Raw genomic sequence first — 55,702 nt, forward strand, 5'->3', positions numbered from 1 at the left:
CGAGGCCGTGTATCCGATGGCCTACGAGACCTTCGAGGACGTCACCGCAGATCTCCCGCGGTTCATCGAGAATGTCTAGAATTGCAAGCGGCTGCACTCGGCTCTCGGCTACCTCAGCCTCGTGCAGTTCGAGGAGCAACAGGCCCGGCGCCCTGTCAAAGCTGCAGCCTGACCCATGTCCGGCCCCAGGGGCCCACTCCATCCCCCCGCCTTTGCCTCCAACGTCCTGTCACGCTTCGCGGCCGGCCCCCGCACGCGCCAGCACGCGATCCGTGAACGCCCCGGCGCTGCCGAGATAGGCGCCGGGGTCGGTCAGCCGCCCGATCGCCGCCGCGTCGAGCCGTGCCGCCACGCGCCCGTCGCGCAGCAGCGCGGCGGTCAGGTCCAGCCCCTCGGCGATGGCAAGGTCGCAGGCGTCGTTGACGATGTGGTGTGCCTCGAGACGGCCGAAGACCGGCGCCAAGCCCATCATCACAGCCTCCCCCACGATCAGCCCCTGGGTGGCATCCAGGTTGCGGCGCATGCGGGCGGCGTCCACCACCAGCCCGTCCGCGATGAAGCGCGCCTGCGCGACCGCCCCGTGCGCCAGCAGGAAGGCCTGCGGCAGCGCCAGCATCTCGGCCTGCCAGGGGCCGGTGGCGCGCTCGAAATCCTGCGCCATGGCCGAGAGCATCTGCGGCACCAGCGCATGCACGCCGCGGGACTGCGACAGGATGTACTCGCAGGCGATGGGATTGCGTTTCTGCGGCATGGTGGAGGACCCGCCGCGGCCGCGCACATGCGGCTCGCTCACCTCGGCGATCTCGTTCTGCATCATCAGCATCACGTCGGTCGCGATCTTGGAGAGGCTGCCGCAGAGGATGCCGAGCCAGCAGGCGGCCTCATTGAGCCCGTCGCGCGCCACGTGCCAGGGGATGTCCGCTTCCACGAGGTCGAGTTCCCGCGCCAGTTCGCGCGTCACCGCCAGCCCCTGGTCACCCAGCGAGGCCAGCGTACCGGCGGCGCCGCCGAAGGACAGGCGGAGCGCGCGCGGGCGCATCTGGTCGAGCGTGGCGAGCGAGGTCAGCAGCGGCGAGAGCCAGACCGCGACCTTGCAGCCGAAGGTGGTCGGCAGCGCGTGCTGCAGGTGGGTGCGCCCGGCCATCACCGTGTCGCGATGCGCCGCCGCAAGGCGCGCGAGCCCGGCGCAGGTCGCGCGGAGGTCGGCCTCGATCAGCGCGAGCCCGTCGCGCATCTGGAGCACGAGCGCGGTGTCCATGATGTCCTGGGTGGTGGCACCCCAATGGGTCCAGCGGCCGGCATCGGGGCCGGCCAGCGCGGTCAGCTGCGTGACCAGCGCGACGACCGGATAGCCTGTGTTGCGCGTCGCCGCCGCCATCGCCGGGCGGTCGAGCAGCCGCGCATCCGCCGCCGCGGTGATGGCGGCCGCGGCGGCGGCCGGGATGATGCCGAGCCGCGCCTGCGCGCGCGCCAACGCTGCCTCCACGTCCAGCATGCGCTGGAGGAAGGCGTCCTCCCCCATCGCGGCGCGCATGGCGTCTGTGCCGTAGAGTGCGCCGAGCACGGCACCGTCGGCGGGGTTCACGGGCATTGCGTTTCCTCTCGCGTGTCGGCGCGGAGGAAAGCCCCGCCGGGCGCGATGATCAATAGACGACGACGGAGCGGATCGACGTGCCCTCGTGCATCAGGTCGAAGGCGGTGTTGATCTGATCGAGCGGCATGGTGTGGGTGATCAGGCTGTCGATCTCGATCTTGCCCTCCATGTACCAGTCGACGATGCGCGGCACGTCGGTCCGCCCGCGCGCGCCGCCGAAGGCCGTGCCGCGCCAGTTGCGCCCCGTGACCAGTTGGAAGGGCCGCGTGCTGATCTCCTGGCCGGAGGCCGCGACGCCGATGATGATGCTCTCCCCCCAGCCGCGATGGGTGCATTCCAGCGCCTGGCGCATCAGGTGCACGTTGCCCACGCATTCGAAGGAGAAATCGGCGCCGCCGTCGGTCAGGTCCTGGATGGCCTGCACCACCTTGTCGCGGCCGACCGCGTCGGGGTTCACGAAATGCGTCATGCCGAAGCGGCGCGCCATCTCCTCCCGCGCGGGGTTGATGTCTATGCCGATGATGCGGTTGGCGCCGACCATGCGGGCGCCCTGGATGACGTTCAGCCCGATGCCGCCCAGGCCGAAGACCGCGACATTGGCGCCCGGCCAGACCTTGGCCGTGTTGACCACCGCGCCGATGCCGGTCGTCACGCCGCAGCCGATGTAGCAGATCTTGTCGAAGGGCGCGTCGGGCCGGACCTTGGCCAGCGCGATCTCGGGCAGGACCGTGAAGTTCGCGAAGGTGCTGCAGCCCATGTAGTGGAAGACGGTTCCCTGGTCGCAGGAGAAGCGGCTGGTTCCGTCGGGCATCACTCCCTTGCCCTGCGTCGCGCGGATCGCGGTGCAGAGGTTGGAGCGCCGCGACAGGCAGGTTTTGCACTGCCGGCATTCCGGCGTGTAGAGCGGGATGACGTGGTCGCCGGCCTTGAGCGTGGTCACGCCCGCGCCGACCTCGCGCACGATGCCCGCGCCCTCATGGCCCAGGATGGCGGGAAACAGGCCCTCCGGGTCCGCACCCGACAGGGTGTAGGCGTCGGTGTGGCAGACGCCCGTCGCCATCACCTCGACCAGCACCTCGCCGGGCTTCGGGCCGCCGATCTCGATGGTCTCGATCGTCAGGGGCGCACCTGCTTTCCAGGCGACGGCGGCGCGGGTCTTCATGGTGGGCTGCTCCCGGATGTGCCGGCGCAGCATGAGGCGCCGCGCGGTGCCGGCGCAACCCGGCCCGCGGTCAGCCCATGCCGGCGGCGGCGCGGAGCGCCCGCGCCCGCGCCGTGACCTCGGCCGGCCCGTCGCCCGGCCGGTAGAGCGAGGAGCCGACGCCGAAGCCCGCCGCGCCCGCCGCCTTCCAGGCCGGGATCGTCTCCGCCGCCATGCCGCCCACGGGCAGGATCGCGGTGCCCTTCGGCAGCACGGCCAGCAGCGCGCGCAGCACGGCGGGGGAGGCCGCCTCGGCCGGGAACAGCTTGAGCGCATCGGCGCCGGCGGCCAGAAGGGCGAAGGCCTCGGCCGGCGTGAGGAAGCCGGGGCAGGCATGCAGGCCGCGGGCGCGGGCCGCGAGCACGAGGGCCGGGTCGGCATGGGGCGTCACCATCAGCCGCGCGCCGGCGGCGGTGATGGCGGCGACCTCGTCCTCGGTCGTGACGGTGCCGGCGCCGATCAGCGCGCGTTCCCCGAAGGCTGCGTGCAGGCGGCGGATGCTCTCGAGCGGCTGCGGCGAATTCAGCGGCACCTCGAGGATGTTCAGCCCCTCGGCCAGCAGCGCGGCGCCGATGGCTTCCACCTCATCCGGGCGCACGCCGCGCAGGATCGCGACGACGGGGCAGGCGTCGAGCCAGGGGGCGAGGCTCATGGCAGTCGCTCCGCGATCCGCGCGAGGCCCCGTGCCGCGGCATCGGCATCGGCGCTGCGGTGGGGCACACCGAAGGCATCGAGCGCGGCCGCGTAGCGCGTCGTCAACGCCGCGGCGCCGATCAGGACCACGGGCGGCGCCACGCCACCCTCGAGCGCCGACGCCACCTCGTGACCGATAAGCAGGCCCGAGAGGAAGGAGGCCGCCTCGTCTTCCTCGATCTCGTCGAACAGGGAGGCGGCGCGCAGGCCAAAGAGGTGGTGCAGCAACCCGCCCGGCTGCTTCGCGCGCGCGACGCCGCGGGCGAAGCCACCAGCATGGAACGGCGCGGACGGGTTCATCATGCGGGCCAGGATGGTGTGGCCCGAGAGCGCCGAGAAGGCCTCCCCGGTCAGGTGGGTCGCGAAGTGGAGCACGCGCCCGTCCGACACCTGCGCCCATTTGGAATGGCTGCCAGGCAGGCAGACCGTCGCCTCCGCGCCGCCGAGCGTCGGCAGCGCGCCCAGGATCTGCGTCTCCTCCCCGCGCATGACGTCGCGCGCGCCGCCGCCGCCGCGACAGGAGAGGCCGGGGACGATGCGAAGCTCCGCCCCCTCGAAGGGCACGCGGACGGCGGCGGCCGCCAGGCCATCGAGCCCGGCGGGGCAGTCTATGTAGGGGGCCTCGACCCAGCCCTGCCGGCTGCCGACCATGCCGCACATCACGACCCGCGTGTCGCCCTGGCCGATCCAGTCGCCGGCGGCGGCGTGCAGCGCCGCGGGGAATCCGTCAGAGTCGATGGACAGGATGCCGCGCGGCATGTCCCGACGCGCCATGATCTGGCCATCCGTCCCGAGCCGATACGCGCGAAGGCTTGTCGTGCCCCAGTCGAGCCCGATCATCTCGCGATCCTCAGAAAAATCTCACGGTAGAATGCCTGCCCCAGTCATGGCGAGGCAACACGTGATTCAGGACAAGGCATGCAATCGGCCCGCGAGCCCCGGCATGCCCGCCCTGCCGCGCCGCCCTCGCACGCCGAGCCGTGCGGCGAGGTGCAACGGCGGCTTGCGTGTCGCCCGCGCGGGGAGGAACATCGATCACGCCGGGGCGAGGATTGGGAGGATAACCATGAGCCCACGGCTGCTCGGCGGCGGCGCCATCGCGCTGGCGCTTGCCCTTTCACTGCCTGCAGCGGCGCAGATCGCCGTCTCGGGCAACGACAACAAGCGACGTCTCGAGAACGGCCAGAACCGCGTGGTGCAGGATGCACCGGCGGACACGGCGACGATCATCGACCTGTCCGGCCGCGCGCCGCGCGTGCTGGGGGAGGTCGCGCTGTCGCATTCGGTCGTCGGCCCGCCGACCTCGGTCGCCGTGACGCCGGACGAGCGCTTCGCGATCCTCACCTCGGCCGAGCGGATCGACCCGGCCAATCCCGCGCGCACCGTGCCCGACAACCGGGTGCAGGTGGTCGACCTGCGCGCCAGCCCGCCGCGCGTGGTCCAGACGGTCGAGGCCGGCGCCGGTCCCTCCGGCGTCTCGGTCAATCGCGCCGGCACCTTGGTGCTGGTCGCCAACCGCAATGCCGGCACCGTCAGCGTCTTCCGCCTGGCCGCGGGCAGCCTGACGCCGCTCTCCACCGTCACGATCGGCAACGCGACATCCTCCCCCGCGCATGTGCAGTTCACGCCGGACGGGCGGCGCGCGCTGGTCACGCGCGACGACGCAGCGGCGTCCTTCGTCTCGGTCCTGAACATCGAGGGCGAGACCGTGACGAAGACGAACCGCGACATCACGGCCGGCATCCGCCCCTACGGCATGGGCCTGACGCCCGACGGGCGATGGGCGGTAGCCGCGAATATCGGGCGCGGCAGCGGCGATGCCGACACCGTCTCCCTCATCAACCTGCAGCGGGAGCCCTTCCTCACCGTCGCCACGGCCACCGTGGGCGCAACGCCCGAGGGCATCCAGGCGAGCCCGGACAACCGCCATGTCGCGGTCACCATCCACAACGGCTCGGCGCGGCCGCAGGGCGACCCGCTGCGCGGGCGGGCGCAGCTCGTGATGCTGCGGATCGAGAACGGCCGCCTGCGGGAAGTCGCACGTGCGCCGGTGGGCGACTGGGCGCAGGGCGTCGCCTTCTCGCGCGATGGCCGCACCATCCTGGTGCAGAACATGGCCGACCGGAACATCTCGGTCTTCCGGTTCGAGGAAGGCCGTCTGCGCGACACCGGCCAGCGCATCGCGGTCAATGGCGGGCCGGCGGCCATCCGCACCGCCGATGTCGGCCCGCCGGTCCGGCGGAACTGACGCGCCTCAGCGGATCCGGGCCAGGGGGCCGAGGCCGGCGACCCTGCCCGGATCGGCCCCCGCCGCGCGGAGCGCGCCCCAGAGCGCCACGGCCACGGAATCCAGCACGGGCGGGGCGGCGAGGTTACGGGCCGCCTCCAGCCCGCGGAAATTCGTGCAGTGGATCGCGATGGCATCGCACCCCCCGGCGGCGACCTCGCGCGTCAGGCGCGTGACCAGCGCCGCGGGATGCTCGGCGAAGGAGTAGTTGCCCGGGTCCTCGAGGTGACGCTCGGCAGGCACGGCGTAGCCCGCGGCTTCGAGGTTCGCGACGATCGCCGCCTGCACGCTGCCGAGATAGGGCGTGACTAGGCCGACCCGCCGCACGCCGAGCGCCCGAAGCGCGTCATGCAGCGCGATCGTTGCGGTAGTGGCGGGAATGCCTGTCGCGGCTGTGATGGCGGCGCAGGTCGCGCGGTCGGCGTCGAGACCGAGCCAGGCCCCCGATGTGCCGTTCCAGCAGATCGCGTGCACCTTCGCGTCCGCCAGCATCTCGGCCGCCGCGACCATGGGGGCGGTGTCGAACTGCCCGGTCGATCCGCCGTCCAGCGTGATGGAGAGGACACGCAGCCGCTGGAAATGCGCCGTGACGCCCGGCGCCCCCTCCAGCAGCGCGTAGGTCGCGGGCTCGAGCACGGTGTTCGAGGACGGCGTCAGCATGCCGAGGCGGACGGCCTCCATCGTTCAGCCGCCCGTGGCGAGGCGCGGGTCGTTCTGCCCCCGCGTCGCCCAGCCCGTCGTGCGTTCCTCGATCGTGACCGCCACCCAGTACATCAGCACGCCCATGACGCCCGTGACGATCAGCCCGGCGAAGACCAGGGGGACGTCGAAGCGGGAGGAGGCGACGAGCATCAGGTGCCCGATGCCCTCGTTCGCGGCCACCGTCTCGCTGATGATCGATCCCACGAAGGCGACCGTGATCGCGACCTTCAGGGAGGCGAAGAAATACGGCATCGCGCGCGGCAGCCCGACCTTCATGATGATGTCGCGCGGCTTGGCGCCGAGTGCGCGCAGCACGTCGCGCAGTTCCGGTTCCACCGTCGCGATGCCGGTCGCGACGTTCACCACGATCGGGAAGAACGAGATCAGGAACGCGGTCAGCACGGCGGGCCAGAAGCCGGCGCCGAACCAGATCACCAGGATCGGCACGACAGCGACTTTCGGCACGGAATTGAAGGCGATCAGGAGCGGATAGAGCCCGCGGTAGACCAGGACCGAGGATCCGATCACGACGCCGAGCAGAAGCCCGAAGGCCACCGCCAGCAGGAAGCCGATCACCGTCGTGACCAGGGTCGCCCAGGCATTGGTCAGCAGCGGATGCCACCACTTCGCCATGCTCTCGGCGATCAGGCTGGGCGCGGGCAGGATGAAGGGCTGGATGTCGAGGGCGCGGACCATGGCCTCCCACGCCAGGAACATCGCGGCGATGACCAGCCAGGGCAGCGCGGCCTCGAGGCGGCGGCGGCGGCGCGCGGCGGCGACCAGCGCCTCCGACGAACGGGCGCTAGCGCGCATCCTGGGTGGCCTCCGCCTGGCGTGCCTCGGAGATCCGGTCGCGCAGCTCGTGCACGATCGCCTGGAATTCCGCCTGGTAGGTCAGGTCCAGACGGCGCGGGCGCGGGTAGGGCACCGCGCGTTCCGCGATGATCCGCCCGGGGCGGGACGACATGATCAGCACGCGGTCGGACAGGTAGACTGCTTCCTTCAGGTCGTGCGTCACCAGGATCACGGTGGGCTTCTTCGCGATCCAGACCTCCTGCAGCACGTCCCAGAGATCCTCCCGCGTGAAGACGTCGAGCGCGCCGAAGGGCTCGTCCAGCATCAGCAGCCGGGGGTCGTGCACCAGCGCGCGGCAGAGCGAGGCGCGCTGCTGCATGCCGCCCGACAATTGCCAGGGGAACTTCGTCTCGAAGCCCTCGAGCCCGACCAGCTTCAGCAGGCTGCGCGCGTGTCGTTCATAGGTGCCGCGCTGGGCGCGCAGCTGCCGCCGGTGCGGCTGCACCACCTCGAGCGGCAGCATCACGTTGTCGAGGATGTTGCGCCAGGGCAGCAGCGTCGGGTTCTGGAACGCCATGCCGGCGATCGAGAGCGGGCCCGCGACCTCGGTGCCGTCGACGATGACCGTGCCCTCGGTCGGCGGCCAGAGGCCGGTGACGAGCCGCATCAGCGTGGACTTCCCGCAGCCCGAGGGGCCGACCACGGCGACGAACTCGCCCTCCGCCACGTCGAGGCTGGTGCCGCGCAGCGCGAGCGTGCCCTCGACGCCGCCATAGCGCATCGAGACACCGTCGATCTGGACGAAGGGCTGGGTCATGGGCGCATCCGGTCGGGAACGGTCGGGGGCGGAGAACCTCCCCCGATCCACCTCCCTTCTCTGCAACTAGGCGCCGCCCCTGGGAGGCCTGGCACCAGACGACAAAGAAGGTTGAGGGGGGTCCGGGGGGAGAAGTTCCCTTCTCCCCCCGGTCTTCAGATGCGCCTGTCGGCGACGGGCGGCAGGAAGTCCGGCGTGTAGATCTGCGCCGCCTCCAGCCGTGGCGGCAGGTTGTAGGCTTCCTCCACCGCGCGGATGCCGGTCTGCAGCCGGCCCATGTCCACCGCCGAGATGCCGTTGGCGCGCACATGGTCGGTCACGACCACGCGCTCCGTGTTCATCTGGTGGCGTTCGGCCTCCAGCGCGACGTCGGTCAGCGGCTCGATGCGCTTCAACGTGTCCAGCATCTCCTGCCCGCTCGCGACCGTCTCCCGGAAGGACTTCAGCAGCGCGGCCGTCACGCCCCTCACCGCATCCGGGTTCCGCTGCAGGAAGGCCCGCGTGGTCAGGATGGCGCCGCCATAAAGGTTCAGCCCGTGGTCGTAGTACATCATCACGCGCTGCTGGTTGTGCGCGAGGCCAATGCCCTTGAGCGCCAGCGCCGAGGTGGTGACGAAGCCCGTGACGCCGTCGGCCTCACGGCGGACCAGCATCGGCTCGCGCAGCGCGGGCGTGACCGACAGGAAGGTGACCTTGGACGCGTCGACGCCGGCGGCCTTGGCGAAGGCCGGGAACAGCTGCCGCCCGGCGTCGAAGTCCGGCGCCGCGAGCCGCTTTCCTTCGAGGTCCTTGGGCGTGCGGATGGGCCCATCGGCGCGCACGATGGCGCAGAGCGGGCTGCGGTCGTGCAGCACGGCGACGGCAACGATGCCGCGGTCCGGGTTCTCGGCCATGAAGCGGATGGCGGGGTTCAGGTCGGCATAGCCCATGTCGTAGGATCCGCCGGCGAGCGCCACGGGCACGCCGCCCGAACCCTGGCCGCGGTCGACCTGCACCTCGAGCCCCGCGGCGCGGAAATAGCCCTTCTCCCGCGCGACCAGGGCGAAGGCATTGGGCGCCTGGAAGGCCCAGTCGAGCGTCAGGCGCACCCGGCTCGCCTGGGCGCGGGCCAGGCGCGGCGCCGCCAGGATGCCGCCGGTGGCGAGGAGCGCGCCGCGGCGCGTGAAGCCTGAAGTCATGCGTGGTCTCCCTTGCGGCCGGGCCTGACCGACCATTGACGCATCTCTGCGGCAAGGGCGGGCCGGGGCGCAAGCCGTCCGGAGGGTGGCGCGGCGCGGCGCGGCCAGCGTCCGGCCCGGAATTGCCTGGAAATCGGTCGGGACCGCCTGAAATCCGGGCGCCTTTCGGTCGGGCAGGCCCCCCGTCGCGGCCGGGCCGCGGCGGCGCTACACGGCTATCAAGGCCGCCAGGGCAGCGTCCCTGCCGGCAGCCGCCGCGCGGCCAGGCTCGCCAGCGCCATCAGCACCGCCACCAGGAGCAGCGCGAGGCAGGACACCGCCGCAGCCAGCGCCGTGCTGCCCGAATCCTGCAGGTTGAACACCAGCACGCCGAGCGTCTGGCTGCCCGGCCCGTGCAACAGCGCCGAGACCGTGACCTCGTTCACCGCCAGCAGCATGACCAGGATGGCGCCCGCGCCGAGCGCCGGGGCCAGCAACGGCAGGTGGATGGCCGCGATGCGCCGCAGCGGCCCCGCCCCCATGCCACGCGCCGCCAGGTCGAGCGCGGGGTCGAGCCGTGCCGCCGCGGCCGCCGCGGGCCTGAGCGCCAGCGCCTGGAACCGCGACAGGTAGGCGATCAGGATCAGCCCCGCCGTGCCGTAAAGCGCGCCACCCCCCGGCAGCGACAGCACGATCAGGATGGCCGCGACGCCGATGCAGGCGCCCGGCAGCGCATAAGGCAGGTCCGCCATGACGCCGGCCAGGCGCACGCTGCGGTGCGACTGCGCCAGCGCGATCGCCCCCGCCGCCGCCGCCAGCACCAGCGCCGCGACGCCCGAGAGCACCAGCGACCGCCCGAAGGCCGCCCCCGTCTGCGCGCCCGGCGCCAGCGCGGCCGCGAAATTGGCCAGGGTGAAGGTCGCGGCCGTCAGGCGCACGCCGATCGCGGGCACCAGCGCCGCCAGCAGCAGCGAAAGCATCGGCAGCCCGAGCACGACCAGCAGGTAGACCATCGCCACCGCCGTGCCCGCGCCGCGAAGCCGCAGCGGCATCGGCGCGAACGGCCGCCCCGTCGGCAGCGGCGCGGCGCGCGCGGCGAAGCGCTGGATGGCGAGCCCCGGGAGCGCCAGGCCCGCCAGCAGCACGGACAACAGCGCGACCTCGCCCAGCGCCTCTGGCCCGCCCTGGCCGAGGCGTCGCCAGATCAAGACGGTCAGGACCGGATAGCGCCCTGGGATGCCGATGAGCGCCGCGACGCCGAAATTCCCGAGCGCCGCGATCCAGGCGAGCCCCGCCCCGGCCGCGAGCCCCGGGAGGAGCAGCGGCCACGCGACCCGACGCAGCGCGCCCCCCGGCGACGCGCCGAGCCCACGCGCGGCAATCAGCGTCTCCCCGGGGATGCGCCGCACCAGCGCGGCCACGCCCAGGAAGACCAGCGGCGCGCCCTGCACGCCCAGCACCAGCACCATGCCGAGCGGCCCGTGCAGCGGATGCGCCGAGCCGATCGGCGGCGCCAGCCCGAGCGCCAGCAGCAGCGGCGAGCCCGGCCCTGCCGCCTGCAGGAAGCCGAGCGCCATGATCTGCGGCGGCACCAGCAGCGGCAGCACGGCTAGGAAGATCAGCACGCGCCGCCCCGGCACCTCCCGCAGCAGCAACAGCGCGGCCAGCGCCACGCCGAGCGTCACCGACAGCGCGGTCGCCCCCGCCGCGACCACCAGGCTGCGCCGCGCCGCCCGCCAGACCGCCGCATCCTGCGCGAGTTCGGCCCAGGCGCCGGCGCTGCCCGCCTCGACTGCCAGGCGCAGCATCGGAAGCGCGCCCAGCAGCAGCAGCCAGAAGACGGCGAAGCCCGCGAGGCCGGGGCCGGTGGAGACGGGGGTTCTCATGATGAAAAGGAAGCATCAGGGGAGAGAACTCCCCCTATACCGCTCTTTACCGAACCCGACGTCATGGCTGAAATGATGCGGGGCGTCGCGCTGTCCTTCCCGCTCGGAAATGCCCCACCGGCCTTGAGCATGGCGATGAGCTCACCGACGAGTTCGATCCCCGGCGGGTCGTCCGCCTCTTCGCCGGGGCTGACGACGACCTTTTCGATCAGCGCCCGGGCCGCCTCCAGGGCCTCCGGGTCCCGCCCGGCCTTGATGGCTCGGCGGAGCAGGGCGACATGATCGGCATACCCCTCCGCGAGACGCGGATGCAGCAGCGGTGCCGCTGGAGGCGCCTCGGCCATCGCCGCGACCAACACCTCTCGCCGCGCCTCCAATTCCTCGAACTTGCGCTGCACGCCGGGCGCCCTGACCCCATCGGCGATCGCCTCGACCAGGTTTTCAAGCCTGCGTTCGATCACCTGCAACTCGCGCCTCGCGGCGCCAGTGCCGGCGGTGGCCTCGGCGGTCAACCGGTTCCATTCGGCGATGAACGCCGAGGAGAACGCGGCCACGGCTTCTGGGCGCAAGAGACGGCTGCCGAGCGCCTCCAGCCTCGGTCGGCGGATCCAGCGCGAATTGTGGCAGCCATGCCCGCGTCGCGCGGGCAGGCAGCCGAGGTAGTCCTTGCCCATCGCGCTGAAGCCGCCGCCGCATACTCCGCATACGACCTTGCCGCTAAGCAGGTGACGTGGTCGGCGCGATTTCCAGAACGCCGGTACAGGCTGCTCCAGCTGCGGCGCAGCCTCGGCGGCCAGACGGGCCTGGGCCCGCTGCCACAGTTCGCCTGAGACGATGCGCATCGCTGGCACCTCCACCTCGACCACCTCCTCGGGCATGCGCGCGCGATAGACGTGCCTGCCACTGAGCGGATCACGAACGCGCGCATGCCGGTTCCAGCGCAGACGGCCGACATAGATCGGGTTGCGCAGGATGCCGTCGCCTCGGCCGGGCCGGCCGCGGATCGAGGTGTCGTACCGGGGCGTGCCGACCGGGCCGGGCACGCCCTCGGCGTTCAACGCTGCGGCGATGGCGCGCGGGCTGGCACCATGGACATAGGCGTCGAAAATTCGCCGTACGATGCTCGCCTCACCGGCGTCGACCTCGCGAAGGCCGCGTTCCGGCTCGCCATTCACGCCCAGGCGGCGGACCAGGCGATAGCCATACGGCACCCGCCCGAACGCGTGCCCCTTGCGGACACGCACCTCCTGGCCGCGATGCGTCTTGGCGGAGAGGTCCTTGAGATAAAGCGCCCCCATGGTGCCCTTGAGGCCGACATGGAGGTCGGACAGCTCGCCATCGGCCGAAGTGACGATCCTGACGCCGCTGAATTGCGCAAGCTTGTGGAAGGCGGCGACGTGCTCGAGGTCGCGCGAGAACCGGTCGAGGCCCTCGGCGAGCACGATATCGGCCTTGCCGCCCCGCATCGCTTCGAGCAGCGCCTGGTAGCCGGGACGGATGGTGGTGGCGCCCGAAATCGCGGCGTCGCTGTAGGTGCCGGCCAAGGTCCAGCCCTGCCGCTCGGCCCATCCGGGACGATGGCGGCCCCGCCAGCCTTGAGCATCGACATGAGGTTGCCCGTCAGCTCGATTCCGGGCGGATCGCCGGGATCGTCGGGCGGTGAGACGGCGACGGTGTCGATCAGGGCGCGCGGGCGGCCTCGAGGGCTTCGGCGCCGCCCTCGCGGCGAGGCGCGCCTGGGACGCCATGGTCACGATCCGCCGAAGCCGCCCCCGCCTGGCGTCGCGATCGTCACGCGCGTCCCTTTCGCCAGGGTCTGCTGGCGCCGTGTATCGGCCGGCACGCCGTCGAGCAGCACGGCCCCCGGCGCACCTGCGCCCCCTCCGAACAGCCCTGGCGCCCCGAAGCGGATCCGCTCCGTGACGAAGACCGCAGCGACGTCGTCGGACTCGCATTCGATGACCGTCTCCTGCCCCGCGCCGCCGCGTTGGTGCCCCGCCCCGCCGGATTCCGGACGGAGCCGCTTGTGGTGGATCAGCACCGGGGCGGTGCGTTCCGCGACTTCGATTGGCGTGGCGGAGATGTTGGACGGCCAGGAGATGCAGTCGACGCCATCCTGCGCCGCACCGGCGCCGGTGCCTCCGTTGAAGAAGAAGACATTTGCGAAGGAACGGCCGGCGGGATCGGTGCCGGCGATGTTCATGATCCAAAGGGGGCTTCCGGGCGCCGCGCGCACCTTGTCGGGCAGCGCCTCGGCCAGCGCGCCGAAGATCAGCACCGGGACGTAGTGCCCCGTCGCGGCCCGCCCACCCACCGCGGCCGGCCAGCGCGGGTTCAGGATGGACCCCTCGGGCGCATGGATATGGATCGCGCGGAAGATGCCCTCGTTGTTCGGCACCTCGGGCAGCAGCAAGGCCTTCAGCGTGAACACGGTCATCGCGCGGGTGTAGGCGAACACGCAATTCACCGCGCGCGGCTGCTGGGGGCTGGTGCCGGTGAAGTCCACATGCGCCTCGCCGCCCGCGATCCGGACCTCGACGGCGAAGGTGAAGGGGGCATCGAGGCCGTCCGTCTGCATGACATATCGCCAGCATCCGTCCGGCACGCCCGCGATGCGGCGGCGCATCTCGGCTTCCGAGCGGTCGAAGATCTCATCCGCCACGGCCTCGAGGCCGTCCAGCCGATAGCTGTCCATCGTGCGCCGGACGCGGTCGTCGATCAGCGAGACGGCGCCGACCTGCGCCCAGACATCGCCCTCCGTCTGGTCGGGGGTGCGGACATTGGTGCGCAGCAGCGTGAGCAGCGTCTGGTCCACCACCCCGTCCCGCATCAGGCGCATGGGCGGGATGTGGAAGCCTTCCTCGAACAGTTCGCGCGCCTCGGTGCTGCGGATCCGTCCGCCGATATCGGGGACGTGGCTGGTGGTCGCGGCGTAGCCGGCGACGCGCCCCTCCCGGAAGATCGGGCGGACGATCGAGATGTCGTTGAGATGGCCCGTGCCGATCCAGGGGTTGTTGGTGATGTAGACGTCGCCCGGCTGCATGCTGGCAGGCGGGATGGCGTCGCGCAGCGCGCGCACCGTCCCGGGCAGGGTGCCGATGAAGCTCGGGATGGAGCCCGTGTTCTGCGCAAGGGAGCGGCCCTCCGCGTCGGTCAGCACGCAGGCGAAGTCGTTCGCCTCGTTCGACAGGGTGGAGAAGGAGGTCCGGACGATGGCCTTCGCCGCCTCGTCCACCGCCGAGACGAGCCGCGTCCAGACGAGTTCCAGCGTGACGGGATCGAGCCGCGGCATCAGTCCAACTCCACGAGGATATTGCCCGAAGCGAGGACGGAGAAGCGGCCGGCAGGGCCGATGACGAGGGTTGATCCGGCTTCCTCGACCAGCGCCGGGCCGTGCCCCGTGAAGCCCGCCGGCAGGGCCGAACGGCGGTGGACCGCGGCTTCGGCGGCGACGCCATCCACCACGATGCGCCGCCGCCGCGCCACGGGCGGCGCCACGGCGGAAGCGACCGATTGCGGCGGAAGCCCGTGCGCCGCGCCGCGCAGCACCACCCGCGCATGCACGAGGTCGATCGGGACCTGCGGCGGCGGCCGGCTGTAGCGTGCCGCATAGGCGGTTCGGAAGGCGTCGCCGATCAGGGCGTGTACGGCCTCATCCTGCTCAGGCCAGGGTGTCGGCGGCAGCGGCACGGGCATGTGCGCGCCCTGGCCGACGCAGCGGGCATCGAGCAGGCGGGCGACGGACAGCGCCCCCTCCTCCAGGCCACTGCCCACGAGAAGCGAGCGCGCCTCCGCCTCCAGCGCCGCGAAGGCATCGCCCAGGAAGTCGGCGCTGCATCCATCCAGGCGCCGGCTGAGGCTGGTCACGCGATCCACACGCGGCGGCGCGGCGAGCATGCCGAGCGCCGAGGCGACGCCCGCCTCGGGCGGGACGATCATGCGGGGAATGCCGAGCTTGCGCGCAAGGTGGTAGCCATGGACGGGCCCGCCGCCGCCGGTGCAGACCAGCGTGAAGCCCTGCGGATCGCGCCCGCGCTCGGCCAGATGCGTGCGTGCGGCGCCGGCCATGGCCTCGGTCGCGATGTCGTGGATGCCCCAGGCCGCCGCGTCCTCCCCGATGCCGAGGGTTTCGGCTAGGGCGCGAATGGCCGCCGACGCCGCCTGCCGGTCGAGCGGCAGCCTGCCGCCCGCGAAACTCCCGGGATCGAGGTAGCCTAGCAGGAGGTTGGCGTCGGTCACGGTGGGCTGGGTGCCGCCTCGCCCGTAGCTCGCCGGCCCAGGTTCGGAACCCGCGCTGTCCGGGCCCACCTTGAGCAGCCCGATCGCGTCGCGCCGGGCGATGGAGCCGCCGCCTGCGCCGATCTCGATCAGGTCCACGGTGGAGATGCGGATCGGCAGGCCGCTGCTCTCGATGAAGCGCGCCTGGCGCGCCGCCTCGAAGCCGAAGACGATCTCGGGCTCGCCGTGCTCGACGACGCAGAGCTTCGCCGTCGTGCCGCCGAGGTCGAAGGCGAGGAGCCGCTCCTCCTCCGGCCCGGCGAGGAAGGCGCTGGCGAGCGCGCCGGCGGCGGGGCCGGATTCCAGCAACTGCACGGGCGCGCGGCGCGCCTCCGCCACATGGGTCAGGCCGCCGTTGGACAGCATGAGCAACAGCGGCGCCGCGATGCCGAGGCCGCCGAGTTCGGCGGCCAGGCGCGAGAGGTAGCGCTCGGCGAGTGGCGCGACATAGGCGTTCGCGGTGGCCGTCGAGCCGCGGTCGAATTCGCGCACTTCCCGGACGATGGAGGAGGACGCGGTGACCGGCAGGCGGGGGTGGCGCGCGGCGAGATGCGCGGCGGCCGCCTGCTCATGCGCCGGATGGAGGTCGCTGTGCAGGAAGAGGATGGCGATGGACTGCGCGCCGGCGGCCAGAGCGGCATCAGCCGCGGCCTCCGTTGCCGCAAGGTCCAGTGGGACGAGCACCGTCCCGTCCGCCTTCACCCGTTCGGGCACCTCGAAGCGGAGATGCGCCGGCACCAGCGGCGCCGGCGGACGCAGCGCGAGGTCGTAGAGCTCGTACCGCCGCTCCCGCCCGATATGCAGCAGGTCGCGGAAGCCTTCGGTGGTGATCAGCGCCGTGACGGCGCCCTTGCGCTCGATCAGCGCATTCGTGAACAGCGTCGTGGCATGCACCACGCGCCCGAGTTCGCGCGGCGAGACCCCGACCTCGGCCAGCAGCCGCCGCGTGCCGTCGAGGATGCCGAGAACCGGGTCCGCATGGGTGGTCAGGACCTTGATGTTCGCCGAACGGCCCCCGGCAGGGTCGTGCAGCACCAGATCCGTGAAGGTGCCGCCGATGTCGATGCCGAGCGATGGCGCGGAGGACGCGATCATTCTGCGCCCCGGTAGGGCGTCGGATCGGTGACGTAGCCGGCGGCGAGATCGGCGGCGAGCGCCTCAGCGCTGCGTGCGCGCGGATCGCCATGCCCGCCGCCGCCCGGCGTGCCGAGCGAGACCGTGTCCCCGCGCTTCAGCACGTATTGCCTCTTGGGATCGCTTGCCACGCCGTTGATCCGCAGTTGCCCGGGCGCGCCGTCCTGCCCGCCCTCGATGCCGAAGGCGGGGAAGATGGTGCGCTCCGCCAGGAAGGAGACGGCGATCGGGCTGTCCGACAGGCTCTCGATCAGGATCTCCTGACCGAGCCCGCCGCGGTGCCTGCCCGGCCCGCCGGAATCCGGGCGCAGCCTCTTGTGGTGGAAGCGGAGCGGGGCGATGTGCTCGCTGATCTCGATGGCGGTGGAGGAGACGTTGGACGGCCAGGACAGGCAGGTCACGCCATCTCCCCGCGCATTGCCGCCCATGCCGCCATTGTAGAAGAACATGTTGGCGTAGGGCCTGCCCGGCCCGCCATCGGCCGCCGGGCGCACGCCGGACTGGTTCATGCCCCACATCGGCGATCCCGCCGCGGCCATGACACGTTCCGGCACCACCTGGCCAAGGCAGCCGAAGACCAGCACCGGCAGGTAGTGCCCGATCAGCATGCGAGACCCGCCGGGCGCAGGGAACTGCGGGTTGACGATGCACCCTGCCGGCGCCGTCAGGCGAATCGGCCGCCAGGCGCCCTCGTTGTTCGGCAGGTTCGGGGAGGTGCAGAGCTTCACCCCGTACATGCACATGGCATAGGTGTAGCAGAGCGCGCAGTTGATCGCCCGGTCCACCTGCGCGTCGGTGCCAGCGAAGTCCATCTCGATCTCGTCGCCCCGCACCGTGAGCGCGAGGCGGATGGTGATGGGCGTGTCCATCAGCCCGTCGGTCTTGAGCTCGCTGCGGTAGGTGCCGTCGGGCAGGGCGGCGATGGCAGCGCGCATCGCCGCCTCGCAGCGCCCCTGGACCTCGGCGGCGAGGTCGGAGAGGTCGTCGAGCGCATAGTTCGACATCAGCGCGAGCAGCCGGTCCTCCATGACGTCGAGCGCCACCAGCTGCGCCCAGAGATCGCCCAGCGTCTGGTCCGGCGTGCGGACGTTCTGGCGCAGCATCGCGACCAGCGTGTCGTCCGCGACGCCCCGGCGCATGAGCTTGAGCGGCGGGATCTGCAGGCCTTCCTCGAACACCTCGCGCGGCTCGGGGCTGCGGATCTTGCCGCCGATGTCGGGTGCGTGAGCCGTGCTGGCGCTGAAGGCGACGAGCCGTCCCTTGTGGAAGATCGGCTTGGCCACCGTGATGTCCGGCAGGTGCCCGGTGCCGAGCCAGAGGTCGTTGGTGATCAGCACGTCGCCGGGTTCCAGCGTCTCCTCCGGGAAGAAGCGCAGGAAGTGCTTCACGGTCGCGGGCAGCGTGCCGATGAAGGAGGGGATGCTCTCCGTCGCCTGCACCAGGGATTCCCCGCGCGCATCCGTCACGATGCAGGAGAAGTCGTAGGATTCGCGCACGAGCGTCGAGAAGGAGGTCCGCACCAGCGCGGCCGCGGCCTCGTCCACCAGCGAGATCAGGCGGCGCCAGAGCAGTTCGAGTTCGACGGCGTCGAAGCTTCGGGCGGCCATCACGTGGCCTCCGGCATGTCGGCGACGAGGGATCCGTCGGGCAGCAGCGCGATGCGCGCGCCGGGGCCGACGACGAAGGTGCTCTCGTTTTCCTCGAACACCGCGGGCCCTTCCGCCGCGAAGCCGGGCGGCAGGGCGTAGCGGTCGTAGACGGGCGTCCCGACCATGCCGCCGGCCTCGGCGAAGTGGACGGGGCGGCTCCCCTTCAGCATCGTGCCGCCGCTGGCCGCGGCGAGGTCGAGCCGGCCTTCCGCGCCCGGCACCGGGGCGCTGAGGGAGAGCCTGAGCGCGACGAACTGGATCGCGGCCCCGGGCGGCGTTCGGCCGAACAGGCGGCGGTACTCGGCCTCGAAGGCGGCGCGGACCGCCTCCGGCGAGAGCGGCCGCGGCATGGCGACGGTAACCTCGCTGCCCTGGCCGATGTAGCGCATGTCCGCGAGCCAGCGCGTGTCGCGCCGCGCGAGGTCGGCGCCGGTGGCGGCGACGAGCGGCGCGGCCTCGTTCTCCAGCCGCGCGAAGGTCTCCTCGATCGCTGCCATGTCGGCCTCGGCGAAAGGGAGGTTGAGCGAGGCGACGCGATCCACGCGCGCGGGCGCCATCAGCATGCCGATGGTGCTGCCCGCGCCTGCGCCCGGCGGGCAGACGACGCGGCGGATGCCGAGCTTGCGCGCGACCCCCCAGGCATGGACGGGCGCCGCGCCGCCGGTCGCCATCAGCGCGTATTCGTGCGGCACGCGGCCGCGTTCGGCGATGGCGACGCGCGCCGCGCCGGCCATGGTCTCGTTCACCACGTCCTGGATGCCGGAGGCGGCGCGGGCAGGCTCGACCGCCAGCGCCGCGGCAAGCCGGCCGACCGCGGCCTCGGCGGCCGGCGCGTCGATTGCCATGGCGCCGCCGAGGAAGAAATCCGCGTTCAGGCAGCCGAGGGCGAGGTCGGCATCGGTAACCGTCGCCTCCGTGCCGCCGCGGGCGTAGCAGGCGGGGCCGGGCTGCGCGCCGGCACTGTCGGGGCCGACATGCAGCGTGCTGAGCTCGCTCCGCCGCGCGATGGAGCCGCCGCCGGCGCCGATCTCGATGAGCTCGACCGTCGCGATCTGGATGGGCAGGCCGGAGCCGCGCAGGAAGCGCCGTTCGCGCGCCGCCTCGAAGCCCCATGCGACCAGCGGCTGGCCGTCATCCACCAGGGCGAGCTTCGCCGTGGTGCCGCCCATGTCGAAGGCGAGCACGCGTTCGAGCCCCGCGTTGCGGCCGAACCAGGCGCCGGCCAGCGCGCCGGCCGCGGGGCCGCTTTCGAGCAACTGCACGGGCGCGCGCTTCGCCTCGTCCACATGCGTCAGGCCGCCATTGGACAGCATCAGGTGCAGCGAGCCGGGGATGCCGGCGGCGGCGATCTCCTGTTCCAGCCGCTGCAGGTAGATCTCGGACAGCGGGCGCACATAGGCGTTGGCGACGGCGGTGCTGGCGCGCGGGTATTCGCGGATTTCCGGCGCGATGTCGCTCGACAGGGAAATCGAAAGCGACGGGAAGCGCGCCGCGATCGCTTCCGCCGCGGTGCGTTCATGAACCGGATTGGCATAGGCATGCAGGAAGACGATGGCGAGGCTTTCCACGCCCTCTGCGACCAGCGCCCCGGCTTCCGCAACGCAGGCCGCGACGTCGAGCGGCGTGACGATGGTCCCGTCCGAAGCGAGCCGTTCCGGCACCTCCCGCCGCCACGGGCGGGGAACCAGCGGGCGCGGCATCTCGATGAAGATGTCGTAGAGCTCGTACTTCCGTTCCCGCCCGATCTCGAGCACGTCGCGGAAGCCTGCAGTGGTGATGAGGCCGGTGCGCGCGCCCTTCCGCTCGATCAGCGCATTGGTGAAGAGGGTCGTCGCATGCACGACGCGGCCGATCTGCGCGGGTGCGATGCCGTGCGCCCCGAGCAGCCGCGCGATGCCGGCCATGACGCCGCGGGCCGGATCGTCCGGCGTCGTGCTCTCCTTCCAGATGAAGGCCCGGCCGCTCAAGGGGTCGAAGGCGACGATGTCGGTGAAGGTGCCGCCGATGTCGATGCCGAGGGAATAGGTCGCGGCCATGTCGCGAAGTCTCTCCTTGCGGTCAGGCGGCGCGGGAGCGCCGCAGGCGCGCAATCCCGCCGAGGGCGAGGATGAGCGCGATGCCACCGAGATCCGTGAGCGACCCCGGCGTGATGAGCAGCAGCGAGGCTGCCGCGAAGCCCAGTCGCTCGATCATCCGCAGCGGTACGAGAAACCAGCCGATGATCGCGACCGACAGGGCGAAGATGCCGAGCGTCGCCGTGACGAAGGCGAGCCCGACATCGAGCGGCTCCCCCATCCCGAGCAGCTGCGGCCCGAAGACGAACATGTAGGGAATGAGGAAGATCGACAGCCCAAGCCGGAACGCCACCCAGCTGGTCCGCCACGGATCGCTGCCCGCGACCGCCGCCGCGGCGTAGGAGGCAATCGCGACGGGCGGCGTGATGGAGGATTTGGAGGCCACCCACATGATGAACATGTGCGCGGCGAGCAGCGAAACGCCGCCCTGCACGAGCCCCGGCGCCAGCAGCGCCGCCATGATGATGTAGGCGCCAGACGTCGGCATCCCCATGCCGAGGATGATGCCCATGATGGTGGTCAGGACCAGCAGCACGATGGTCTGTCCGCCCGCCGCATCGAGGATCAGCCCGGACAGCCGGAGCCCGAGCCCGGTCTGGCCAATGATGCCGACGAGTATGCCGCCCACCGCACAGGCCACGGTGACGGGCGCGACCAGGCGCGGCGCCTCGTTCATCGCATCCCAGCAGACCTTGAGAATGCGGCGCCGGTTCGGCGGGTCGAACAGCACCAGCAGCACCGCGAGCGTCGCGATCGCCCAGACCGCGGCCGTCGTCGGCGTGTAGCCGTCGGCCAGGATCGCGATCATCACGAAGATCGCGACGAGCAGGTAGCCGCGTCGCGTCAGGACCTCAAGCGCCGTCGGCGCATCCGGGTCCACGAAGGCCGCGAGCTTCAGGCGCCGTGCCTCGAGGTCCACCATGATGAAGACCGCGATGGCGTAGAGCGCTGCCGGGATGACACTGATGCCCATGATGGTGGCGTAGGAGGCGCCGGTGAATTCCATCATGATGAAGGCGGCCGCGCCCATGATGGGCGGCGTGATCTGCCCGCCGGAGGAGGCGACGGCCTCCACCCCCGCGGCGAATTCCTTGTTGTAGCCGCTGCGCTTCATGGCGGGGATGGTGAAGGCGCCGGTCGTCACGACATTCGCCGCCGAACTGCCCGACAGCATGCCCATGAAGGTGCTGGCGACGACGGCGCTTTTCGCCGCACCGCCCACGGTGCGCGCGGTCAGCGCGCGGGCGAGGTTGGTGAAGAAGTCCCCCGCGCCGCTCGCCGCCAGCAGGGAGCCGAACAGCACGAAGTGGAACACGTAGTTCGCCATGACGCCGAGCGGCGCGCCGAACACGCCTTCCGTCGTCAGGTAGGTGTATTCCAGCACCGCCTCCAGGCTGTAGCCGCGATGCCAGAGCGCGCCGGGCAACTGGTTGCCGAACAGTGCATAGGCCAGGAAGACCAGCAGGATGATGACGAGCACCCAGCCGACCGTCCGCCGCGCCGCCTCCAGCACCACGAGGAGCAAGCCGATCGCCAGCACGGTTTCGGTCAGCGTGAGCGGCTCGACGAACAACATCCGCTCGGTCACGTATTGCGCGTTGAGGAAGAGGTAGCCGGTTGCGGCGCCGGCGATCCCGATCAGCGCGAAATTCCAGGCGAGGGCCAGCGGTCGCACCGCCCCGTCCTGCCCGCGGGCAAGGAACAGCACGACAAGGGCGAGCAGCAGGTGCAGCGGGAAATGCACCTCCCCCACCGGCGTGCCGAAGAAGCCGGTCCAGAGGTGGTAGGCCGACATCGACACCGCGACGAGGGTGCGAGCCCGTTCCAGCCAGGCGGCAAGGCCGCCTGGCGCATCCGCCGTGCCGATCACTGTCGGCTCAGCGCAGGACGCCGGCCTCGCGCCAGTAGCGGGCGGCGCCGGGATGGAATTCCATGCCGGAAGTCTGCGCGAACTCCGCGAGTTGCAGGTTCGCGAGCGAGACGTGGATGGCGCGCAGCTTGGCGATGTTCTGCGCCATGGTCCGCGCGATCCAGTACGCCTGGTCGTCGCTCATATCCGCGCGGATGAACAGCAGCTGGTCGGTCACCACCGTCGGCACCGCAGCCACCTGGCCACGATAGGTGTCGGCCGGGATCGCGCCGTCCCGGAAACCCGGGTTGAGCTGGCGCATGCGCGCGCGCAGGTCACCGTCGATCGGGAGGAAGCGTACGTCGAGGCTCTGCGCGACCTCGAGGAAGGCGGGGCTCGGCAGCAGCGTCGTCGCCGTGAAGCCGACCACGCGCCGGTCCTTCATCTGCGAGGCGCCGTAGCCCTGTCCGCCACGGGTGAGCTGCAGGTCCTCCTCGCTCATGCCAGCGGCTCGCAGCGCGAGGCGGAAGGCCTCGGTCGTCACGTTGCCGACGGGCTGGGACGCGAAGGGCCGGCCCCGCAGGTCGGCGAGGCTTTGTACGCCGCTGTCGGCCGCGACCACGATGTGCACGTGGTTCGGACCGATCATGCCGATGCTGCGCAGGTTGGTGATGGGCGCACGGAACGGCGCCTGGCCTGCGGCAGCGGCCGGCGGCACGACACTCATGGTGAAGCCCATCTCGCCGCGCCCCGCCGAGACGACGGCAAGGTTCGAGACGCCGCCGCCGACCTCGCTCGAGGCACGCACGCCGGCTTCCTGGAAGATGCGCGCGAGGCCGCCGCCCATCGCATACCAGGACCCGCCCTGTGGCCCCGTGAAGATGGTGAGCTGCTGCGGCGCCTGTCCCTGTGCCGCGGCGCTGCCCGGCAGGACGGCGAAGCCCAGCGCGACGGCCAGACCGGTGGAGGCAAGAATCCTGCGCATCATCGAAGGCTCTCCCGGTTGCTCTCAGGGAGTATGGAACCGCCCGGCCGCGATTGCCTAGACACCGATCGCCACCGGCGGATCGGCGGCCGAACGCCATCGCCCCCCGACGGCGATCATCGCGCCGCATGCGTTCAATAGGCGTGCGGCATCTCGGCCCAGGCGCGGAATCCCGGCGAAGCCGCAACGCGCCGCGCGCGGATGAGGTCGCGCCAAACCGTCCCTGCCTCGATCAGCCGGTTCATCCCGGCTGGCCACACCGCGAGACTCATGGCCTCCGCGATCTTTCCCTCGCCGACATCCGCGGCGTAGGCGGCCTCGATCTCGACCGCGAGCGCCCAGGACTGGGACAGCGCCGCATGCACGCCGATGAGGGCGATCCTCGCGAGCCCTTCCGGCACGGGCGAACCGGCCAGCAGCGCACGGGCCGCATCGGAATAGGCACGCGCGGCAGGAAGGGCGGCAAAGTGGGACTGCCAATGCGCGTCCAGGAAGGCGAACGCCCGCGCGCCGCGCGCCAACGCCACGAGCCGCCAGCACGCCTCCGCCTGGGCATCCGTGCCGCCGGTGTCGCGGAACAGCCGCACGTGATGCGTGCCGACATGTTCTTCGCAGGCAATGAGGATGGCGAGCCACACGAACTCGCGCTCGAAGGCCGTGAGGTGGCGATCGGTGAGCGTGAGCGCCCGGTACATCACCGCCGCGGCGTCCTGCAGATCGGGCAGCGCCGCCGCCATCACGCCCTGGTTCGGGAGCAGATAGCCGCGCGAACGTCGAACCGCCTCCAGCCGTTCCCGCACCGCGGCAGCATCGGGTAGCCCGTTCGCACTGGTCATCTTGCACCCCGTCCCGATGGTTCTTCAGCGTGACGTTCACACGCAGCTGGTCGGCTGACGAGAGCGTGTCGGCGCAACTCGCGCGCTTGCAAGGACATCATCCGCGCGGGTTGAGGTGCAGCACCGCGGGAGGTGGGTCTCTCGAGACGCGCGCCGACGCAGCGGCGCATCCTCGGGGTCCGTCGCCGATCCGGCCGACCGTCAGCAGGTGAGCGGCACGGGCGGCCGCGCATCCGTGCTAGGCTCCGAGGCCGCCGTCGGGCTCGCCGCGCATCTCGGCGAAGACGGTCTTCGCGACGATCAGTGCCTCACGCACCGCCGGCAGTCCGACATAGCCGCTCATGTGCAGCAGCGCCTCCGACAGCTCGACCTCGGTCCAGCCCATGCGTCGCGCCATCCGTAGGTGGATGGCGAGTTCCGGCCAGGCATGGATGGCGGTGTCGGACACCACGCAGATCAGGGCGCGCGTCTTCAGGTCGAGGCCCTCGCGGGACCAGAGCATCCCGAACACGGCCTCGCGCGCGTAGTCGCCGAACGTCTCCATGATCGGGTCGTCGTAGACGCCCTTGGCCATGCGCCCGACCGCCGCCTCGCCAATCAGGCGGCGGCGCACGGCATCGCCCCTCTCCCAGAGTTCACCCTTCGACATGTTCATCTTCCCCTCGGGTCACGGTCGGCGCTTCGATGCGGCGTCGCCGGATCCTGTTCGCGCCGCCGCTGGCCCGGATCCGCAGCGCGGCGGTCAGATTATCGCGCCTGCAGCCATCTCCACCAACCCGGCATTCGGGAAGCGAGCCGCGCCCCGCTCAGCGGCACCGCGCCGCGACGCTGCGGGAGATGCACGCCGCCGGCCTCGGCCCGGCGGAAGTGCGCCGCCGGGCCATGGTCGGTCCCTGGACGCCGCGGCGCATCGTCCGGCCCGGCTGGCCGGGTTGCGGCCATGGTCCCGCCCCTGAGAACGGATCCTCTGCGAGGGTAATTTTTTCCGGCACTCTGACCGATGGGGGCGGGCGCCATGAAGGGGAAGCGGTGTTCGGATTGTGATGAAGCGCCGAACCGGGAGCCCGCCAGAAATCGGCCTACTGCCCGCACAACGCTCAGGGAGCTGGCGAAGGGGCGATGAAAGTTCGGCATAAGTGGTTCCATGCCCCGAATCCGCCTCCGTCTTTGTCACCTGGCGCCTGTCCTGCCCGGTGGGGCGCCAGGTGCCAGAGAAGGGAGGGGGCGCGGGGGAGGTTCTCCTCCCCTGCCCTTCCTATTCCTCGGCCAGCGCCTGGAACCGCCGCAGCTCCTGCGCCCGCTCGGCGGCCGCCCGTGCCGCGTCGAAGCCCAGCACGCGCACGCTGCGCGGGTCCGGGAAGCCCGCCGGCGGCGCCACCGACGGGTCGGCCGGCAGGAACCCCTGGCGGGAGGCGAGCTCCTGCCCTTCGCGCGACAGCAGAAACGTCACGAAGGCGACCGCGGCCGGCACGTTGCGCGCGGTCGCGAGGATCGCCGCCGGCTCGGTCACGGCCGAGACCCCGTCCTCGGGGAAGACGAAGCGGACCGGCGCGCCGGCGGCGGCCTGCCGGATCGGCAGGAAGTCCACGATGATGCCGAAGGCCTTCTCGCCGCCGGCGACGGACTGCATGACGGCGCCGTTGTTGCCGCGCACCGCGAGGCCGTTGCGCGTGAGGCGCGTGAGGTAGTCCCAGCCATGCGCCGGGCTCTGGGCCAGCGTCTGGACATGGATCGCCGCGGCGCCGGAGACCGACGGGGCGGGCATGGCGGTCAGGTTGCGCGCCTCGGGCCGCAGCAGGTCGGCCCAGCGCGCGGGCACGAAGGGCGCGCGGGCGTTCACCACGATGCCGGTGGTGATGAGCTTGGTCGCGAAGTAGTGCCGGGCGGGCTCGTGGCGCTCGGGCGGGATGGCGCCGAGCGCCACGTCGGGGCTGGGGCGGAGCCGCCGCTCGGCGCGCAGGCCCTCCATGGTCAGCGCATCGGCGATGAGCAGCACGTCCGGGCGCGGGTTGCCGGCGGCGAATTCGGCCGTGAGCCGGGGCATCAGGGCATTGGTGCCGGCGCGGATCCATTCGACGGTGACGCCCGGGTGGCGCTGGCGGAAGGCCTCCACGGTCTGCGCCGCATCGGCCTCGAGCTGGCTCGTGTAGAGCACCAGGGGACCCGAGACCCCCTGTGCCGCGGCCGGCGCCGCCGCCAGCGCCGCCAATGTGAGGACCAGTGCCGATCGCCGCGTCATGCGTCTCTCCCGTCGGACCCGCGGGCACCGGCGCCCGCCCGCGCGCTTCTATCGGCGGCCGGGCCGGATGGGCAGGGGGGAACGGAATGAAGAAGCGATGACAGCCCCCGTCAGGGCGGGTCCATGAAGGCCGAGGCGGCGGAGGCCCGGGCGAGGAGGGAGCGCATGGCCGGGTTCTCGTGCCCCTCATGCGCCGTCAGGGCCTCCATCGGGCAGAAGTATTCGTGCGGATGCGGCATCTGGTGCCGGGCGAAGCCGTCGTAATGGGTGCGTTGCAGCCCATAGAGGACGCGCAGGTCGCGCACGGGCACGGTCAGCGCCGCGGCCGGCGGGCCAGACAGGAACGGGATGATGTGCCAGCGCAGCGTGGCGTCGTTCGCCTGCAGGGGCGCCAGCAGCCAGGGCAGCGGGCAATGCGCGAGAAGCGCGATGGTCGACGGCGCGAAGCGGGACCGCTTGTCGAGCAGGTTCTGGAAGGTCGAGCAGGCCTCGATGCAGAGGATGTCCGCATAGGGGTCCTCGGCCGAGCCCGCGAAATGCAGCCAGAGCCCGTCGGGGATGGTACGCATCCGGTCCGAGCCCGGGATCTTCAGATAGGGTTGCGCGACGGGCTCGCCGTCGCAAGGCCGGCCGCGCAGCCAGGCGCCACCGTCGCCGAGCGGGGCCGCGCCCGGTGGGCGCTGCGGCCACGCCTTCAGACGGTCCCGGACGATGTTGTCAAGCCGTGCGGGACGGCGCTCCAAGCGTCGAATCTCGCTCATGGCAGGAATATCAAACCCATGTGTTCAACCTATGAGCGAATTAAGGAGGGCTGGCTGCTACCGGGCAAGCGTAAAGAGGCGCTGCGGCGGTCTCTGTTCATCGTTTTCACGGAGGAAAAACGCGAATCATCAGGGACAACTCCGGCCTGTTCTTCATCCCGGACTTCAAGTCGAGCCGTTAAGGAATTCAACTGAGTCCGGAATTCGGCGCCCGGGCCGCGTGCGCCCCTTCACGCCGCGCTGCCGCGCCGATCACGGGGATTTCACCCCCTCGTGCGGGCCGCACGCCTCGTCACTCCTTGGCCGCCCGGCTGCCGCTGCCGATCCGGTCCGTCAGCGCCAGCATCAGCGCGCCTAGCAGGAACACCATGTGCAGCCCGAGCGCCCAGGCGAGTGTCCGGTCGCTGTAGGCATCCGCGCGGAGGAACATCTGCAGCAGCTGGATCGAGGAGATGGCGACGATCGAACCCGCCAGCTTCACCTTGAGGTTGCCGGGGTCGAGCTTCCGGATCCACGCCATGCCGCTCGCCTTGCTCTCGGGGTCGAAGGGCGCGACCAGGCTGTCCCACGACGCCAGGATCACCATCACCACCAGCGCCGCCACCAGCGTCCAGTCGAGGATGTGCAGCAGGTCGAGCAGCGCCTGGTCCTCGGGGGAGGTGAAAAGCGTGGTCGCGAACTTCCACACCTTGGCCAGGTAGCGCACGGCGAACAGGCCGAGCGCGACCGTCAGCCCGAGCAGGAAAACCGCCGCGATCCAGCGGTTGGCGAGAATGAGTCTGGCGAGAATCGGTCGCATCGGGGGAACCTCCGGCTGCGCTTATGGCCGATCGCGCGGCCCGGGAGGAGAGACGCATGACCATCCGCCGCATCGCCGAGGAGGAGCGCCTGTCGGGCGCCGTCGCCGCCGGGGGATTCGTCTGGCTGGCCGGCCAGGTGGCCGACGATGCCAGCCTTGACGCCGAGGGCCAGACCGCCGACATCCTGCGCCAGGTCGATGCCCTGCTGGCCGAGGCCGGCACCGACAAGCGGGCACTGCTCTCGGTCACGGTGGTGCTGGCCGACATCCGCGACGCGCCGGCGATGAACCGCGCCTGGGATGCCTGGCTCGACCGCGGCCACAAGCCCGCCCGCATGACGATCGAGGCGCCGCTGGTCGATCCGGCCTGGAAGGTCGAGATCACGGGGGTGGCGCTGGCGCCGCCGGCGTGAGCACAACGCCGGGCCGCGGCCTGCCCGAAGGGTGGCTGCGCTCCGTCGCCACGACCTTCGGCTTCGGCCTGCTGGTGGCGGGCGGCGTCGCGGACCAGGGGACGCTGCTCCCCTTCCTTGTCATCGGCGTGGCGGCGCTCGGCCTCGGCACGCTCTACCTCCTGTTCCCGCACGGGCTGCATTTCGCCTTCGGCACCAGCGCGGGCCTCGCGGTCTATGCCTGCCTTTTCTCGGTGATGGCGCGCGCGGGCTTCCCGGAGGCGCCCGCCTTCGCGCGCGCGACAGGCTTCCTGCTACCGGTCGCGACCTTCCTGGCCGCCGTATGGCACCGCCGCCGCAGCCTCCGCATGGTAGCCGAGGCCGAGCGCCCCTTCGACCTCGGCCACCTGCCGCGCATGGCGCGCTGGCTGGTGCCGGTCTGGGTGGTCGGCGCCTGCTCGATCGCCCTGCCCGTCAACCGCCTGCCGGAGTTCGAGCAGGGGCTGGCGCTGCTTGCCGCGATGGGGGTGATCTCGCTGGTGGTCGCCGCGTCCGTCGGCGGCGTGGTGCGGCTGCTGACCGACATGGCGCTGCTGACGGAGGAACTGGCGGGTCGCGCCTCCCGCCTGCTGGTGCCGGTCATCGCCTTCCTCGCGATGTATGCGGTGCTGGTCGTGGTCTTCGCCTGCCTGTACCGGATCGCGCAGGGGCTGTCGGGCGGGCCGCTCTTCGCCGGGCCGATGGGCCCGGTGCCGCTGGCCTTCCCGGACGCGCTCTATTTCAGCCTCGTCACCCAGGCGACCGTCGGCTATGGCGACGTCACGCCGCACGACGAGGGGATCCGCCTTCTGGCGTCGCTCCAGGTGGTCGCCGGCCAGGTGTTGCTGCTGTTCGGCTTCGCCGAGATCATGCGGACACGGCGGGTGCTCGGCGGCGATCCGCCGCACCGCCCCGGTGCCGCCGGGGACTAGGCGGTTTTCCGCCGCAATCGGGCGCGAACCTCACGCCCGTTCGAGAGGATTGGCCTGGCGATGGTGACCCCTGACTTCTGGCGCGGCCGACGGGTGCTGGTGACGGGCGGCGCCGGGTTCCTCGGCTCGAACCTCTGCCATGCGCTGGCGGGTTACGGCGCACGCGTCACGGCGCTCGACGCCATGATGCCCGATGGCGGTGCCTCGGCGCGCAACCTCGAGGGCGCGGGCGTACTCCTGGTGCGCGGCGACATCCGCGACACGGAACTCCATTCGCTGTGCGAGGGCGCGGACGTGCTGTTCAACATGGCCGCCCAGACCTCCCACATGGGCGGCCAGAAGGACCCGGTCGCCGACATCGCCATCAATGCGGTGGCGCAGGTCCGGCTGATCGGCGTGATGCGGGAAGTGGCGCCCAAGGCCGCCGTCGTGCACGCCTCCACCCGCCAGTTCTATGGCCGCCCGCGCAGCCTGCCGGTCGACGAATTCCACCCGGTCAACCCGCCCGACGCCAATGGCGTCTCGAAATGGGCGGGCGAGCAGTACTGGCTGCTCGAGAACCGCGTCCATCACCGCCCCGTCGTCTCGCTGCGGCTGACGAACTGCTACGGCCCTCGGCTGCGCATCCGCGACGCGCGGCAGACCTTCCTCGGCATCTGGATCCGCCGCGTGCTGGAGGGCGAACCGTTCGAGGTCTGGGGCGGCGCGCAGCTGCGCGACCTGACCTACGTGGACGACGTGACCGCCGCCTTCCTGGTGGCGGCCGAACGCGCGGCCGAGCCGGCGCTGGCCGGCCAGGTCTTCAACCTCGGCGGCAGCCCGCCGGTGTCGCTGCTCGACCTCGCGGCGCGCCTGATCGCGGCCAATGGCGGCCAGGGGTCCTTCGACACACGCGAATTTCCCGCCGACCGCGCGCCGATCGACATCGGCTCCTATGCCGCCGACGACCGCGCCTTCCGAAGTGCTTCGGGCTGGGTGCCGCGCGTCGACCTCGACGAGGGGTTGCGCCGCTGCCTCGCGTGGTATCGTCCCCGGCTAGCTGACTACCTGTAAGGCACCCCGCCATGAACGCGCCCATCCCCGCCATGATCCCGCAGGCCGACCCCGGCGCCGGCTACCGCGCCCAGAAGGAGGAGATCGACGCCGCCGTGCGGCGGGCGCTCGACTCCGGCTGGTACATCCTCGGCAAGGAGGGTGCTGCCTTCGAACAGGAATTCGCCGCCTGGCTCGGCGTGGGCCAGCATGCGGTCGGCTGCGCGAACGGCACCGACGCGCTGGCGCTCATCCTGCGGGGCCTCGGCATCGGCCCGGGCATGACGGTCGCCACCGTCTCCCACACCGCGGTCGCGACGGTCGCCGCGGTCGAGATGGTCGGCGCCACGCCCCTGTTGCTCGACATCGACCCCGACACGTACACGATGGACGCGGACGAACTCGTCTCCGTGCTCGACCACCCGCCGCCCGGGCTGCCGCCCATCGCGGCCGTCATTCCCGTGCACATCTACGGCCAGGCCTGCGACCTCGGCCCCATGCTCGAGGCCACGCGCGCGAAGGGCATCCCGCTGATCGAGGACTGCGCCCAGTGCCACGGCGCGTCGCTGGACGGGGCGAGGCTCGGCACGCTCGGCACCGCTGCGGCCTTCAGCCTATATCCGACCAAGAACCTCGGCGCGCTCGGCGATGGCGGCGTGCTCGCCACGGCCGATGCAGGCCTCGCCGAGCGCATCGCCGCGATCCGCCAATATGGCTGGCGGGAACGCTACGTCAGCGCGATGGTCGGCGTGAATTCCCGCCTGGACGAGGTGCAGGCCGCCATCCTGCGCGTGAAGCTGACCGCGCTCGACGCCGGCAACGCGCGGCGCGGCGCCATCGCCGCGGCCTACGACTCCGCGCTCGCGGGTGGCCCGCTGGCGCCGCCGGTGCGGCGCGCGAGCGCCGAGCACGTGTTCCACCAATACGTGCTCCGCACGCCCGAGCGCGCCGCGATGCAGGCGGCACTGAAGGCGCAGGGCATCGGCACCGGCATCCACTACCCCGTGCCGGTCCACCTGCAGCCGGCCTACCGGGACCGCACGCCGCTCGGCCCGGCCGGCTGCGCCGAAACCGCCGCCGCAGCCGAGGAAGTGTTCAGCCTGCCGATGTATCCGGAACTGACCGACGCGCAGGTCGAGCGCATCTGCACGGCGCTGCGCGGGCTCGCGGCCTGAGGGCCGACGCGCCGGCGCGCCATCCGGTGAGCAGGGCGTGAGCGCCGGCGCGCCCCTGCGCGTCACGGTCGTGACGGTTGCGCATGAGAGCGCCGGCGCGCTCACGGGCTTCCTGGCCGCGCTGCCGGTCGGGCTGAAGCTGGTGCTGGTGGACAATGCCAGCCGCGACGGCGGCGGCGCGCTGGCCGCGGCGGCCGGCGCCCGCGTGATCCGCAGCGACGTGAACCGCGGCTTCGGCGCCGGCTGCAACCTCGGCCTCGAGCCGGTGGACACGGAATTCGCGCTGCTCGCCAACCCCGATGCGCGACTTTCCGCCGGGGCGATCGCGACCCTGGTCGCGGCAGCCGACGCCTTTCCCGAGGCCGCGATCCTCGCCCCCACCATCCTGGCACCGGGCGGGCGCCGCGTGCGGTCCTGGGATGCCGGCCAGGCGCGCCGCCGCCTGCTGCCGCGCAAGCGGGACGGCGAGCCCTGGCCGGAAGGGCCGCTCTGCGCCGAGTTCCTGTCCGGCGCCTGCCTCCTGCTCCGGATGTCGGCCGGGCTGCGCTTCGACGAGGACTTCTTCCTTTACTATGAGGACGACGACATCTGCGCCGCCGCCCGCGCCGCGGGCCACGCCCTCATGCTCGTGCCCGCGGCCGAGGTGCTGCATGAGGGCGGGCGCTCGAGCGCACCCTCGCCGGCGATCGAGACGCTGAAGGCGCGCCACATGGCGTGGTCGCGGCTGCGCTTTCTGGCCAAGCGCGAAGGAACCTCCGCGGCACGGCGGGAAGGGGCGCGTCAGGCGCGCCGGCTGCTCGGCAAGATTGTGGGCCACACCATCACGCTGCAGCGCGAGAAGCTGCGGCGGGATGTCGCGGCCTTGCGCGGCACGCTGGCCTGGCTCGGCGGGCGGGGACATGGCGGCGGGATCTGAGTGACCCGAACGCGGACGTGCTCGATGCAATGCGGCACGCCCTGATTCCCTGATGTCCTCGGCGGGCGGGGTGCGACGGTGCGAGGGCGCTTCAGGAAAGAAGATCTTATCGCGCGGCTGCAGTCGAGGACGGTGGTGTCGTTGCTCGGGACTGCCGCCCTGCTCGACCGGGCCGAGATCGAATGCCAGCTGGTCGGCATCTCGGCGCTGAAGCGGGGTGAGCCCGGTTGGCGACCACCGGCCCTGTTCTGCGCCCTGATGCTGGCGACGTGGCACGAATTCTCGGACGTCCGGCTGGCGGAGGTGCTGGACGACCGCGCAAGCTTTCGCCACTTCTGCGGCTTCGCCGCGCACGAGCGGACGCCGGAGCGCATCGCCTTCGTCCGTCTCGCCGGGTGCTGGTCCAGCGGGGCCGGGCCCGGACATTGGTCGAGACGGTGACGTGGCGGCTCGAGGCCAAGGGCGTCCTGGCGCAGTCCGGCGTGCTGGTGGACGCCACGCTTATCCCGTCGGCCAGCATTCGCCAGGACGGCGAGGCCAGGTGGGCCGGGCATCGCCGTCGCAAGCCGACCCACGGCGACAACGCGCATCTTGCCACCGACGAGGGCGCCGGCCGGATCCGTGGTGTCGATGTCACGACGGCGTGAAGTTGAACCGCCTTCGTGGACACCCCGAGGCTTGAGACGGAAGTGTTCGAGATGCCGAGATTCAGGCTCCCCTAGCCGCCGGAGTTCCGGCGGCAGATGGTGGAGTTGGTCGGCTCGGGACGAACCGCGCAGGACCTTGCGCGTGAGTTCGAACGAAACGCGCGGTCGATCGCGCATTGGGTTCGCCAGACGGATCGTGAGGTCGGAGCGACGAACGGCGGCGGCGGATACCGATCGCGGCTAGCCGCGATCGGCCCGGGGCCTTGTTCGCGCAGGACAAGACCCCGTCCGGGTCTTCGAATTCATGGGCGCGCTACCCAAGCCGAATTCCCCATCCATGTCATGGCCCGCATGCTACGGGTCTCGGCCGCGGCTCATGCGCAGGTCGATGGCGTCCTGCTGCGCCGGATCCGGACGATCCATGCTGGCTCCCATGGCACCACCGGCGCCCCGCAGATGCGTGCCGAGTTGCAGGCCGAAGGCACGGCGACTGCCCGCAAGCGCGTCGCACGGCCGATGCGCCAGGCCGGGCTGCGCGGCGTGTCGCGGCGTCGGATCCCGACCACGACGCGGCGCGAGCCGACGCAAGGGCCAGCCAATGATCTGGTCGGCCGCGTCTTCACGGCGCCGGCGCCGAAACCTGCTGTGGGTAGCCGACATCACCTACCTGCCGACCGCCGCAGGCTTCCTGTTCGTGGCCGCCGTCCTCGATGCCTGGTCGCATGGAACTGGCTCATCGCGCAGCCAGAACAGAACACCACCATCGCATCGCACGCATACGCAAAGGTCAGAACACGACACCGGGGTGGTCAGTCGGGCGCCTCGGCCAATTCGAGCAGCGCCTGGCCGTCGCTGCGGAAGCGCGCCATCTGCGCACGTGTGCCGCGGCAGCGTTCCTCGAACAGCGGACTGTCGGGGGCGACCACGTCGATCTTGCTGCGCACGCGGCAGACCAGGCGGCGCATCATGGCCGGGCTGCCGCCGTGCCAGCGCACCACCGCCATGCCCCAGTCGCCGTAGGTCTCGTAGTGCTGGCGGAGGTAGCGCGCGGCCCAGTCGGTCGCGTGCACGGGATCGAGCGGCCAGGCTTGGCCGCCGCGGGCATGGACGCGCGCGTTCACCTGCACGCAGCCCGCCATGACGTAGCCCGCGCGCGTGCCGCGCAGCAGGCGCTCGGCCTCGGCGCGGGTCTCGGGGTAGTAGGCGCGGCCGGCGATGTTCAGCGCGTGGGCGTGCAGGCCGCTCTCGTTGAGCGCGATGCCGACGAGCAGGCCCTCGGGCAGGCGATGTCGCCGCTCGGCCGCGCGCGCGGCCTGGAGGCAGGCGGCGCGCGGCGATGCGGCGACCTTGGCGGGCACCGCATCGGCAGGCGCCGCCGCGGGCTCGGCCCTGGTCTCGGCGCCGAACATCATGGCGCCCACGAGGGCCACAGCCCAGAGCGGGGCAAGGAAGCGCCTATGACGCCTCCGGGGGGTGCCGGCGACCCCGCGCTGGCGGGATCGGCACGGACGGGCGCCCCGCGGCACTGCGCGCGGGGTCGCCGCAGCATGTCGCCGGCAGGGGGGTGCCGGCCATCCATTCGCGGTCGTCATGGGCGCCATCGATCACAGGACAGCGCAAAGATCAAACGCTGAAACGCAATCCATTTCGGATGAAGTCGCAAAGAACATAATATGGCACGATTTAGGCGAAGTTGTTTTTCAGTATTCCGACTTACCCACCAAGATTTCCGGGAGCTCGATGATAGATTTTATACTTCTCACTACTCTAAATCATCCACCTCTTGATCGATCCGGATTTTTTCACGCCGGCGGCCCGGGCCAGGCAGTCTTGCCGGAGCCCGGGGCGCGCGGCGAAGGCCGCGACGCCCCGCGGCGCTTCACGCCATCCGGATCGCGGGCGCCGGCTGCCCCTCGATCAGCACGTTCACGCAGGCCGGCTTGCCGGATGCGAAGGCGCGCTCGACCGCGGGCACGATCTCCTCGGCGCGCGTCACGTATTCGCCGTGCCCGCCGAGCGCTGCGGCCACCAGGTCGTAACGCGTGCCGGGCGCGAGCTCGCAGCCATGCGTCCGGTTCGCCCCGTATTCGCGGATCTGGATCTGGTGCTCGGCGTTCCACTTCGCGTCGTTGCCGACCACCGCCACGAAGGGCAGGCCGTGGCGAAAGGCGGTGTCGAACTCGGCCATGTGGAAGCCGAAGGTGCCGTCGCCGAGCACGCAGAGGATCTGCGCGTCCGGCCGCGCGACGCGCGCGGCCAGCGCGAACGGAATGGCCGCGCCGATCGCGCCCGCGACGCCGTTGATGATGCGCGCCGGGCCGTGCGGTTCGGCCGCGTTGCCGGACAGCATGGACTGCGCCCATTGCCCGATCTCGCCGCCGTCGCAGACCAGCACGGCGTCGGGCGAGGCGTCGAGGAACGGCCTGAGCGCGTGGCAGAGCGTCGCCGGATGGATCGGGCCGTCCGGCGCGCCGGCCAGCGCGGCCCAGCCCGGCGGGCGGAAGGCGATGGCCTGGCCGAGCCTGTCCGCCCAGGCGGCATTGCCGTGCGGCGCCGCGGCAGGCGTGAGTGCCGCGACCGCCTCGGCCGCGCCGGCCAGCGCCGCCACCGCGATGCGGTCGCCGAGGCTGCCGGCCGCGCGCGCGAGCAGCGCCGCATCGGGCTCGACCACCACGAAGCGGGCCGCGGCCGGGATGGCGGGCGCGCGGCCGAAGCGCAGCGTAAAGTCGAGCGCCTTGCCGAGCAGCACCACGAGGTCCGCTTCCGCCAGCGCCTGCGCGAAGGCGCCGAGCGAGGGGTCGCCCAGCCCCCGCGGGCTTTCCATCGCAACCACCCGCAGCCCGAGCCTGGCCGCGAGCGCGCCCAGCGCCGCCCGCCCCGGCGGCGTGCAGAGCGCGGGCGGCGCCACGACCACCGGGCGTTCGGCCGCAGCGATGGCGGCCGCGATGGCGGCGGCGCTCTCGGCCGACAGGCGCATGGGCGCCGGGGCATAGGCCGCCGGGCCGCGCAGCGTCGGCGGCGCGATGCGCGCGTCCAGCACGTCGGTCGGCAGCGACAGGTGGACAGGGCCCGGCCGCCCGGACCGCGCGAGGCGGATCGCGCCCGCGACCTCCTGCGCCAAAGCCTCGGCCGTGCTGGCGGTCAGCGCCTTCTTGCAGACCGGCTCGGCCATGCGGGCCTGTTCGAGTTCCTGGAAGGCGCCGAGCCCGAGCTCCGCATTGGGCGCATGCCCCGACAGCAGCAGGACCGGCATCTCCCCGGCCAGCGCCGTGGGCAGCCCGGCGACCGCGTTGGTATGCCCCTGCCCGCCTGTAACGAGTGCGACGCCCACCTCCCCGGTCAGCCGCGCCCAGGCATCGGCCATGTGGACGGTCGCGGCTTCATGCCGCGTGTGGATGATCTCGATGCCCGAGCCGAGCAGCGCGTCGTAGACCGGCATGATGTGGTTGCCGGAAAGGCTGAAGATACGGCTGACGCCGGCCTGCTTCAGCGCCCGCACCAGGATGTCCGCGCCGCGGATGGTCTCGGCCATGGTCGTCTCCCTCATGATGGCGCGCAACACGCCATGGGCTGGACTGGGTGTCCAGACGCCTCGGGCTGGACATGGCGTCCATGGCGCCACGCGCTGGACATGGCGCCGGGACGCCGCGGGCTGGACAGGCGGTCCGGCGCCGGTAGTCTGCCGCGCATCGAAGGGGGAGCGTCCATGGCCGAGCCGGCCAGCCTGAAGGTGAGCGTCTGGCGGGGCGCCGAGCAGGGCGAGTTCGCACGCTACGAGGTGCCGGCGCGGGCGAACCAGACCGTGCTCGACGTCGTCACGCACATCCAGCGCGAGATCGACCCCTCGCTCGCCTATCGCTTCGCGTGCCGCGTCGGCATGTGCGGGTCCTGTGCCATGACGGTAAACGGCCGCGCGCGCTGGACCTGCCGGACGCATGTGCGGAAGGTGGTCGATGCCGATGGCGCGCTGGAACTGCGCCCGCTCGCGAACTTGCCGGTCATCCGCGACCTCGCCGCCGACCTCACGCCCTTCTTCGAAAAGTGGCGCCGCGCCCGCGGCCAGTTCGAGCCGAAGGACGCGCCGGACGGCGCGGTGCCGGCCGACTTCGCCGTGGTGCCGCCGGGGTCGAAGGCGCGCGCCGAGGCCGATGCCGGCATCGAATGCATCGGCTGTGGCGTCTGCTACGCCAGCTGCGACGTGGTGGCCTGGAACCCCGACTACCTCGGCCCTGCCGCGATGAATCGTGCCTGGACGCTGGTGAACGACGTGCGCGACGGCGCGCGCGCCGGGCGACTGGAGGCGGTCGCGGGCGATGCCGGCTGCCATTCCTGCCATTCCACGCAATCCTGCACGGAACGCTGCCCGAAGAACCTCGACCCCTCCTCCGCCATCGCCGGGCTGAAGCGGGCGCTGTTCTGGGACACGCTGCTGGGGCGGCGATGAGCGGCGCGCGCGGGCAGGTGCATCTCTGGGTGGTCCAGCGCGTCACCGCCATGCTGCTGGCCGCGGCCGTCGTCGTGCACCTGGTCACCATCGTGTCCGCGGTGCGGGGCGGGCTCACCGCCGCCGAGATCATCGGCCGACTCCAGGGGCACGAGGGCTGGCTGCTGTTCTACGTGCTCTTCGCGCTGGCCGCCGGGCTGCACGGCGCGATCGGGCTGCGCAACATCGCCGCCGAGACGATCGGCCTGCGCGGCCGCAGCGCCGACCTCGCCTGGGTGGCCGCGGGGCTGCTGACCGCGGGCTTCGGCATCCGCGCCGCCATCGGGCTCTATGCCTGATGGACCTGCGGCCGCGTTCCCACCCGACCTACCTCGCCTTCGTGGTGCACCGTGTCTCTGGGCTCCTGCTGGCGCTGTTCCTGCCGGTGCATTTCTGGGCGCTGGGCAGCGCCATCCGGGGGGAAGCGGCGCTGGACGGCCTGCTGCGCTGGACCGAGAACCCGCTGGCCAAGGCGGCGGAGACGCTGCTGGTCGTGCTGCTGGCCGCGCACCTGGCCGGGGGCCTGCGCGTGCTGGCGCTGGAATTCCTCGGCTGGCGGCGGCGGCAGAAGGACATGGTCGCGATCTCGGCCGGCATCGCGCTGCTGGCGGGCCTGATGTTCCTGCTCAATGTGGTTTGAGGCGGCGCTCGTCGCCGGAGCCTGCTTCGTCGCCGGCTTCTGCGCCGGCATGGCGGGCTTCGCCTTCGTGCTGGTGGCGGCCGGGATGCTGCTGCATGTCGTCTCGCCGTCCGTCACCGCGCCGGTGCTGGTGCTGGGCAGCCTGATCTCCCAGGGCATGAGCCTGCCGGCCATGTGGCCGCATATCGAATGGCCGCGGATGCGCTTCTTCCTGGGTGTCGCGGTGCTCGGCATGCCGGTCGGCATCCTGGTGCTGGCCAAGGGGCCGGCGGGGGCGATCGTTGGCGGCGTCGGCGTGCTGCTGGTGGTCTATTCCGGCTACATGCTGGCGCGCATCGCGCTGCGCATGGCCCCGCCCGAGGTGCGCGGCAGCCGCCGGGCCGACGGCGCGATCGGCTTCATGAGCGGCATCCTGGGCGGCATCGGCGGCTTCGTCGGCGCCCTGCCGGCCATGTGGGCGGACATCCAGGGCTGGCCCAAGGACCGCGCGCGGGCCTTCATGCAGCCCTTCATCGTGTTCATGCAGGCGATCACCTCGGTGGGGCTGGCGGCCAGCGGCTTCTTCACGGTGCAGACGCTGGTGCTGGCGGCGCTGGCGACGCCCGCGCTGGTGCTCGGCACCTGGCTCGGGCTCAGGGCCTATCGGGCGCTGCCCGCGCAGGGGTTCCGCATGGTATTGCTGGTGCTGCTGTTTGTATCCGGCATCTCGCTGCTGGTCTGACGGGAAGGAAAGGCGCGCCATGACGCTGATGACGAAGCCGGGGGTCGCGCCGCAAGGCGCGCGGGACGATGGTTCGCCGCTGCGGGTCGAGCCCGCGGCAATCGAGGAAGCCGCGAAGCTGCTCTACATCCGCGCCTGCAAGATCCTGCCCGACGACATCAAGGCGGGCTTCGCGCGGCTGGACGGCTCCGAGACCGACGCCACCGCCAGGACCATCCTGGCGACCATGATCGAGAACATCGGCGTGGCGGAGCGCATGGACAACCTGCTGTGCCAGGACACCGGCATCCCGATCTTCAACGTGCTGGTGGGCCGCAACGTGCAGGTCGATGGCTGGGAACTGAAGCAGGCCATCGCGCGCGGCACCGCGCGCGCCACGCGCGAACACCCGCTGCGGTCCTCGGTCGTGCATCCCATCACGCGCCGGAACGAACATACCTCCTGCGGCGAACGCGTGCCCGTCATCAACATCGACTTCACCGACGCCGAGCGCGAGTTGCGCCTCGAGATGATCCCGAAGGGCAGCGGTTCCGAGAACGGGTCCTTCCTGCAGATGCTGATCCCGGCCGATGGCGTCGCCGCCGTGAAGCGCTTCGTGGTGGACCGCGTGATCCAGGCCGGCGGCAAGGTCTGCCCGCCGACCATCGTGGGCGTGGGCGTCGGCGGCACCTCGGACCTCTGCATGCACCTGGCCAAGGTCGCGGCGACGCGCCCGCTGGGGTCGCGCTGCGCCGATGCCGAAGGCGCGAGGCTGGAGGCGGAACTGAGCGAGGCGGTGAACAGCCTCGGCATCGGCCCGCAGGGGCTGGGCGGCGATTCCACCGCCTTCGCCGTGCATGTGGAAACCGCCGCGACCCACATCACGATGAACCCCGTCGCGGTGAACATCCAGTGCCACTCCGCGCGCCGCGCCAGCGCCACCTTCACCCCCGCTGGCATCGAGATCGGGTTCTGACGCCATGACACACCACGTGCTGCACATGCCGATCACCGAGGAGCAGATCCGCGCGCTCCGCGCCGGCGACACCGTGACACTCGAGGACGTGCTCTACGGCATCCGCGACGCCACCCAGATCCACATGTTCGACCATGGCCGCCGGACGAAGTTCGACCTGCGCGGCCACGCGGTCATCCACACCGCGCCGAACCTGCGCAAGGTGGACCGGTCCGGCACCAACCATTCGGGCTACGAGGCGGTCTGCGTCGGCACCACCACATCCGACCGCATGGAACGCTTCACCCGCCCGCTGATGGAGCGGGAGGGCGTGCGCATCATCATCGGCAAGGGCGGCCTGCGGGACGGTTCGCTGAAGGCCTTCCAGGACCTCGGCGGCGCCTATCTCGCCGTGGTCGGCGGCGCCGCCGCGCTCGAGACCACCTGGATCGAGGCGGTCGAGGATGTCGACCTCGACGACCTCAACCCGGAGAGCCTCTACAAGTTCCGCATCAAGGGCTTCGGGCCGCTGCTGGTGGCGATGGACAGCCATGGCGGCAGCCTCTACGCCACGGTGAACGAGGAAGCCGCGCGCCGCCGCCAGGCGGTGCTGGAGAAGCTGGGGGCCGCCTGATGCTGGTTCTGCCGATCGTCATCCTGCTGCAGGTCCTGCCGCCGCCGCTCGGCATGATGATGACCGCGCGGATGTTCGGCGCCACCGCCCACACCGACGTCATCCTGTCGATCCCCGCACCCGCTCCCGCCGAGGACTGCAACTGCGGAATCCCCTCAAGCCCGCGAGGCCCGCGATGACCGCCATCAGCCGCCGCCGCACCGACATCCTCGTCCTCGGCGCCGGCGGCGCCGGGCTGCTCGCCGCGCTGCACGCCAAGGACGCGGCGCCCGACCTCGAGGTCACCATCGCGGTCAAGGGTCTGCTCGGGAAATGCGGCTGCACCCGCATGGTCCAGGGCGGCTACAACGTCGCGATCGCGGCAGGCGATTCCGCCGAGCGTCACTTCATGGACACGCTCGACGGTGGCAAGTGGCTGAACGACCAGGACCTCGCCTGGACGCTCGTGGTCGGCGCGCAGGCGCGCATCCGTGAACTCGAGAACCGCTGGGGCTGCTTCTTCGACCGCAACCCGGACGGCACCATCCACCAGAAGGCGTTCGCCGGGCAGACCTTCGACCGCACCGTCCACAAGGGCGACCTCACGGGCATCGAGATCGTCAACCGGCTCGCGGAACAGGTCTGGGCGCGCGGCGTGCAGCGCATGGAGGAACACCGCGCCGTCGCGCTGGTCCGCACCAAGGACGCGGCACGGATCTCGGGCGTGCTGCTGATCGACATGCGGAGCGGCGGACTGGTGTTCGTGCAGGCACGCGCCGTGCTGCTCGGCACCGGCGGCGGGCCGACCATGTACAAATACCACACGCCGTCGGGCGACAAGGCCTGCGACGGCATGGCGATGGCGCTCCGCGCGGGCCTCCCGCTCCGCGACATGGAGATGGTGCAGTTCCACCCGACCGGCGTCCTCGCCGGCCCGGGCACCCGCATGACCGGCACCATCATCGAGGAAGGGCTGCGCGGCGCCGGCGGCTACCTTCTGGGCGGCGACGGCCAGCGCTTCATGCACAAGTACGACAGCCGCGGCGAACGCGCGACGCGCGACATCGTCTCCCGCTCCATGCAGCGCGAGATCCTGGCCGGCAACGTGAACGAGGAAGGCGGCCTCTGGATCGAGATGGGGCATCTCGGCCCCGAGCGCGTCGCCCGCGAATTCAAGGGCATGGTGGAACGCTGCGCCGACAACGGCTTCGACCTGGCCGGCGGGCGCGTCCCCGTGGTGCCGACCGCGCACTACATGATGGGCGGCCTGGTGTTCCGCGCCGATGGATCGACCGACCTGCCCGGCCTCTTCGCGGCCGGGGAGGACACCGGCGGCGTCCACGGTGCGAACCGGCTCGGCGGCAATGGGGTCGCGAATTCCACCGTCTTCGGGGGCATCGCCGGCGACAGCATGGGCGCCTGGGTGCCGCGCCATGGCGCCTTCGAGGACCCGGACGAGGCCGTGCTCGACGAAGCCCTCGCCGCGATCGAGGCGCCCTTCGCGAAGCCCGCGCGCAACCTCTCGCCGATCCGCGACGCGCTGCTCGACCTGATGTGGGACAAGGCGGGCATCCTCCGCGACGCGGCGGGCCTCTCGGACGCCGCGCGCGGCCTGGACGCGCTGGAGGCCGAGGTCGATGGCGCTGGGGTGAACGGCTGCGACCGCGCCTTCAACCTCACCTGGCACGACTGGCTGAACCTGAAGTCGCAGTTGCTGGTCAGCCGCGCCATCGTGGTCGCGTCGCTGGCGCGCGAGGAATCCCGCGGCGCCCATTGGCGCGAGGATTTCCCCGCGACGCGCGACGATTCCGCTGGCCTCGCCGCCACCATCACCACGCTGGACGGCGGGCGCATCGCCCAGGGCTGGCAAGAGGTGCGCTTCACGCGCCTCAGGCCTGGCCAGAGCCTGCTGCCCGCCGCCGCGGAGTGATGCCCCCGGCCGGGAGGGGCGGGATGGCAGCGAATGGTGGGGGAGCAGGGAACGTCTCCTCCCACTCCCCCCTTAACCTTCTCTGGCACCTGGCGCCCCGCCATCCAGGTCGGGCGCCAGGTGCCAAGAAAAGGGAGGGCTTGGGGTCCCGTATCGGCGGAGGTTCTCCTCCCCCGACCTTCCGGCGACCCTTCCCCAGGCCACAGGCCGCTTGACACGCCGGCGCCCGCTTCCCACCCTGCTTATCAAGGGGACATCCGCGATCGCCCCGTGAGGCTCCGGCCGAAGCATCGCGTCCAGAACTCCCATCCAGGAGAGGACGCCCCCATGCCGGCGCCGACCATCGTCACCCCGCAGCAACTCGCGCGCCGCATCGGCCTGCCCGATGCGCCCCTGCTCATCGATGTCCGCACCGCGGAGGACGCGGCGGCCGACCCGCGCTTCCTGCCCTGCGCCATCCGCCGGTCCCACAGCGACGTCAACGGCTGGGCCGCCGGCTTCACCGGACGCGATGCCGTCATCGTTTGCCAGAAGGGGCTGAAGCTCAGCCAGGGCGTTGCCGCCTGGCTCCGCCACGCCGGCGCGAACGCGGAATCACTCGAAGGCGGCTTCGAGGGCTGGCGCGACGCCGGCCTGCCGCTGGTCTCGCCCGCCCATGTGCCGGCGCGCGACGCCGCCGGGCGCACGCTCTGGGTCACGCGCGCGCGGCCCAAGGTAGACCGCATCGCCTGCCCCTGGCTGATCCGCCGCTTCATCGACCCGGGCGCGGTCTTTCTGTTCGTGGCGCCGTCGGAGGTGGCGGCCGTGGCAGATCGCTTCGGCGCCACCCCCTTCGACATCGAGGGCGTCTTCTGGTCCCATCGCGGCGACGGCTGCACCTTCGACACCATGCTCGACGAATTCGGCCTGCACACGGAACCGCTCGACCGGCTCGCGCTGATCGTGCGCGGGGCGGACACCGCGCGGCCGGACCTGGCACCGGAGGCCGCCGGCCTGCTCGCCGCCTCGCTCGGCCTGTCGCGCATGCATCGCGACGACCTGGTGCAGCTCGACGCCGGGCTTGCGCTGTATGATGCCTTCTACCGCTGGGCGCGCGACGCGACGGAGGAGACGCATAACTGGCCGAACCCCGGGAAGCCCGCATGACGCCCCCCGCCTTTCCCAGCTTCGCCGAGGCGCTGCGCGTCTGGCTGCGCATCGGGCTGCTGTCATTCGGCGGGCCGGCCGCGCAGATCGCTGTGATGCACCGGGAGGTGGTGGAGGACCGCCACTGGGTTTCCGACGCGCGGTTTCTGCATGCGCTCAATTTCTGCATGCTGCTGCCGGGACCGGAGGCGCAACAGCTCGCGACCTATCTCGGCTGGTTGATGCATGGCGTGAAGGGCGGGCTCGCGGCCGGGTTGCTGTTCATCGTGCCGGGTGCCGCGGTGATGCTGGCCCTGTCCATCATCTACGCGACCCTCGGCGAGGTGCCGGTCGTCGCCGCGCTGTTCTTCGGCCTGAAATGCGCCGTGCTGGTGCTGGTGGTCGAGGCGTTGCTGCGCGTGGCGAAGCGCGCGCTGAAGGGGGCGACACCGTGGCTTCTCGCGGCCGCCGCCTTCCTGGCGCTGGCCGTCTTCGCGGTGCCCTTTCCCTTCGTGGTGCTGGGCGCGCTTGCGATCGGCTATGCGGCGCCGGGCGCCTTCGCCGGTGGCGGCCACGGCACGGCCAAGGCCGGCCCGCCCGCGCTCCTCGACGCCGCCATCGCCGCCGAACCCGACCGCATCGCGCGCATGGCGCCGGCGGCGCGGCGTGCGGGACTGGTCGGGCTCGCGGTCTGGCTCTGGCCGGTCGTGCTGCTGATGGGCGCGGGCGTCTGGGGGGACATCGCCTGGTTCTTCTCCAAGATGGCGGTGGTCACGTTCGGCGGCGCCTACGCCGTGCTCGCCTATGTCGCGCAGGAAGCGGTCGAGCACTACCGCTGGCTGACCGCGCCCGAGATGCTGGCGGGCCTCGGCCTGGCCGAGACCACGCCGGGGCCGCTGATCCTGGTGCTGCAGTTCGTGGGCTTCCTCGCGGGGTATCGGGACAGCGGCGTCGCGGGCGGCGTAGCCGGGAGCCTGCTCACGCTGCTGGTGACCTTCGCACCCTGCTTCGCCTGGATCTTCCTCGGCGCCCCCTTCGTCGAGCGGATGCACGAGGCGCCTCGGCTCAAGGGTGCGCTGGCCGGCGTCACGGCGGCGGTCGTCGGCGTGATCGCGAACCTGGCGCTGTGGTTCGGGCTGCGTGTGATCTTCGCGGAGGTGCGGCACATCTCGCTCGGCCCGGCGTCGATCGACCTGCCGGCCTTCGCAACGGTGCAGCCGTCGGCGCTCGCGCTGGCATTCCTGGCGGCGGTTCTGCTGTTCAAGCTCAAGTTCGGCTTGGCGAAGACGCTGGCGGTGAGCGCGGGGGCAGGGCTGGCGCTGTCGTTCCTGCCGCTGTGATAAGACCTGGGCCTGCCCCGCCTGAATGGACACCGTTGATAGGCTGAAGGGCCAGGAGGTGACGGTGGTGGAGGGCGTGAAACTGCGTCGGAGTTTTCCCGACGGCTTCGAATGGGAACGATTGCCGCGATCCGTGGCGGTCGCTCGGCCTCGCAGGTCGCGGCCGAACTGGGTCTGCCGGATCGTCTGGTCCGCTCCTGGCTGCGTTGGGCTGAGGGACGTGCGCCCGGGGTGAGCGCCGCGTCGGGCCGAGCCCGGCCGATCAGGCGGGCGAGATCGCGCGGCTGCGCAAGGAGCTCGAGCGCGTCCGGATGGAGCGCGACATCTTAAAGCGAGCTGCGCTCATCTTCGGCCAGGCGACGGACCGGAGGTGAGCTACATGTTCATGCGCGACCACGTCGCCGACTTCCCCATCCAGATCATGTGCGAGACGCCCGGCGTCAGCCGCAGCGGCTACTACGCCTGGGCAAGCCGGGACGGAAGCGCGCGGGCGGCCGCCGACCGGGCGCTGGCCGCCGAGATCCGGGCCGCCCATGCGGCCAGCCGCGGCCGCTACGGCAGCCCACGCGTGCATGCCGAACTGCGCGCCCGCGGCCGCCGGGTTGGCCGCAAGCGGGTCGCCCGCCTGATGCGCCGCATGGGCCTGGCGGCGCGCCACAGGCGCCGCTCCCGCCGCGCGACGGACAGCAGCCGAGCCTTCCCGATCGCGCCCAACCTGCTCGGGCGCAAGTTCACGGTGGAGGCGCCGGACCGGGTCTGGCTTGCCGACCGCGGCGTGCAATTCGCCGCGCATCGCTATCGCGCCCGCTTGCTGGCGCACGGCATGCTCTGCTCGATGACTTGCGAGGGCGACTGCTGGGACAACGCGCCGATGGAGAGCTTCTTCGCGACGCAGAAGGGCGAAACTGTCGAGGAGGCCGACTACCAGACGCGCGCCCAAGCCAGGGTCGACGTGCTCCACCACATCGAGGGTTTCTACAACAAGCGCCGCTTGCACTCCGCGCTCGGCTACATCACACCCGAGCATTAGGCAGCAGCGTTCCATTCAGCGGCAACAGCCGCGTAACCGTGTCCACGAAAGCGGGGCTAGCCCACAGGCCGCCTCCATCTCCCGACGGACAGCCGGCGACGGCATCCGGCGGCTGCGGCGACACCGCGGGAATCGTCATGCAGCAGCAGCGCAACTGTCATCGGCAGGACATGCGCAACGGTTACCTCCCTCCGGTCATCAGCAACGAATTGGATGCGGAATGCCGGCGCGCAGAAACGTGCTTCTCATCGTGGTGGACCAGTGGCGCGCGGATTTCGTGCCGCATCTGGGCTCCGGCTTCCTCCGCACGCCGAACCTTGATCGCCTGTGCCGCGAAGGCGTGACCTTTCGCAACCATGTCACTACCGCCGTACCCTGTGGCCCCGCGCGCGCGAGCCTTCTGACCGGCCTCTACCTGATGAACCATCGCGCGGCCCAGAACACGGTGCCGCTCGATGCGCGTCACACGAACCTCGGCAAGCAGCTGCGCCTGATCGGCTACGACCCCGCGCTGATCGGCTACACCACCACGACGCCCGACCCGCGCACCACCGGCCCACGCGACCCGCGGTTCACAACGCTTGGCGACCTGATGGACGGCTTCCGCAGCGTCGGCGCCTTCGAGCCTAGCATGGACGGGTATTTCGGCTGGCTCGCGCAGCAGGGCTACGAGCTGCCCCGGCGGCGGGAGGACATCTGGCTGCCTGAGGGCGAGGATGCCGTGCCTGGCGTGACCGATCGGCCCTGCCGCATTCCGGCCGCGCTGTCCGACAGCACCTACTTCACCGAACGCGCGCTCACCTACCTCAAGGGGCGCAACGGCAAGCCGTGGTTCCTGCACCTCGGCTACTATCGCCCGCACCCTCCCTTCATCGCGCCCGCGCCCTACCACGCGATGTACGCGCCGGCGGACATGCCGGTGCCGGTGCGCGCGCCCGACTGGGAACAGGAAGCGGCGCAGCATCCGCTGCTGCGCCACTACCTGCGCGACATCCGGCAGGGCTCCTTCTTCCATGGCGCCGGCGGCGCGGCCAGCACGCTCGACGAGGGCGCAATCCGCCAGATGCGCGCGACCTATGCGGGGCTGATCACCGAGATCGACGACTGCCTCGGCCGCGTCTTCGCCTGGCTCGACGAGAACGGGCAGTGGGACGATACGATGATCGTCTTCACCTCCGACCATGGGGAGCAGCTCGGCGACCACTGGCTCCTCGGCAAGGTCGGCTACTTCGACGAGAGCTTCCGCATCCCGCTGGTGGTGAAGGATGCCGGCCGCAACGCCCGCGCCGGTTCGGTGGAGAAAGCCTTCACCGAGAGCGTCGACGTCATGCCGACGATCCTGGAGGGGCTCGGCGGCACGGCCCCCCGCGCCTGCGACGGGCGCTCGCTGCTGCCGCTGCTCGAGCATGCGGCACCGGAGGATTGGCGCGACCTGCTGTTCTACGAATACGACTTCCGCGACGTGCATTACTCGAAGCCCGAAAGCGCGCTCGGCCTGGCGCTGGACGAGAGCGCGCTCTGCGTCGTGCAGGACGCGCAGTACAAATACGTGCACTTCGCCGCGCTGCCGCCGCTGTTCTTCGACCTCGCGCGCGATCCGCACCAGTTCACGAACCTCGCCGAGGATCCCGCGCATGCTGCGCTGGTGAAGGACTACGCGCAGAAGGCGCTGTCGCACCGGATGCGGCATGCGGAACGCACGCTCACGCACTACCGCGCCACGCCGCAGGGGCTCGAGGAACGCCTGCCCCAGGCCGTCCTGCCGCGCGCCGCCGAATGACCCCAGCCCCGAGGAGACCCGCCATGCTCCGTCGTCGTCACCTGCTTGCTGCGCCCACCCTCGCGACGTTCGCGCGTCCCGTGCTGGCCCAGGCCGACCAGCGGCCCGCGATCACCGTCGCGGTGCAGAAGATCGCCAATTCCAACACGCTGGAGACTGCGCGCGAGCAGTCCAATGTCGGCACGCGTACCTTCAATTCCTACGCCGAGATGCTGATCGACACCGACTGGGTCGAGACGCTGGAGTTCCGCCCCGGCCTCGCCACCGAATGGCGGCGCATCGACGACCGCACGGTCGAGCTCGACCTGCGCAACGGCGTGCGCTTCCACGACGGGGCGACGATGACGGCCGAGGACGTCGTCTTCTCCTTCGGCCCCGAGCGGCTCTGGGGCGCGGGCGAGCAGCGCGCCGGCGGCACGCTGTTCTCCGGCACCACCGCCGGCATGGCAGGCAAGGCGCCGCCGCCCGAGGTGCCGGCCGTCGCGCGCCGCACCTATCCGGCCTTCGAGCAGATCGAGATCGTCGCGCCGAACCGGGTGCGCTTCGTCAACAAGACGCCCGACGTGACGCTGGAAGGGCGGATCGCGCGCAACGTCGGCGCGATCTTCTCCCGCCGCGGCTTCGAGGCGGCGCCGTCCTGGCTCGACTGGGCGCGCCGGCCCGTCGGTACCGGTCCCTACCGCGTGGCCGAGTTCCGCGCGGACCGCGAATTGGTGCTCGAGGCCTTCGACGGCTACTGGGGCGGCCGCCCGCCGCTCCGCCGCATCCGCTTCGTCGAGGTGCCGGAGCCGATCTCGCGCGTGAACGGCCTCCTGTCTGGCGAATACGACTTCGCCTGCGACGTCAATCCGGACCAGATCCAGGACATCGAGCGCAATGGCCGCTTCGAGGTGGTGGGCAGCACCATCACCAACCATCGCCTGACGGTGTTCGACAAGAACCACCCGCAGTTGCGCGACGCGCGCGTGCGCCGCGCCTTCACCCATGCGATCGACCGAAAGGCGATCGTGGACGCGCTCTGGGCCGGGCGCACGCGGGTGCCGAAGGGCCTGCAGTGGGAATATTACGGCGAGATGTTCCAGGCCGACTGGGACGTGCCGCGCTTCGACCCCGCCGAGGCGCGCCGCCTGCTGCGCGAGGCCGGCTACCGCGGCGAGCCGATCCCCTACCGCCTGCTCAACAACTACTACACGAACCAGAACGCGACGGCACAGATCCTGGTCGAGATGTGGCGCCAGGTCGGCCTCAACGTGCAGATCGAGATGCGCGAGAACTGGGCGCAGATCTTCTCGCGCGAGACGCAGCGCGGCATCCGCGACTGGTCGAACTCGGCGCCCTTCAATGACCCCGTCTCCTCCATCACGAACCAGCACGGCCCGCGCGGCCAGCAGCAGCAGGTCGGCGAATGGACGAACGAGGAATTCAACCGTCTCTCGACCGAACTCGAGACCAGCACGGACCGCGCCCGGCGCCGCGCCGTCTTCCGCCGCCTGCTCGAGATCGCGGAGCGGGAGGACCCTGCCTACACGGTGCTGCACCAGACCGCGACCTTCACCGCGAAGCGCAAGGACATCCGCTGGCGCGCCGCGCAGTCCTTCCTGATGGATTTCCGCAGCCGGAACTGGGGGGCCTGAGGCCATGGCCACCATCACCCGCCGCGGCGCGCTGGCCGCCGCCGCCGCCGCCACGCTGGCCCGGCCCGCCCTCGCGCAGGCCGACGACCGGCCGGCGCTGACCATCGCGGTGCAGCGCCTGTCCAATTCGAACACCTTCGAGCCGCCGCGCGAGCAATCGAATGTCGGCTTCCGACTGCACAACATCTATTCCGAGCCGCTGATCGAGACCGACTGGCTGGGCGACCTGTCGCTGCGCCCGGGCCTCACCACCGCCTGGCGGCGGATCGATGCGCGCACGGTCGAGTTCACGCTGCGCGAGGGCGTCCGTTTCCACGACGGCCGCGAGATGACGGCCGAGGACGTCGCCTTCTCCTTCGGCCCTCGGTTGTTCGGCACGCAGGGCGCGACCGGCGCCGGGCGGAGCACGGTCCTCGCCGGCACCGCGGGCAAGGAACCGCCGGCGGAGGTCATCGCGGTCGCGCGCCGCACCTATCCGGGCCTCGAGCGGATCGAAGTGCTGGGACGCCACAGCCTGCGCTTCGTCAACCACACGCCCGACATCACGCTGGAAGGCCGCATCGCGCAGAGCGTCGGCGCCGTCTTCTCCCGCGCCGCCTTCGACGCGGCGGAGAGCTGGCTCGCCTGGGGCCGCGCGCCCGTCGGCACCGGCCCCTACCGCATCGCCGAGTACCGCCCCGACACGATGCTTATCCTCGAGGCGCACGATGCCTACTGGGGCGGCCGCCCGCCCGCGCGGCGGCTGCGCTTCGTCGAGGTGCCGGAGGTCTCGGGCCGGATGAACGGCCTGTTCTCCGGCGAATACGACTTCGCCTGCGACATCCCGCCCGACCAGATCACGGTGGTCGAGCGCAATGCGCGCTTCGAGGTGCTGGGCAGCCCGATCAACAACATCCGCAAGCTTGCCTTCGACAAGTCGAACCCGGTGCTGGCCGATGCCCGGATCCGCCGCGCCATGACGCATCTGGTCGACCGCCGCACCATCGTCGACGCGCTCTGGGCCGGGCGGACCGAGATCCCGCGCGGCATGCAACTCGAATCCTATGGCGCGATGTACCTGCGCGACTGGGATAATCCGCGCCATGACCCGGCCGAGGCGCGCCGCCTGCTGCGCGAGGCGAACTACCGGGGCGAGCCGATCACCTATCGGCTGCTCAACAACTACTACACAAACCAGGTGAACAACGCGCAGATCGTCGTGGAATCCTTCCGCTCGGCCGGCCTCAACGTACAGATCGAGATGAAGGAGAATTTCAGCCAGGTGACGGAACGCTCGCCGGGCCGCGGCCTTCGCGACTGGTCGAACACCTCGCTGTTCGGGGACCCGGTTGCCGGCATCCTGCGCGCCTTCGGACCACGCACGGAGGCCACGCGCACCGGCGAATGGATCAGCGCCGAATTCGACCGCGTCAGCACCGCGCTGGAATCCGAGACCGACCTCGAGCGCCGCCGCGGCCATTTCCGCCGCGTGCTGGAATTGCTGGAGCGCGAGGACCCCGCCTACATCGTGCTGCACCAGGCCGCCGCCTTCACCGCCAAGCGGCGCGATATCGCCTGGCGCGCCTCCAAGGGCTGGGCGATGGAATTCCGCGCGGGCAACCTCCGCGTCGGGGCCTGAGGCGTGGCCGAAGCTCCACTCGTTGCGCTGGATGGGCTGACCGTCGCCTTCGACGGCCAGCCCGCGCTGCGCGGCATCGACTTCGCCGTCGCGCCGGGCGAGGCGGTCGGCATGGTGGGCGAATCCGGCTGCGGGAAGTCCGTCACCTGGCTCGCGGCGCTCGGCCTCCTGCCGGCGCGGGCGCGGATCGGCGGGCGCGTCCGGATCGGGGGGCAGGACCTGCTCGGCGCGCCGGCCGCGGTGCTCGAGAAGGTGCGCGGCGGGCGCATCGCCATGATCTTCCAGGACCCCGCCAGCAGCCTCAACCCCGTCCACCGCATCGGCAGCCAGGTCACCGAGGCGCTGGCGCTGCATCGCGGCATGGGCGGCGCGGCCGCGCGGGCCGAGGCGAAGCGCCTGCTCGACCAGGTCGGCATCCCGGACGCCGCGCGGCGGCTCGATGCCTATCCGCACGAGCTCTCGGGCGGGCAGAACCAGCGCGTCATGATCGCAATCGCGCTCGCCGGACGGCCGGAGCTCCTGGTGGCGGACGAGCCGACCACCGCGCTCGACGTCACGATCCAGGCGCAGATCCTCGACCTGCTTGCCTCGCTGCGGCGGGAGACGGGGATGGCGCTGGTGCTGATCAGCCACGACCTTGGCGTCGTGGCCGAAGCCTGCGAGCGCGTGGCCGTGATGTATGCGGGGCGCATCGTAGAGGAGGCGCCGGTGACGCGGCTCTTTGACGCAGCGGCTCATCCCTATACGCAGGGCCTGATAGGCGCGCTGCCGCCAATAGACGGGCCGCGGCGCCCGCTGGCCGCGATCCCGGGTGGCGTACCGGAACCCTGGGCCATGCCGCCGGGCTGCGCCTTCGCGCCGCGCTGCTCGCAGCGGCTTTCCGCCTGCGATATCGCAGCGCCGCCGACGGCGCGCATGGATGCGCTTCATTCCGCTGCCTGCCTGCGTGCCGCGCCGGCTCTTCGCGAGAGCGTGCCGGCATGAGGCCCGACGCGCCGCTGCTCGACGCGAAGGACCTGGTGCGCCGCTACGACATGCGGCGGGGCTTCCTCGGCCGCGCCGTGGAGGTGCGCGCGGTGGACGGCGTGTCGCTGCGCATCGAGCGTGGTCGGACACTTGGCCTGGTTGGCGAATCAGGATGCGGCAAATCCACCACCGGACGCCTCGTACTGGGGATGGAGACACCGGATCAAGGCTCGGTCTCCTTCGAGGGCCAGCCCCTGCCGTCGCCCGGCAGTGCGGCCTGGCGCGCTCAGCGCGCACGCATGCAGATGGTGTACCAGGATCCGCTCGGTGCGCTCGACAGGCGTCTCTCGATCGGGACACAGGTTGCTGAGCCGCTCGAGATCCACCGCATCGGCGACCGTGCCGCGCGGGTTCAGGATCTGCTGCGCGCCGTCGGCCTTCGTCCGGACCAGGCGGAGCGCTACCCGCACGAGCTTTCGGGCGGGCAGCGGCAGCGCGCGGTGCTGGCGCGCGCGCTGGCGACCGAGCCCGCGCTGCTGGTCTGCGACGAGCCGATCAGCGCGCTCGATGTCTCGATCCAGGCGCAGGTGATGAACCTGCTGGTGGACCTGCAGGAGCGCTTCGGCATGGGCATCCTGTTCATCAGCCACGACCTGCGGGCCGTACGGCAGGTGAGCCACCGCGTCGCGGTGATGTATCTCGGTCGTATCGTCGAGGAAGGCGAGCCCGATGCCATCCTGCAGGATCCGGCGCATCCCTATGCGCGCACGCTCGTCTCCGCCATCCCGCATCCTGGCCGGCGCGTCGATCGCATCATCCTGCAGGGCGATCCGCCGAATCCTGCCGACCGCCCTTCCGGCTGCGCCTTCCATCCGCGGTGCCCCGTGGCGACCGCACTCTGCGCGCGCGAGACGCCGGCGCTGAAGCGGCGCGGCGACGGTCGCCTCGTCGCCTGCCACCTTGCGCATCGGGACGAAGCCCTGCCCCGGAAGGCCGCCTGAATGCTCCGCTTCGCAACCGCGCGCCTCGCGCGCGCCGGGTTGACCATCGCCATGGTGGTGACCTTCGCCTTCGTCGTGCTGCGCCTGTCGGGCGACCCTGCGCAGATCATCATGGGCGCGGATGCGCCACCCGAGGCGATCGACGCGTTCCGTACCGCCTGGGGCCTCGATGAACCGGTCTGGGTTCAGTACCTGTCGTATTTCTCGGCGATCCTGCAAGGGGATCTCGGCCGGTCCATGCGCGACGGGCGCGATGCGATCGTGCTGGTGACGGAGCGGATCCCCGCGACGCTGGCGCTCACGCTGCCGGCACTCCTGATCAAGATCGGGCTCGGGATCCCGGCGGGCATCTTCGCGGCGTTGCACCGGAATTCGCTGGCGGACCGGATCGTGATGGTCGTGGCGGTCGCGGGCTTCACCGTGCCGTCCTTCGTGCTCGGGCTGCTGCTGGTGCTTGTGTTCGCGGTGCAGCTCGGCTGGCTGCCCTCGGGGGGGCAGGAGAGCTGGCGGCATGCGATCCTGCCCGTGATCACGCTCGGCCTGGGTGGCGCGGCGGTGCTGGCGCGCTTCACGCGCAGCGCGATGCTGGAGGTCCTCGGCCAGCCCTATATCCGCACGGCCAGCGCCAAAGGCGTCCCCTGGCGTTCCGTGGTGACCGGCCACGCGCTGCCCAATGCGGCCATCCCGACGGTGACGATCATCGGCTTCATGGTGGGCTCCCTGATCGCGGGGGCAGTGGTGGTGGAGAGCGTCTTTTCCTGGCCCGGGGTCGGCCGCCTCCTGGTGGTGGCGGTATCCAACCGCGACCTCGCGGTGGTGCAGTGCATCCTGCTGCTGGTGGCGGTGACGATGGTGTGCGCGAACCTCATCGTGGACCTGCTCTACGGGCTGCTCGATCCGCGGCTGCGCTCCGGCACGCGGAAGGCGGGCTGAGATGCCCGAGGGGCTGGTCACCGTCGCGACCGTCGTACCGCCGCAGCCGAAGCGAGCATCGGTGCCCCTGCTGGTCAGGTTGGGCGGCGCCTGGCTGCTGGCGATGCTGGCGGTCGCCCTGCTGGCCGATGTCATTGCACCCTACGGATACACGGCGCTGGACCTGCGCAACCGGCTCTCGCCGCCGGTGACCCTCGGCGGGAGCTGGCTGCATCCGCTGGGGACGGACGAGCTTGGGCGCGACGTGCTGGCGCGGCTGATCTATTCCATCCGCACGAGCCTGCTGATCGCCTTCGGCGCCACCATCATCGGCGCGGTGGTCGGGACGACGCTTGGCTTCCTGGCGGCGCATTTCCGCGGGCTGGTCGAGCAGGCGGTCCTGGCGCTGGTGGATTTCTCGGCCTCGCTGCCGTTCCTGATCCTTGCGCTGGCCGTGCTCGCCTTCTTCGGCAACTCGCTCGTGCTGCTGGTCTGCCTGCTCGGGCTGCATGCCTGGGAACGCTACGCGCGCATCGCTCGCGGCCTGGCGTTGGCGGCCGGCGCTCAGGGCTACGCCGCGGCGGTGCGAGGCCTCGGCGCGACGCCCTGGCGGATCTATGGCAGGCACGTGTTGCCCAACATCGCCTCGACGCTGATCGTCTCGATGACCTTGGCCTTCCCTGAGGTGATCCTGCTGGAATCGGGGCTGTCCTTCCTCGGGCTCGGCGTGCAGCCGCCCGAGACCTCGCTCGGATCCATGGTTGGCTATGGACGCGAGTATCTCACGCGCGCGCCGTGGATCCTGCTCGCGCCAGCCGTGACCATCGTGTTGACGACGCTGTCGGTCTCGCTGATCGGCGACTGGCTGCGCGACAGGCTCGACCCGACGCTCCGATAGTCCGCCAACCTCAACCAAGGCTGCCCGGCCCTAGGGCGTCGTCGCTGTCCTATAGAGCCGCGATGTCGGCCTCCTGCAGCTTCCGCAGGAACTGCTCGTATGGCGGCGAGCCGGTCACTCACGCCGCGGATCGCCCGAACGGCGCGATGCGTTCAAGCGCCGCATAGTCGGACCTGGACGAATCTGCCACGAGGTGCGGCGCTTAGCACCCGCCACGGCCGCGCCCTTCACCGTAATCTTCTCACCGTCGAAGTCGGGTTGGGCGGCGTTCGCGACGAAGCCCGAGCAAGGGATGTTTGCGGAATCTGGTGCAATGCTCGCGAGCGCACGCACGCTCTCTCAGCCGACGCGCGAACCGTCCAAGCCCGCAGCGCGCCGCGGATAATACGAGCCTCAGGTCCATAGGCTGTTCGTAACGATGCGAAGGTCCAGCGGTTGGCTGAAGCGGCCCCCGAATTGACCGGGCACGGTTTCCAACTCCCGTAAGAGTTAGGAGTATGACCGTGACCTGCCCCCCTAGAAGCGGTCCGCCGGTGATGTAGTCCGGCGGCAGCGATGGGAGGTTGTGGGATGGGAAGGAAGAAGGCGCACACGCCGGAGGAGATTGTCGCGAAGCTGCGGCAGGCGGAGGTTCTGGTTGGCCAGGGCAAGACGGTGGCCGATGCGGTGCGGGCGATCGGTGTGACGGAGCCGACGTACTATCGCTGGCGGACGGAGTTCCCACGCCGTGGACTGCCGGGATCGGGCCGCAGTCGATCTGCGCGGCCAGCGCCTGGCGGTGCGCGTCGCTCAGCAGCGGCGTCGGACCAGGGGCCTTGCGGTCGATCAGCCCGTCCGGCCCGTCAGCGTTGAACCGCATCACCCAGTCCCGCACGATCTGCAGAGTGACATTGCCCAATAGCGCCGCCTCCGAGCGCGTGCCGCCGTCATGGATTACCGCCAACGCCAGCAGGCGACGCGCCTGGGCGGCGTCGTTGCTCCGCCGAGCCAAGCGGCGAAGCTCGGTGGCGTTGAAGTCGGAACGCAGGGCAATGGCGCGCGCCATGGTGAGCCTCCGATGCTCACCAGCTTGAATCACATCGCCGCCGTGAACCGCCCCGGGTTCGCCGGAGGCTGTTTGGTTTGAGTCACGCCGCCAGGAGCAGATTGTCCTGGGCTGCGTAGTAGAGGGCCTCCGCCTCGGCCGGCGGGATGTTCCCGATGGGCT

General features: G+C 71.4%; 48 protein-coding genes and 3 pseudogenes. 27 read left to right on the forward strand and 24 right to left on the reverse strand.

Translation table 11 applies throughout. From position 1 onward, the window contains the following. Window positions 1-229: 229 nt before the first annotated feature. From E8M80_RS23330 to E8M80_RS23345, 4 genes are all read right to left on the reverse strand, one after another. Window positions 230-1,591 (reverse strand): adenylosuccinate lyase family protein, encoded by a 1,362-nt coding sequence (locus E8M80_RS23330; protein ID WP_137128139.1) that lies wholly within the window; start codon window positions 1,589-1,591, stop codon window positions 230-232. Window positions 1,592-1,643: 52 nt separating this feature from the next. After that, window positions 1,644-2,756: an S-(hydroxymethyl)glutathione dehydrogenase/class III alcohol dehydrogenase gene (locus tag E8M80_RS23335; protein ID WP_137128140.1), complete on the reverse strand. Its 1,113-nt coding sequence runs from the start codon at window positions 2,754-2,756 to the stop codon at window positions 1,644-1,646. Between the two features lie 70 nt (window positions 2,757-2,826). Then, window positions 2,827-3,447: a 2-dehydro-3-deoxy-6-phosphogalactonate aldolase gene (locus E8M80_RS23340; protein ID WP_137128141.1), complete on the reverse strand. Its 621-nt coding sequence runs from the start codon at window positions 3,445-3,447 to the stop codon at window positions 2,827-2,829. Continuing rightward, window positions 3,444-4,328 carry a 2-dehydro-3-deoxygalactonokinase gene (locus E8M80_RS23345; RefSeq protein ID WP_137128142.1) on the reverse strand — a complete coding sequence of 295 codons (885 nt, stop codon included), beginning with the start codon at window positions 4,326-4,328 and terminating at the stop codon, window positions 3,444-3,446. The genes E8M80_RS23340 and E8M80_RS23345 overlap by 4 nt, the downstream gene beginning before the upstream one ends. Before the next feature lie 226 nt (window positions 4,329-4,554). Between E8M80_RS23345 and E8M80_RS23350 the strand changes: the two genes are divergently transcribed. Next, window positions 4,555-5,736 carry a beta-propeller fold lactonase family protein gene (locus E8M80_RS23350; RefSeq protein WP_170979599.1) on the forward strand — a complete coding sequence of 394 codons (1,182 nt, stop codon included), beginning with the start codon at window positions 4,555-4,557 and terminating at the stop codon, window positions 5,734-5,736. A 6-nt stretch (window positions 5,737-5,742) separates the two neighbouring features. Here the strand turns inward: E8M80_RS23350 and E8M80_RS23355 are convergent, their stop codons facing one another. The 17 genes from E8M80_RS23355 to E8M80_RS23435 all read right to left on the reverse strand — a co-directional run bounded on the left by E8M80_RS23355 (window position 5,743) and on the right by E8M80_RS23435 (window position 27,737). Next, window positions 5,743-6,456, reverse strand: a complete 714-nt coding sequence (locus E8M80_RS23355; RefSeq protein ID WP_137128144.1) for an aspartate/glutamate racemase family protein — start codon at window positions 6,454-6,456, stop codon at window positions 5,743-5,745. A 3-nt stretch (window positions 6,457-6,459) separates the two neighbouring features. Further along, window positions 6,460-7,290: an ABC transporter permease gene (locus E8M80_RS23360; RefSeq protein ID WP_137128145.1), complete on the reverse strand. Its 831-nt coding sequence runs from the start codon at window positions 7,288-7,290 to the stop codon at window positions 6,460-6,462. Beyond that, complete coding sequence (locus E8M80_RS23365) at window positions 7,280-8,089, reverse strand: ABC transporter ATP-binding protein (protein ID WP_137128146.1); 810 nt, start codon at window positions 8,087-8,089, stop codon at window positions 7,280-7,282. The genes E8M80_RS23360 and E8M80_RS23365 overlap by 11 nt, the downstream gene beginning before the upstream one ends. Before the next feature lie 155 nt (window positions 8,090-8,244). Further along, window positions 8,245-9,267, reverse strand: a complete 1,023-nt coding sequence (locus tag E8M80_RS23370; protein ID WP_170979600.1) for an ABC transporter substrate-binding protein — start codon at window positions 9,265-9,267, stop codon at window positions 8,245-8,247. 218 nt (window positions 9,268-9,485) lie between these two features. After that, window positions 9,486-11,132, reverse strand: coding sequence for an iron ABC transporter permease (locus E8M80_RS23375; protein WP_137128148.1), 1,647 nt, complete (start codon window positions 11,130-11,132; stop codon window positions 9,486-9,488). Further along, window positions 11,129-12,880 (reverse strand): recombinase family protein, encoded by a 1,752-nt coding sequence (locus tag E8M80_RS23380; RefSeq protein WP_137128149.1) that lies wholly within the window; start codon window positions 12,878-12,880, stop codon window positions 11,129-11,131. Before E8M80_RS23380 ends, E8M80_RS23375 begins: the two co-directional genes overlap by 4 nt. Window positions 12,881-12,882: 2 nt before the next feature. After that, entirely contained in the window at window positions 12,883-14,424 is a 1,542-nt protein-coding gene (locus tag E8M80_RS23385) for a hydantoinase B/oxoprolinase family protein (protein ID WP_137128150.1), read from the reverse strand. After that, window positions 14,424-16,505, reverse strand: a complete 2,082-nt coding sequence (locus tag E8M80_RS23390) for a hydantoinase/oxoprolinase family protein (protein WP_137128151.1) — start codon at window positions 16,503-16,505, stop codon at window positions 14,424-14,426. The genes E8M80_RS23385 and E8M80_RS23390 overlap by 1 nt, the downstream gene beginning before the upstream one ends. Next, window positions 16,502-18,151 carry a hydantoinase B/oxoprolinase family protein gene (locus tag E8M80_RS23395; protein WP_137128152.1) on the reverse strand — a complete coding sequence of 550 codons (1,650 nt, stop codon included), beginning with the start codon at window positions 18,149-18,151 and terminating at the stop codon, window positions 16,502-16,504. Before E8M80_RS23395 ends, E8M80_RS23390 begins: the two co-directional genes overlap by 4 nt. After that, window positions 18,151-20,229 carry a hydantoinase/oxoprolinase family protein gene (locus E8M80_RS23400; protein ID WP_137128153.1) on the reverse strand — a complete coding sequence of 693 codons (2,079 nt, stop codon included), beginning with the start codon at window positions 20,227-20,229 and terminating at the stop codon, window positions 18,151-18,153. Before E8M80_RS23400 ends, E8M80_RS23395 begins: the two co-directional genes overlap by 1 nt. 22 nt (window positions 20,230-20,251) lie before the next feature. Next, window positions 20,252-22,138: a TRAP transporter fused permease subunit gene (locus E8M80_RS23405; RefSeq protein WP_137128154.1), complete on the reverse strand. Its 1,887-nt coding sequence runs from the start codon at window positions 22,136-22,138 to the stop codon at window positions 20,252-20,254. A 7-nt stretch (window positions 22,139-22,145) separates the two neighbouring features. Continuing rightward, complete coding sequence (locus E8M80_RS23410; RefSeq protein WP_137128155.1) at window positions 22,146-23,105, reverse strand: TAXI family TRAP transporter solute-binding subunit; 960 nt, start codon at window positions 23,103-23,105, stop codon at window positions 22,146-22,148. Window positions 23,106-23,236: 131 nt separating this feature from the next. Further along, complete coding sequence (locus E8M80_RS23415) at window positions 23,237-23,938, reverse strand: hypothetical protein (RefSeq protein WP_137128156.1); 702 nt, start codon at window positions 23,936-23,938, stop codon at window positions 23,237-23,239. Between the two features lie 238 nt (window positions 23,939-24,176). After that, complete coding sequence (locus tag E8M80_RS23420; RefSeq protein WP_170979602.1) at window positions 24,177-24,587, reverse strand: carboxymuconolactone decarboxylase family protein; 411 nt, start codon at window positions 24,585-24,587, stop codon at window positions 24,177-24,179. Window positions 24,588-25,193: 606 nt separating this feature from the next. Continuing rightward, window positions 25,194-26,177, reverse strand: coding sequence for an ABC transporter substrate-binding protein (locus tag E8M80_RS23425; protein WP_137128158.1), 984 nt, complete (start codon window positions 26,175-26,177; stop codon window positions 25,194-25,196). Window positions 26,178-26,287: 110 nt separating this feature from the next. Next, complete coding sequence (locus tag E8M80_RS23430) at window positions 26,288-26,938, reverse strand: hypothetical protein (protein ID WP_137128159.1); 651 nt, start codon at window positions 26,936-26,938, stop codon at window positions 26,288-26,290. A gap of 292 nt (window positions 26,939-27,230) precedes the next feature. Beyond that, window positions 27,231-27,737: a YqhA family protein gene (locus E8M80_RS23435; RefSeq protein ID WP_137128160.1), complete on the reverse strand. Its 507-nt coding sequence runs from the start codon at window positions 27,735-27,737 to the stop codon at window positions 27,231-27,233. A 56-nt stretch (window positions 27,738-27,793) separates the two neighbouring features. Here E8M80_RS23435 and E8M80_RS23440 point away from each other — a divergent pair, with 56 nt between their 5' ends. The 7 genes from E8M80_RS23440 to E8M80_RS23470 all read left to right on the forward strand — a co-directional run bounded on the left by E8M80_RS23440 (window position 27,794) and on the right by E8M80_RS23470 (window position 32,870). Beyond that, the gene (locus tag E8M80_RS23440; RefSeq protein WP_137128161.1) at window positions 27,794-28,150 is read left to right on the forward strand and encodes a RidA family protein; all 357 of its coding nucleotides are present in this window, start codon (window positions 27,794-27,796) and stop codon (window positions 28,148-28,150) included. Continuing rightward, window positions 28,147-29,100 carry a potassium channel family protein gene (locus E8M80_RS23445; protein WP_137128162.1) on the forward strand — a complete coding sequence of 318 codons (954 nt, stop codon included), beginning with the start codon at window positions 28,147-28,149 and terminating at the stop codon, window positions 29,098-29,100. Before E8M80_RS23440 ends, E8M80_RS23445 begins: the two co-directional genes overlap by 4 nt. Before the next feature lie 60 nt (window positions 29,101-29,160). Continuing rightward, window positions 29,161-30,153, forward strand: coding sequence for an NAD(P)-dependent oxidoreductase (locus E8M80_RS23450; RefSeq protein WP_137128163.1), 993 nt, complete (start codon window positions 29,161-29,163; stop codon window positions 30,151-30,153). An 11-nt stretch (window positions 30,154-30,164) separates the two neighbouring features. Continuing rightward, complete coding sequence (locus E8M80_RS23455; protein WP_170979603.1) at window positions 30,165-31,307, forward strand: DegT/DnrJ/EryC1/StrS aminotransferase family protein; 1,143 nt, start codon at window positions 30,165-30,167, stop codon at window positions 31,305-31,307. Window positions 31,308-31,344: 37 nt separating this feature from the next. After that, a complete protein-coding gene (locus E8M80_RS23460; RefSeq protein ID WP_137128164.1) occupies window positions 31,345-32,223 on the forward strand; it encodes a glycosyltransferase in 879 nt (292 codons plus the stop codon). A 141-nt stretch (window positions 32,224-32,364) separates the two neighbouring features. Then, the gene (locus E8M80_RS23465) at window positions 32,365-32,664 is read left to right on the forward strand and encodes a transposase (RefSeq protein ID WP_137128165.1); all 300 of its coding nucleotides are present in this window, start codon (window positions 32,365-32,367) and stop codon (window positions 32,662-32,664) included. Then, on the forward strand, window positions 32,649-32,870 hold the full coding sequence (locus E8M80_RS23470) for a transposase (protein ID WP_137128166.1): 222 nt from the start codon (window positions 32,649-32,651) through the stop codon (window positions 32,868-32,870). Before E8M80_RS23465 ends, E8M80_RS23470 begins: the two co-directional genes overlap by 16 nt. 809 nt (window positions 32,871-33,679) lie before the next feature. Here E8M80_RS23470 and E8M80_RS23480 read toward each other — a convergent pair. After that, the gene (locus E8M80_RS23480) at window positions 33,680-34,282 is read right to left on the reverse strand and encodes a transglycosylase SLT domain-containing protein (protein WP_240790194.1); all 603 of its coding nucleotides are present in this window, start codon (window positions 34,280-34,282) and stop codon (window positions 33,680-33,682) included. A 467-nt stretch (window positions 34,283-34,749) separates the two neighbouring features. Then, on the reverse strand, window positions 34,750-36,402 hold the full coding sequence (locus E8M80_RS23485; protein ID WP_137128168.1) for a thiamine pyrophosphate-binding protein: 1,653 nt from the start codon (window positions 36,400-36,402) through the stop codon (window positions 34,750-34,752). 174 nt (window positions 36,403-36,576) lie between these two features. Between E8M80_RS23485 and E8M80_RS23490 the strand changes: the two genes are divergently transcribed. The 19 genes and pseudogenes from E8M80_RS23490 to E8M80_RS23580 form a co-directional block, all read left to right on the forward strand. Further along, a complete protein-coding gene (locus tag E8M80_RS23490; protein WP_137128169.1) occupies window positions 36,577-37,314 on the forward strand; it encodes a succinate dehydrogenase/fumarate reductase iron-sulfur subunit in 738 nt (245 codons plus the stop codon). Further along, on the forward strand, window positions 37,311-37,652 hold the full coding sequence (locus E8M80_RS23495) for a succinate dehydrogenase (RefSeq protein ID WP_137128170.1): 342 nt from the start codon (window positions 37,311-37,313) through the stop codon (window positions 37,650-37,652). Before E8M80_RS23490 ends, E8M80_RS23495 begins: the two co-directional genes overlap by 4 nt. Next, window positions 37,652-37,993, forward strand: a complete 342-nt coding sequence (gene sdhC / locus E8M80_RS23500) for a succinate dehydrogenase, cytochrome b556 subunit (protein ID WP_137128171.1) — start codon at window positions 37,652-37,654, stop codon at window positions 37,991-37,993. Before E8M80_RS23495 ends, sdhC begins: the two co-directional genes overlap by 1 nt. Further along, window positions 37,983-38,714: a sulfite exporter TauE/SafE family protein gene (locus E8M80_RS23505; protein WP_137128172.1), complete on the forward strand. Its 732-nt coding sequence runs from the start codon at window positions 37,983-37,985 to the stop codon at window positions 38,712-38,714. The genes sdhC and E8M80_RS23505 overlap by 11 nt, the downstream gene beginning before the upstream one ends. A 19-nt stretch (window positions 38,715-38,733) precedes the next feature. After that, window positions 38,734-39,669, forward strand: coding sequence for a fumarate hydratase (locus E8M80_RS23510; protein ID WP_240790195.1), 936 nt, complete (start codon window positions 38,734-38,736; stop codon window positions 39,667-39,669). 4 nt (window positions 39,670-39,673) lie between these two features. After that, entirely contained in the window at window positions 39,674-40,282 is a 609-nt protein-coding gene (locus E8M80_RS23515) for a fumarate hydratase C-terminal domain-containing protein (protein ID WP_137128173.1), read from the forward strand. Continuing rightward, window positions 40,282-40,461: a hypothetical protein gene (locus tag E8M80_RS23520; protein WP_137128174.1), complete on the forward strand. Its 180-nt coding sequence runs from the start codon at window positions 40,282-40,284 to the stop codon at window positions 40,459-40,461. Before E8M80_RS23515 ends, E8M80_RS23520 begins: the two co-directional genes overlap by 1 nt. Then, complete coding sequence (locus tag E8M80_RS23525) at window positions 40,458-42,191, forward strand: L-aspartate oxidase (protein ID WP_137128175.1); 1,734 nt, start codon at window positions 40,458-40,460, stop codon at window positions 42,189-42,191. The genes E8M80_RS23520 and E8M80_RS23525 overlap by 4 nt, the downstream gene beginning before the upstream one ends. 327 nt (window positions 42,192-42,518) lie before the next feature. Next, on the forward strand, window positions 42,519-43,337 hold the full coding sequence (locus E8M80_RS23530; RefSeq protein WP_137128176.1) for a sulfurtransferase/chromate resistance protein: 819 nt from the start codon (window positions 42,519-42,521) through the stop codon (window positions 43,335-43,337). Next, window positions 43,334-44,656, forward strand: coding sequence for a chromate efflux transporter (gene chrA / locus E8M80_RS23535; RefSeq protein ID WP_137128177.1), 1,323 nt, complete (start codon window positions 43,334-43,336; stop codon window positions 44,654-44,656). The genes E8M80_RS23530 and chrA overlap by 4 nt, the downstream gene beginning before the upstream one ends. Window positions 44,657-44,681: 25 nt before the next feature. Continuing rightward, window positions 44,682-45,686, forward strand: a pseudogene (locus tag E8M80_RS23540) (IS3 family transposase). Window positions 45,687-45,906: 220 nt separating this feature from the next. Further along, the gene (pehA, locus tag E8M80_RS23545; RefSeq protein WP_137128178.1) at window positions 45,907-47,466 is read left to right on the forward strand and encodes a phosphoric/sulfuric ester hydrolase PehA; all 1,560 of its coding nucleotides are present in this window, start codon (window positions 45,907-45,909) and stop codon (window positions 47,464-47,466) included. 23 nt (window positions 47,467-47,489) lie between these two features. Further along, on the forward strand, window positions 47,490-49,100 hold the full coding sequence (locus E8M80_RS23550; RefSeq protein WP_137128179.1) for an ABC transporter substrate-binding protein: 1,611 nt from the start codon (window positions 47,490-47,492) through the stop codon (window positions 49,098-49,100). A 4-nt stretch (window positions 49,101-49,104) separates the two neighbouring features. Beyond that, complete coding sequence (locus E8M80_RS23555) at window positions 49,105-50,718, forward strand: ABC transporter substrate-binding protein (RefSeq protein WP_137128180.1); 1,614 nt, start codon at window positions 49,105-49,107, stop codon at window positions 50,716-50,718. 3 nt (window positions 50,719-50,721) lie between these two features. Further along, on the forward strand, window positions 50,722-51,702 hold the full coding sequence (locus E8M80_RS23560) for an ABC transporter ATP-binding protein (RefSeq protein ID WP_137128181.1): 981 nt from the start codon (window positions 50,722-50,724) through the stop codon (window positions 51,700-51,702). After that, window positions 51,699-52,685 carry an ABC transporter ATP-binding protein gene (locus E8M80_RS23565; protein ID WP_137128182.1) on the forward strand — a complete coding sequence of 329 codons (987 nt, stop codon included), beginning with the start codon at window positions 51,699-51,701 and terminating at the stop codon, window positions 52,683-52,685. Before E8M80_RS23560 ends, E8M80_RS23565 begins: the two co-directional genes overlap by 4 nt. Next, the gene (locus E8M80_RS23570; RefSeq protein ID WP_137128183.1) at window positions 52,686-53,618 is read left to right on the forward strand and encodes an ABC transporter permease; all 933 of its coding nucleotides are present in this window, start codon (window positions 52,686-52,688) and stop codon (window positions 53,616-53,618) included. A gap of 1 nt (window position 53,619) precedes the next feature. Further along, complete coding sequence (locus E8M80_RS23575; RefSeq protein WP_137128184.1) at window positions 53,620-54,495, forward strand: ABC transporter permease; 876 nt, start codon at window positions 53,620-53,622, stop codon at window positions 54,493-54,495. 570 nt (window positions 54,496-55,065) lie between these two features. After that, window positions 55,066-55,215: pseudogene (locus E8M80_RS23580) on the forward strand (transposase); the annotation flags it as partial. A 1-nt stretch (window position 55,216) separates the two neighbouring features. On the opposite strand, the pseudogene E8M80_RS23585 reads toward E8M80_RS23580, so the two are convergent. Continuing rightward, window positions 55,217-55,540: pseudogene (locus E8M80_RS23585) on the reverse strand (transposase); the annotation flags it as partial. Between the last annotated feature and the right edge of the window lie 162 nt (window positions 55,541-55,702).

Source organism: Roseomonas sp. HF4, assembly GCF_005222755.1.
Lineage (GTDB): Bacteria > Pseudomonadota > Alphaproteobacteria > Acetobacterales > Acetobacteraceae > Neoroseomonas.

Excerpts from the sequence above, each read along its gene's own strand:
- E8M80_RS23330 (WP_137128139.1), bottom strand. The coding sequence starts at position 1,591 with ATGCCCGTGAACCCCGCCGACGGTGCCGTGCTCGGCGCACTCTACGGC.
- E8M80_RS23335 (WP_137128140.1), bottom strand. The coding sequence starts at position 2,756 with ATGAAGACCCGCGCCGCCGTCGCCTGGAAAGCAGGTGCGCCCCTGACG.
- E8M80_RS23340 (WP_137128141.1), bottom strand. The coding sequence starts at position 3,447 with ATGAGCCTCGCCCCCTGGCTCGACGCCTGCCCCGTCGTCGCGATCCTG.
- E8M80_RS23345 (WP_137128142.1), bottom strand. The coding sequence starts at position 4,328 with ATGATCGGGCTCGACTGGGGCACGACAAGCCTTCGCGCGTATCGGCTC.
- E8M80_RS23350 (WP_170979599.1), top strand. The coding sequence starts at position 4,555 with ATGAGCCCACGGCTGCTCGGCGGCGGCGCCATCGCGCTGGCGCTTGCC.
- E8M80_RS23355 (WP_137128144.1), bottom strand. The coding sequence starts at position 6,456 with ATGGAGGCCGTCCGCCTCGGCATGCTGACGCCGTCCTCGAACACCGTG.
- E8M80_RS23360 (WP_137128145.1), bottom strand. The coding sequence starts at position 7,290 with ATGCGCGCTAGCGCCCGTTCGTCGGAGGCGCTGGTCGCCGCCGCGCGC.
- E8M80_RS23365 (WP_137128146.1), bottom strand. The coding sequence starts at position 8,089 with ATGACCCAGCCCTTCGTCCAGATCGACGGTGTCTCGATGCGCTATGGC.
- E8M80_RS23370 (WP_170979600.1), bottom strand. The coding sequence starts at position 9,267 with ATGACTTCAGGCTTCACGCGCCGCGGCGCGCTCCTCGCCACCGGCGGC.
- E8M80_RS23375 (WP_137128148.1), bottom strand. The coding sequence starts at position 11,132 with ATGAGAACCCCCGTCTCCACCGGCCCCGGCCTCGCGGGCTTCGCCGTC.
- E8M80_RS23380 (WP_137128149.1), bottom strand. The coding sequence starts at position 12,880 with ATGGCGTCCCAGGCGCGCCTCGCCGCGAGGGCGGCGCCGAAGCCCTCG.
- E8M80_RS23385 (WP_137128150.1), bottom strand. The coding sequence starts at position 14,424 with ATGCCGCGGCTCGATCCCGTCACGCTGGAACTCGTCTGGACGCGGCTC.
- E8M80_RS23390 (WP_137128151.1), bottom strand. The coding sequence starts at position 16,505 with ATGATCGCGTCCTCCGCGCCATCGCTCGGCATCGACATCGGCGGCACC.
- E8M80_RS23395 (WP_137128152.1), bottom strand. The coding sequence starts at position 18,151 with ATGGCCGCCCGAAGCTTCGACGCCGTCGAACTCGAACTGCTCTGGCGC.
- E8M80_RS23400 (WP_137128153.1), bottom strand. The coding sequence starts at position 20,229 with ATGGCCGCGACCTATTCCCTCGGCATCGACATCGGCGGCACCTTCACC.
- E8M80_RS23410 (WP_137128155.1), bottom strand. The coding sequence starts at position 23,105 with ATGATGCGCAGGATTCTTGCCTCCACCGGTCTGGCCGTCGCGCTGGGC.
- E8M80_RS23415 (WP_137128156.1), bottom strand. The coding sequence starts at position 23,938 with ATGACCAGTGCGAACGGGCTACCCGATGCTGCCGCGGTGCGGGAACGG.
- E8M80_RS23420 (WP_170979602.1), bottom strand. The coding sequence starts at position 24,587 with ATGTCGAAGGGTGAACTCTGGGAGAGGGGCGATGCCGTGCGCCGCCGC.
- E8M80_RS23425 (WP_137128158.1), bottom strand. The coding sequence starts at position 26,177 with ATGACGCGGCGATCGGCACTGGTCCTCACATTGGCGGCGCTGGCGGCG.
- E8M80_RS23430 (WP_137128159.1), bottom strand. The coding sequence starts at position 26,938 with ATGAGCGAGATTCGACGCTTGGAGCGCCGTCCCGCACGGCTTGACAAC.
- E8M80_RS23435 (WP_137128160.1), bottom strand. The coding sequence starts at position 27,737 with ATGCGACCGATTCTCGCCAGACTCATTCTCGCCAACCGCTGGATCGCG.
- E8M80_RS23440 (WP_137128161.1), top strand. The coding sequence starts at position 27,794 with ATGACCATCCGCCGCATCGCCGAGGAGGAGCGCCTGTCGGGCGCCGTC.
- E8M80_RS23450 (WP_137128163.1), top strand. The coding sequence starts at position 29,161 with ATGGTGACCCCTGACTTCTGGCGCGGCCGACGGGTGCTGGTGACGGGC.
- E8M80_RS23455 (WP_170979603.1), top strand. The coding sequence starts at position 30,165 with ATGAACGCGCCCATCCCCGCCATGATCCCGCAGGCCGACCCCGGCGCC.
- E8M80_RS23480 (WP_240790194.1), bottom strand. The coding sequence starts at position 34,282 with ATGATGTTCGGCGCCGAGACCAGGGCCGAGCCCGCGGCGGCGCCTGCC.
- E8M80_RS23485 (WP_137128168.1), bottom strand. The coding sequence starts at position 36,402 with ATGGCCGAGACCATCCGCGGCGCGGACATCCTGGTGCGGGCGCTGAAG.
- E8M80_RS23490 (WP_137128169.1), top strand. The coding sequence starts at position 36,577 with ATGGCCGAGCCGGCCAGCCTGAAGGTGAGCGTCTGGCGGGGCGCCGAG.
- E8M80_RS23495 (WP_137128170.1), top strand. The coding sequence starts at position 37,311 with ATGAGCGGCGCGCGCGGGCAGGTGCATCTCTGGGTGGTCCAGCGCGTC.
- sdhC (WP_137128171.1), top strand. The coding sequence starts at position 37,652 with ATGGACCTGCGGCCGCGTTCCCACCCGACCTACCTCGCCTTCGTGGTG.
- E8M80_RS23505 (WP_137128172.1), top strand. The coding sequence starts at position 37,983 with ATGTGGTTTGAGGCGGCGCTCGTCGCCGGAGCCTGCTTCGTCGCCGGC.
- E8M80_RS23510 (WP_240790195.1), top strand. The coding sequence starts at position 38,734 with ATGACGCTGATGACGAAGCCGGGGGTCGCGCCGCAAGGCGCGCGGGAC.
- E8M80_RS23515 (WP_137128173.1), top strand. The coding sequence starts at position 39,674 with ATGACACACCACGTGCTGCACATGCCGATCACCGAGGAGCAGATCCGC.
- E8M80_RS23520 (WP_137128174.1), top strand. The coding sequence starts at position 40,282 with ATGCTGGTTCTGCCGATCGTCATCCTGCTGCAGGTCCTGCCGCCGCCG.
- E8M80_RS23525 (WP_137128175.1), top strand. The coding sequence starts at position 40,458 with ATGACCGCCATCAGCCGCCGCCGCACCGACATCCTCGTCCTCGGCGCC.
- E8M80_RS23530 (WP_137128176.1), top strand. The coding sequence starts at position 42,519 with ATGCCGGCGCCGACCATCGTCACCCCGCAGCAACTCGCGCGCCGCATC.
- chrA (WP_137128177.1), top strand. The coding sequence starts at position 43,334 with ATGACGCCCCCCGCCTTTCCCAGCTTCGCCGAGGCGCTGCGCGTCTGG.
- pehA (WP_137128178.1), top strand. The coding sequence starts at position 45,907 with ATGCCGGCGCGCAGAAACGTGCTTCTCATCGTGGTGGACCAGTGGCGC.
- E8M80_RS23550 (WP_137128179.1), top strand. The coding sequence starts at position 47,490 with ATGCTCCGTCGTCGTCACCTGCTTGCTGCGCCCACCCTCGCGACGTTC.
- E8M80_RS23555 (WP_137128180.1), top strand. The coding sequence starts at position 49,105 with ATGGCCACCATCACCCGCCGCGGCGCGCTGGCCGCCGCCGCCGCCGCC.
- E8M80_RS23565 (WP_137128182.1), top strand. The coding sequence starts at position 51,699 with ATGAGGCCCGACGCGCCGCTGCTCGACGCGAAGGACCTGGTGCGCCGC.
- E8M80_RS23570 (WP_137128183.1), top strand. The coding sequence starts at position 52,686 with ATGCTCCGCTTCGCAACCGCGCGCCTCGCGCGCGCCGGGTTGACCATC.
- E8M80_RS23575 (WP_137128184.1), top strand. The coding sequence starts at position 53,620 with ATGCCCGAGGGGCTGGTCACCGTCGCGACCGTCGTACCGCCGCAGCCG.